The sequence below is a fragment of the Methanofollis sp. UBA420 genome (assembly GCF_002498315.1).
In the GTDB taxonomy this organism is placed as follows: Archaea; Halobacteriota; Methanomicrobia; order Methanomicrobiales; family Methanofollaceae; genus Methanofollis.
The window spans coordinates 850,867-905,767 of the sequence record NZ_DAGX01000002.1; the positions used below are offsets into that span (position 1 = coordinate 850,867).

The 54,901-nt window shown below is 60.5% G+C and carries 62 protein-coding genes and 2 tRNA genes (2 of these 64 running past the window's edge); 35 read left to right on the forward strand and 29 right to left on the reverse strand.

Going from position 1 to position 54,901, the window contains the following annotated elements:
• The 8 genes from BP869_RS04185 to pyrI all read left to right on the forward strand — a co-directional run.
• Positions 1 to 109: the final stretch of a hypothetical protein gene (locus tag BP869_RS04185; RefSeq protein WP_342677163.1), read on the forward strand. The gene continues 1,379 nt to the left of window position 1, outside the view; only the last 109 of its 1,488 coding nucleotides appear in the window; its start codon lies off the left edge, out of view; it ends in the stop codon at positions 107 to 109.
• A 10-nt stretch (positions 110 to 119) separates the two neighbouring features.
• Positions 120 to 1,193, forward strand: coding sequence for a hypothetical protein (locus BP869_RS04190; RefSeq protein WP_342677165.1), 1,074 nt, complete (start codon positions 120 to 122; stop codon positions 1,191 to 1,193).
• Positions 1,194 to 1,285: 92 nt separating this feature from the next.
• Entirely contained in the window at positions 1,286 to 2,680 is a 1,395-nt protein-coding gene (locus tag BP869_RS04195) for a DHH family phosphoesterase (RefSeq protein ID WP_342677167.1), read from the forward strand.
• Entirely contained in the window at positions 2,625 to 3,101 is a 477-nt protein-coding gene (locus tag BP869_RS04200; protein WP_342677168.1) for a PUA domain-containing protein, read from the forward strand. Before BP869_RS04195 ends, BP869_RS04200 begins: the two co-directional genes overlap by 56 nt.
• 2 nt (positions 3,102 to 3,103) lie before the next feature.
• Positions 3,104 to 3,448 carry a nascent polypeptide-associated complex protein gene (locus tag BP869_RS04205; RefSeq protein WP_342677169.1) on the forward strand — a complete coding sequence of 115 codons (345 nt, stop codon included), beginning with the start codon at positions 3,104 to 3,106 and terminating at the stop codon, positions 3,446 to 3,448.
• Positions 3,445 to 4,170: a tRNA (adenine-N1)-methyltransferase gene (locus tag BP869_RS04210; protein ID WP_342677171.1), complete on the forward strand. Its 726-nt coding sequence runs from the start codon at positions 3,445 to 3,447 to the stop codon at positions 4,168 to 4,170. The genes BP869_RS04205 and BP869_RS04210 overlap by 4 nt, the downstream gene beginning before the upstream one ends.
• Positions 4,171 to 4,172: 2 nt before the next feature.
• Positions 4,173 to 5,069 carry an aspartate carbamoyltransferase gene (gene pyrB / locus BP869_RS04215; RefSeq protein ID WP_342677172.1) on the forward strand — a complete coding sequence of 299 codons (897 nt, stop codon included), beginning with the start codon at positions 4,173 to 4,175 and terminating at the stop codon, positions 5,067 to 5,069.
• Positions 5,066 to 5,527 (forward strand): aspartate carbamoyltransferase regulatory subunit, encoded by a 462-nt coding sequence (gene pyrI, locus BP869_RS04220; RefSeq protein ID WP_342677173.1) that lies wholly within the window; start codon positions 5,066 to 5,068, stop codon positions 5,525 to 5,527. Before pyrB ends, pyrI begins: the two co-directional genes overlap by 4 nt.
• Before the next feature lie 534 nt (positions 5,528 to 6,061).
• On the opposite strand, the gene BP869_RS04225 is transcribed toward pyrI, so the two are convergent.
• Together BP869_RS04225 and BP869_RS04230 are read right to left on the reverse strand one after the other, a co-directional pair.
• The gene (locus BP869_RS04225; RefSeq protein WP_342677174.1) at positions 6,062 to 8,695 is read right to left on the reverse strand and encodes a hypothetical protein; all 2,634 of its coding nucleotides are present in this window, start codon (positions 8,693 to 8,695) and stop codon (positions 6,062 to 6,064) included.
• 343 nt (positions 8,696 to 9,038) lie between these two features.
• Positions 9,039 to 9,497, reverse strand: coding sequence for a phosphopantetheine adenylyltransferase (locus tag BP869_RS04230; protein ID WP_342677176.1), 459 nt, complete (start codon positions 9,495 to 9,497; stop codon positions 9,039 to 9,041).
• Between the two features lie 29 nt (positions 9,498 to 9,526).
• On the opposite strand from BP869_RS04230, the gene BP869_RS04235 reads away from it, so the two are divergent.
• From BP869_RS04235 to BP869_RS04250, 4 genes are read left to right on the forward strand one after another with little or no spacing between them, the layout of a single operon-like run.
• Positions 9,527 to 10,018, forward strand: coding sequence for a gamma carbonic anhydrase family protein (locus tag BP869_RS04235; protein WP_342677178.1), 492 nt, complete (start codon positions 9,527 to 9,529; stop codon positions 10,016 to 10,018).
• Complete coding sequence (locus BP869_RS04240; protein ID WP_342677179.1) at positions 10,011 to 11,294, forward strand: CoB--CoM heterodisulfide reductase iron-sulfur subunit A family protein; 1,284 nt, start codon at positions 10,011 to 10,013, stop codon at positions 11,292 to 11,294. The genes BP869_RS04235 and BP869_RS04240 overlap by 8 nt, the downstream gene beginning before the upstream one ends.
• Entirely contained in the window at positions 11,291 to 12,325 is a 1,035-nt protein-coding gene (mtnA, locus tag BP869_RS04245) for an S-methyl-5-thioribose-1-phosphate isomerase (RefSeq protein ID WP_342677181.1), read from the forward strand. The genes BP869_RS04240 and mtnA overlap by 4 nt, the downstream gene beginning before the upstream one ends.
• 24 nt (positions 12,326 to 12,349) lie before the next feature.
• The gene (locus BP869_RS04250) at positions 12,350 to 13,027 is read left to right on the forward strand and encodes a DUF116 domain-containing protein (protein WP_342677183.1); all 678 of its coding nucleotides are present in this window, start codon (positions 12,350 to 12,352) and stop codon (positions 13,025 to 13,027) included.
• On the opposite strand, the gene BP869_RS04255 is transcribed toward BP869_RS04250, so the two are convergent.
• The 4 genes from BP869_RS04255 to BP869_RS04270 all read right to left on the reverse strand — a co-directional run bounded on the left by BP869_RS04255 (position 13,005) and on the right by BP869_RS04270 (position 16,786).
• Positions 13,005 to 13,424, reverse strand: a complete 420-nt coding sequence (locus tag BP869_RS04255) for a polymer-forming cytoskeletal protein (protein ID WP_342677185.1) — start codon at positions 13,422 to 13,424, stop codon at positions 13,005 to 13,007. The two genes, BP869_RS04250 and BP869_RS04255, sit on opposite strands and share 23 nt — an antisense overlap.
• 157 nt (positions 13,425 to 13,581) lie before the next feature.
• Entirely contained in the window at positions 13,582 to 14,418 is an 837-nt protein-coding gene (locus tag BP869_RS04260; RefSeq protein ID WP_342677187.1) for a geranylgeranylglycerol-phosphate geranylgeranyltransferase, read from the reverse strand.
• A 40-nt stretch (positions 14,419 to 14,458) separates the two neighbouring features.
• Positions 14,459 to 16,651 carry a DUF3160 domain-containing protein gene (locus tag BP869_RS04265; protein WP_342677189.1) on the reverse strand — a complete coding sequence of 731 codons (2,193 nt, stop codon included), beginning with the start codon at positions 16,649 to 16,651 and terminating at the stop codon, positions 14,459 to 14,461.
• Positions 16,652 to 16,711: 60 nt separating this feature from the next.
• A tRNA-Arg gene (locus BP869_RS04270) sits at positions 16,712 to 16,786 on the reverse strand.
• Between the two features lie 66 nt (positions 16,787 to 16,852).
• Here BP869_RS04270 and BP869_RS04275 point away from each other — a divergent pair.
• On the forward strand, positions 16,853 to 17,971 hold the full coding sequence (locus tag BP869_RS04275) for a tRNA (guanine(10)-N(2))-dimethyltransferase (RefSeq protein WP_342677191.1): 1,119 nt from the start codon (positions 16,853 to 16,855) through the stop codon (positions 17,969 to 17,971).
• A gap of 177 nt (positions 17,972 to 18,148) precedes the next feature.
• Here BP869_RS04275 and BP869_RS04280 read toward each other — a convergent pair whose 3' ends face one another.
• A complete protein-coding gene (locus BP869_RS04280) occupies positions 18,149 to 19,261 on the reverse strand; it encodes a GTP-binding protein (RefSeq protein ID WP_342677193.1) in 1,113 nt (370 codons plus the stop codon).
• Positions 19,262 to 19,432: 171 nt separating this feature from the next.
• On the opposite strand from BP869_RS04280, the gene BP869_RS04285 reads away from it, so the two are divergent.
• A tRNA-Glu gene (locus tag BP869_RS04285) sits at positions 19,433 to 19,507 on the forward strand.
• Positions 19,508 to 19,847: 340 nt separating this feature from the next.
• Here BP869_RS04285 and BP869_RS04290 read toward each other — a convergent pair.
• Positions 19,848 to 21,161: a hemolysin family protein gene (locus BP869_RS04290; RefSeq protein WP_342677195.1), complete on the reverse strand. Its 1,314-nt coding sequence runs from the start codon at positions 21,159 to 21,161 to the stop codon at positions 19,848 to 19,850.
• 337 nt (positions 21,162 to 21,498) lie between these two features.
• On the opposite strand from BP869_RS04290, the gene BP869_RS04295 reads away from it, so the two are divergent.
• Positions 21,499 to 22,365, forward strand: coding sequence for a PHP-associated domain-containing protein (locus tag BP869_RS04295; RefSeq protein WP_342677197.1), 867 nt, complete (start codon positions 21,499 to 21,501; stop codon positions 22,363 to 22,365).
• Here the strand turns inward: BP869_RS04295 and cls are convergent.
• Positions 22,362 to 23,795 carry a cardiolipin synthase gene (gene cls / locus BP869_RS04300; protein ID WP_342677199.1) on the reverse strand — a complete coding sequence of 478 codons (1,434 nt, stop codon included), beginning with the start codon at positions 23,793 to 23,795 and terminating at the stop codon, positions 22,362 to 22,364. The two genes, BP869_RS04295 and cls, sit on opposite strands and share 4 nt — an antisense overlap.
• Positions 23,796 to 24,246: 451 nt before the next feature.
• Here cls and BP869_RS04305 point away from each other — a divergent pair, with 451 nt between their 5' ends.
• The 3 genes from BP869_RS04305 to BP869_RS04315 all read left to right on the forward strand — a co-directional run bounded on the left by BP869_RS04305 (position 24,247) and on the right by BP869_RS04315 (position 27,773).
• Positions 24,247 to 24,732, forward strand: coding sequence for a MarR family transcriptional regulator (locus tag BP869_RS04305; protein ID WP_342677201.1), 486 nt, complete (start codon positions 24,247 to 24,249; stop codon positions 24,730 to 24,732).
• A complete protein-coding gene (locus BP869_RS04310; RefSeq protein WP_342677203.1) occupies positions 24,704 to 26,113 on the forward strand; it encodes an MATE family efflux transporter in 1,410 nt (469 codons plus the stop codon). The genes BP869_RS04305 and BP869_RS04310 overlap by 29 nt, the downstream gene beginning before the upstream one ends.
• A 268-nt stretch (positions 26,114 to 26,381) precedes the next feature.
• The gene (locus BP869_RS04315) at positions 26,382 to 27,773 is read left to right on the forward strand and encodes an MATE family efflux transporter (protein ID WP_342677205.1); all 1,392 of its coding nucleotides are present in this window, start codon (positions 26,382 to 26,384) and stop codon (positions 27,771 to 27,773) included.
• Positions 27,774 to 27,780: 7 nt separating this feature from the next.
• Here BP869_RS04315 and BP869_RS04320 read toward each other — a convergent pair whose 3' ends face one another.
• Positions 27,781 to 28,590 (reverse strand): ZIP family metal transporter, encoded by an 810-nt coding sequence (locus BP869_RS04320; RefSeq protein WP_342677207.1) that lies wholly within the window; start codon positions 28,588 to 28,590, stop codon positions 27,781 to 27,783.
• Positions 28,591 to 28,732: 142 nt separating this feature from the next.
• Between BP869_RS04320 and BP869_RS04325 the strand changes: the two genes are divergently transcribed.
• From BP869_RS04325 to BP869_RS04345, 5 genes are all read left to right on the forward strand, one after another.
• A complete protein-coding gene (locus BP869_RS04325; protein ID WP_342677209.1) occupies positions 28,733 to 29,539 on the forward strand; it encodes a nucleotidyltransferase domain-containing protein in 807 nt (268 codons plus the stop codon).
• Between the two features lie 52 nt (positions 29,540 to 29,591).
• The gene (locus tag BP869_RS04330; protein WP_342677211.1) at positions 29,592 to 30,545 is read left to right on the forward strand and encodes a hypothetical protein; all 954 of its coding nucleotides are present in this window, start codon (positions 29,592 to 29,594) and stop codon (positions 30,543 to 30,545) included.
• Between the two features lie 109 nt (positions 30,546 to 30,654).
• A complete protein-coding gene (locus BP869_RS04335; protein WP_342677213.1) occupies positions 30,655 to 30,933 on the forward strand; it encodes a ubiquitin-like small modifier protein 1 in 279 nt (92 codons plus the stop codon).
• 3 nt (positions 30,934 to 30,936) lie between these two features.
• A complete protein-coding gene (locus BP869_RS04340) occupies positions 30,937 to 32,148 on the forward strand; it encodes a YcaO-related McrA-glycine thioamidation protein (protein ID WP_342677215.1) in 1,212 nt (403 codons plus the stop codon).
• Positions 32,111 to 32,761: a TfuA-related McrA-glycine thioamidation protein gene (locus BP869_RS04345; RefSeq protein WP_342677217.1), complete on the forward strand. Its 651-nt coding sequence runs from the start codon at positions 32,111 to 32,113 to the stop codon at positions 32,759 to 32,761. The genes BP869_RS04340 and BP869_RS04345 overlap by 38 nt, the downstream gene beginning before the upstream one ends.
• Here BP869_RS04345 and BP869_RS04350 read toward each other — a convergent pair.
• Both BP869_RS04350 and BP869_RS04355 read right to left on the reverse strand, forming a co-directional pair.
• Positions 32,758 to 33,054, reverse strand: coding sequence for a hypothetical protein (locus BP869_RS04350; protein ID WP_342677219.1), 297 nt, complete (start codon positions 33,052 to 33,054; stop codon positions 32,758 to 32,760). The two genes, BP869_RS04345 and BP869_RS04350, sit on opposite strands and share 4 nt — an antisense overlap.
• 725 nt (positions 33,055 to 33,779) lie before the next feature.
• Positions 33,780 to 34,286 (reverse strand): RimK/LysX family protein, encoded by a 507-nt coding sequence (locus BP869_RS04355; RefSeq protein ID WP_342677221.1) that lies wholly within the window; start codon positions 34,284 to 34,286, stop codon positions 33,780 to 33,782.
• Between the two features lie 138 nt (positions 34,287 to 34,424).
• Here BP869_RS04355 and BP869_RS04360 point away from each other — a divergent pair, with 138 nt between their 5' ends.
• From BP869_RS04360 to BP869_RS04380, 5 genes are all read left to right on the forward strand, one after another.
• Positions 34,425 to 34,892 (forward strand): LEA type 2 family protein, encoded by a 468-nt coding sequence (locus tag BP869_RS04360; RefSeq protein ID WP_342677223.1) that lies wholly within the window; start codon positions 34,425 to 34,427, stop codon positions 34,890 to 34,892.
• Positions 34,893 to 34,943: 51 nt separating this feature from the next.
• The gene (locus BP869_RS04365) at positions 34,944 to 35,753 is read left to right on the forward strand and encodes a hypothetical protein (protein ID WP_342677225.1); all 810 of its coding nucleotides are present in this window, start codon (positions 34,944 to 34,946) and stop codon (positions 35,751 to 35,753) included.
• A 37-nt stretch (positions 35,754 to 35,790) separates the two neighbouring features.
• Positions 35,791 to 36,054, forward strand: a complete 264-nt coding sequence (locus tag BP869_RS04370) for a pro-sigmaK processing inhibitor BofA family protein (RefSeq protein WP_342677226.1) — start codon at positions 35,791 to 35,793, stop codon at positions 36,052 to 36,054.
• A gap of 104 nt (positions 36,055 to 36,158) precedes the next feature.
• Entirely contained in the window at positions 36,159 to 36,944 is a 786-nt protein-coding gene (locus BP869_RS04375) for a hypothetical protein (RefSeq protein WP_342677228.1), read from the forward strand.
• Between the two features lie 9 nt (positions 36,945 to 36,953).
• Positions 36,954 to 37,253 (forward strand): DUF3795 domain-containing protein, encoded by a 300-nt coding sequence (locus BP869_RS04380; RefSeq protein ID WP_342677230.1) that lies wholly within the window; start codon positions 36,954 to 36,956, stop codon positions 37,251 to 37,253.
• An 11-nt stretch (positions 37,254 to 37,264) separates the two neighbouring features.
• Here the strand turns inward: BP869_RS04380 and BP869_RS04385 are convergent, their stop codons facing one another.
• Positions 37,265 to 37,564 (reverse strand): hypothetical protein, encoded by a 300-nt coding sequence (locus tag BP869_RS04385; protein WP_342677232.1) that lies wholly within the window; start codon positions 37,562 to 37,564, stop codon positions 37,265 to 37,267.
• Between the two features lie 307 nt (positions 37,565 to 37,871).
• On the opposite strand from BP869_RS04385, the gene BP869_RS04390 reads away from it, so the two are divergent.
• The gene (locus BP869_RS04390) at positions 37,872 to 38,075 is read left to right on the forward strand and encodes a hypothetical protein (protein WP_342677234.1); all 204 of its coding nucleotides are present in this window, start codon (positions 37,872 to 37,874) and stop codon (positions 38,073 to 38,075) included.
• Here BP869_RS04390 and hxlB read toward each other — a convergent pair whose 3' ends face one another.
• The 15 genes from hxlB to BP869_RS04465 all read right to left on the reverse strand — a co-directional run bounded on the left by hxlB (position 38,076) and on the right by BP869_RS04465 (position 49,365).
• A complete protein-coding gene (gene hxlB, locus BP869_RS04395) occupies positions 38,076 to 38,693 on the reverse strand; it encodes a 6-phospho-3-hexuloisomerase (RefSeq protein WP_342677237.1) in 618 nt (205 codons plus the stop codon).
• A 26-nt stretch (positions 38,694 to 38,719) separates the two neighbouring features.
• On the reverse strand, positions 38,720 to 39,142 hold the full coding sequence (gene nifU, locus BP869_RS04400; protein ID WP_342677238.1) for a Fe-S cluster assembly scaffold protein NifU: 423 nt from the start codon (positions 39,140 to 39,142) through the stop codon (positions 38,720 to 38,722).
• Positions 39,143 to 39,160: 18 nt separating this feature from the next.
• A complete protein-coding gene (locus BP869_RS04405; protein WP_342677239.1) occupies positions 39,161 to 40,309 on the reverse strand; it encodes a cysteine desulfurase family protein in 1,149 nt (382 codons plus the stop codon).
• An 11-nt stretch (positions 40,310 to 40,320) separates the two neighbouring features.
• A complete protein-coding gene (locus BP869_RS04410) occupies positions 40,321 to 40,680 on the reverse strand; it encodes a DsrE family protein (RefSeq protein WP_342677241.1) in 360 nt (119 codons plus the stop codon).
• Positions 40,681 to 40,689: 9 nt separating this feature from the next.
• Positions 40,690 to 40,932, reverse strand: a complete 243-nt coding sequence (locus BP869_RS04415; RefSeq protein ID WP_342677243.1) for a sulfurtransferase TusA family protein — start codon at positions 40,930 to 40,932, stop codon at positions 40,690 to 40,692.
• A 501-nt stretch (positions 40,933 to 41,433) separates the two neighbouring features.
• Positions 41,434 to 42,090 carry an amino acid ABC transporter permease gene (locus tag BP869_RS04420; RefSeq protein WP_342677245.1) on the reverse strand — a complete coding sequence of 219 codons (657 nt, stop codon included), beginning with the start codon at positions 42,088 to 42,090 and terminating at the stop codon, positions 41,434 to 41,436.
• An 11-nt stretch (positions 42,091 to 42,101) separates the two neighbouring features.
• Entirely contained in the window at positions 42,102 to 42,857 is a 756-nt protein-coding gene (locus BP869_RS04425) for an amino acid ABC transporter ATP-binding protein (protein WP_342677247.1), read from the reverse strand.
• A 2-nt stretch (positions 42,858 to 42,859) separates the two neighbouring features.
• Positions 42,860 to 43,537 carry an amino acid ABC transporter permease gene (locus BP869_RS04430; protein WP_342677249.1) on the reverse strand — a complete coding sequence of 226 codons (678 nt, stop codon included), beginning with the start codon at positions 43,535 to 43,537 and terminating at the stop codon, positions 42,860 to 42,862.
• A 154-nt stretch (positions 43,538 to 43,691) separates the two neighbouring features.
• Positions 43,692 to 44,513: an ABC transporter substrate-binding protein gene (locus BP869_RS04435; protein WP_342677251.1), complete on the reverse strand. Its 822-nt coding sequence runs from the start codon at positions 44,511 to 44,513 to the stop codon at positions 43,692 to 43,694.
• A 173-nt stretch (positions 44,514 to 44,686) separates the two neighbouring features.
• Positions 44,687 to 45,913 carry a hypothetical protein gene (locus tag BP869_RS04440; protein WP_342677253.1) on the reverse strand — a complete coding sequence of 409 codons (1,227 nt, stop codon included), beginning with the start codon at positions 45,911 to 45,913 and terminating at the stop codon, positions 44,687 to 44,689.
• A complete protein-coding gene (locus BP869_RS04445; RefSeq protein WP_342677255.1) occupies positions 45,901 to 46,191 on the reverse strand; it encodes a hypothetical protein in 291 nt (96 codons plus the stop codon). The genes BP869_RS04440 and BP869_RS04445 overlap by 13 nt, the downstream gene beginning before the upstream one ends.
• An 81-nt stretch (positions 46,192 to 46,272) precedes the next feature.
• Positions 46,273 to 46,941, reverse strand: a complete 669-nt coding sequence (locus BP869_RS04450) for an amino acid ABC transporter permease (RefSeq protein WP_342677257.1) — start codon at positions 46,939 to 46,941, stop codon at positions 46,273 to 46,275.
• Positions 46,934 to 47,707: an amino acid ABC transporter ATP-binding protein gene (locus tag BP869_RS04455; RefSeq protein ID WP_342677259.1), complete on the reverse strand. Its 774-nt coding sequence runs from the start codon at positions 47,705 to 47,707 to the stop codon at positions 46,934 to 46,936. Before BP869_RS04455 ends, BP869_RS04450 begins: the two co-directional genes overlap by 8 nt.
• 2 nt (positions 47,708 to 47,709) lie before the next feature.
• Positions 47,710 to 48,387 (reverse strand): amino acid ABC transporter permease, encoded by a 678-nt coding sequence (locus BP869_RS04460; protein ID WP_342677261.1) that lies wholly within the window; start codon positions 48,385 to 48,387, stop codon positions 47,710 to 47,712.
• A 120-nt stretch (positions 48,388 to 48,507) separates the two neighbouring features.
• Entirely contained in the window at positions 48,508 to 49,365 is an 858-nt protein-coding gene (locus BP869_RS04465) for an ABC transporter substrate-binding protein (protein ID WP_342677263.1), read from the reverse strand.
• 181 nt (positions 49,366 to 49,546) lie between these two features.
• Here BP869_RS04465 and BP869_RS04470 point away from each other — a divergent pair, with 181 nt between their 5' ends.
• Entirely contained in the window at positions 49,547 to 50,044 is a 498-nt protein-coding gene (locus BP869_RS04470) for a metallophosphoesterase (protein WP_342677265.1), read from the forward strand.
• 254 nt (positions 50,045 to 50,298) lie between these two features.
• Here the strand turns inward: BP869_RS04470 and BP869_RS04475 are convergent, their stop codons facing one another.
• Positions 50,299 to 51,138, reverse strand: coding sequence for a hypothetical protein (locus BP869_RS04475; RefSeq protein ID WP_342677266.1), 840 nt, complete (start codon positions 51,136 to 51,138; stop codon positions 50,299 to 50,301).
• 94 nt (positions 51,139 to 51,232) lie between these two features.
• Between BP869_RS04475 and BP869_RS04480 the strand changes: the two genes are divergently transcribed.
• The 5 genes from BP869_RS04480 to BP869_RS04500 form a co-directional block, all read left to right on the forward strand.
• Positions 51,233 to 51,670 (forward strand): FKBP-type peptidyl-prolyl cis-trans isomerase, encoded by a 438-nt coding sequence (locus tag BP869_RS04480; RefSeq protein ID WP_342677267.1) that lies wholly within the window; start codon positions 51,233 to 51,235, stop codon positions 51,668 to 51,670.
• Positions 51,671 to 51,726: 56 nt separating this feature from the next.
• A complete protein-coding gene (gene msrB, locus BP869_RS04485) occupies positions 51,727 to 52,200 on the forward strand; it encodes a peptide-methionine (R)-S-oxide reductase MsrB (RefSeq protein WP_342677268.1) in 474 nt (157 codons plus the stop codon).
• 15 nt (positions 52,201 to 52,215) lie between these two features.
• A complete protein-coding gene (locus BP869_RS04490) occupies positions 52,216 to 53,316 on the forward strand; it encodes a hypothetical protein (RefSeq protein WP_342677269.1) in 1,101 nt (366 codons plus the stop codon).
• Positions 53,317 to 53,914: 598 nt separating this feature from the next.
• Positions 53,915 to 54,649, forward strand: coding sequence for a potassium channel family protein (locus tag BP869_RS04495; RefSeq protein ID WP_342677270.1), 735 nt, complete (start codon positions 53,915 to 53,917; stop codon positions 54,647 to 54,649).
• A gap of 68 nt (positions 54,650 to 54,717) precedes the next feature.
• Positions 54,718 to 54,901, forward strand: partial view of an SIMPL domain-containing protein gene (locus tag BP869_RS04500; protein WP_342677271.1) — the 5' portion only. The gene runs 554 nt beyond the window's last position; only the first 184 of its 738 coding nucleotides appear in the window; the start codon lies at positions 54,718 to 54,720; its stop codon lies beyond the right edge, outside the window.

Below are 54,901 nucleotides of genomic sequence, written 5' to 3' on the forward strand. Positions count from 1 at the left end.
GGCCGGCGGCCTCCCGAAAGGGCGGTACATGCAGTGGAGGGCCACCCTGACCACGACGGACAGCACACAGACCCCCGTCCTTCACGCGGTGCGGGTGTACTACTATTGAGGGACGAACGATGGAGAAAGACGCACGATACTGGAACAGACTGGTGATGGTGGCCCTGCTCTGCCCCCTCCTCGTCGCCGCGGCCCTGGGAGCGGTCGTCGACCTCACCCTCGACGGCCCGGGAGCCGGGGGCATGGCCTTCCCCGACCTCAAACCCGGCGACACCGGCACCACGACCGTACTCCTCCACAATGCCGGGAGCGAAGGCGGCAGCGTCGCCGTCTGGGTCTCCGACATCACGGAGACGGACGCGAGGCAGGACGGCGCCAGGCTCGACACCTACCTCCTCTTCTCCCTCTCGAACGACCATCTCGCATCCACCCTCGACCTGCCCGCACCCATCACCTCCTTCCCGCAAGGACCGGGCGGCAGTCCCGCCGTCACCGTGACGCATCTGGAGGCCGGCGCGACCACCACACTCGTCTGGCACTGGGAGTTCAGGGAGACCGGGACCCCACAGGACGACGCCCAGGGCGACACCCTCGCCTTCACCGTCCACTACACCCTCACCACCCTTCCCCCGGACGGCGGCGGAGGAGGGGGAGGAGGGGGAGGGCACAGGCAGGTCCAGGCCTCCTCCAGGAGCCAGAGCGGGCAGCACCCCGCACTCACCACCCTCCCGGAGGAGACCTTGACGATACCGACGACGGCTGCGGTGGCCGACGAACCGGCACCAGAGGACCGGATCCCCCTGCTCCAAGCCCTCCTCCTCATGCTCCTCATCGGGGGCATGGTCAGGCTGCGGCACGAGCCCTCCAGAGTTCTGAAGGTGGCGGCCGCCGCCGGCATATTCCTCCTCCTCGTCGCCGCGCTCCCCCTTGACTACAGGATCCTCTGCTGGATGCAGCCGCCCGGCATCCTCCTCGCCGCCGCGGCACTCCTCATCCCGCCCACCGCCGGCTTCCTCAGCCAGAGGCAGCCGACGCCTCGCACCCTCTGGGCAGGGGAGTGCACTCTTCTCTTTTTCTCGGTGGCAGCAGGCTTCGGCCTCCTCGCCCTCGGCGCCGGCCCCCTGGAAAGTCTCCTTGGCCTGGCCGCCGTCTACCTCGTCACCCTCGGTGTCGTCCTCATCATGGAGAGGTAAGGCGGGAAAAATCCGTACAATCTGCCGGAGAGGGCGGCAAATCCGCCCGACCAATGGGTTATATCGGAGGGGCATGATAGTAGTGTAGTCAGATGAGTCTAGAGAGGGATGTATCAGCGGCCGCCAGACGGATCCGCGAGGCCGACCGGGTGACGGTCATCTCGCACATCGACGCCGACGGCATCACCAGCCTCTCGATCCTGATGCAGGCGATCACCCGCGCCGGGATCGAGGCGGCGCCCGTCTTCGTGCGGCAACTTGAGCCGCTGATGATGCACCACGTCCCGCAGGACGACACACTGAAGGTCTTCTCCGACCTCGGGGCCGGGCAGCAGAACCTCCTGGAGGAGCACGGCCTTGCCGAAGACAGGGTCGTGATCATCGATCACCACGTCTCGCAGGACGTAAAGACCCCGTACATGCAGGTGAACGCCCTGCCGTACGGCCACACGAAGTTCTCGGCCGCGGGGGCGGCGTACCTCGTCGCCCGGGCCATCGACGACGACACCCACGACCTCGCAAAGCTTGCCGTGATCGGGAATGTCGGCGACATGATGGCCAGGGAGGACTGCGGGCTCATCGGGCCGGCACGGGCGATCGCCGAGGACGGGATCGAGTACGGGAATGTCGAGGCACAGCGCGACCTCAACTGCTACGGCATCTCCACCCGCCCCCTGAACCTCTGCCTCGCCTACACCGACGACCCCTTCATCGAGGGGATCACCAACAACCCGGCAGGGGCGCGGAGGCTCCTTGCGTCCCTCGGCATCCCGGAGAGGACGCGGGAAGGGCGGTGGCGGGTCTGGGATGACCTGGACGACGCCGAGAAGCAGGCGGTCTGCTCGGCCCTCGCGGAGCAGATCGTCGCCCACGGCGGCGACGCCGGGAGACTCTGCGCCGAGGTCTACCTCTTCCCCGACGAGGCCGGGGGGACGGCCCTGCACAATGCCTCCGAGTTCTCGACCCTCCTCAATGCCTGCGGCAGGTGGGCCCGCCCCGCGGTCGGGAGCGCGATCTGCGCGGGCGACCGGGCCGCCGCCCTCAGGGAGGCCGGGCAGATGCTCACCCAGCACAGGGCAACAATCCGGGAGATCCTCACCTATATCCTCACCACCGGCGTCCAGGAACTCGACGCCATCCAGTACCTCCATGTCGGGGACAGGTTCCCCGACACCATCGTCGGAATCGGCGCAGGCATGGCCCTCTCGAAGCTCGGCCGCGAGAAACCGATCCTCATCATGTGTACCCTCCCCGACGATCCCACCCTCACCAAGGTCTCCATGCGGGCCGACGACCGGATGGTCGGGGCCGGCATCGACCTTCAGGCGGCCCTCATCGAGGCCGCCGGGCCCTTCGGCGGGGCGGCAGGGGGGCACGCCATCGCCGCGGGGGCATATATCCCGAAAACAGCAGAACAGGAGTTTGTATACCGTGTCAACCAGTGCATCAAGAGACAGCGCGGAGCGGCAGGTCAGGGCGATTGCTGACTTCCAGTTCGGAAAAGGAGCCGGAGAGGCGCTTTTCCAGCCAGGCTGCCGCATCGTCAGGTCGAAAACGCGGCGTGTCAGGCAGGTGATGCTCGGGGACGAGCGTATCGTCACCGTCCGCGCCCAGGACGGGCGGTTCACCCTCGGCATCACAGGCGCCCGCCTGCTTGCGCAGGCGCTCCCTGCGCCCGCATACCGCGTCGTGATCGCGGACGAGGTCGCCGATTTCGTCGCCGACGGGAAGAACGCCTTTGCCAAACACATCGTCACAGCGGATACCGGCATCAGGGCCGGCGACGAGGTGATCGTCGTGTCCGGGGAGGACGAGGTGATCGCCACCGGCCAGGCACTCCTCTCGGGCAGAGAAATGGTGGCATTTGATTATGGAGTAGCGGTAAAAGTTAGGAAAGGAGGAAAGTAAGCGTGTTTCCAGGCGGTAAGATCAATCCGAAAAAGATGAAGCAGATGATGAAGCAGCTCGGCATGGAGATCGAGCAGCTTGAAGACGTGAAGAGGGTCATCATCGAGACTGGCAAGGGGAACTATGTCTTCGACGAGGTCGAAGTCGTCGCCACGATCATGCAGGGTGCCACCACCTACCAGATCAATGGCGAGGCGAGGTTCGAGCCCGCTGCCCTTGAGATCCCGGAAGACGACGTGAAACTGGTGATGGAGCAGACCGGCACCACGGCCGCCGCCGCCCGGGAGGCGCTCGCCGCCACCGGCGGAGACATCGCCGAGGCGATCCTGCGTCTGACAGGCGCATGATCCAGGAAGGGGAGCGTCTCATCCTCGTCTCCGCGACGAGGGAATATTATGTCTCTGCAGGGGAGGGCACCCTCTCCACCGACCTCGGCATCCTGAAGCTCGACACCCTCGTCGGGGCGGCGTACGGCGACGTCGTCGCCACCCACCTGGGCACCGAGTTCGTGATCAGGCGGCCGCGGGCGACCGACTTTTTCACCCATGCCGCAAGGACAGGCGCCCCGATGCTCCCGAAGGACATCGGCATGGTCATCGCCTACACGGGCATGAACAGCAGGGACACCGTCCTCGACGCCGGCACAGGGAGCGGCATCGCCGCGATCTATTTCGGCGGCGTCGCGGGGCATGTCGTCAGCTGCGAGGTGCGGCCCGAGTTCGCAAAGAAGGCCGAGAAAAATATCAGGGACGCGGGCCTCGACAATGTCGAAGTGCGGGCCTGCGACGTCCTCGAGGTGGAGGGCGAGTTCGACGTCGTCCACCTGGACCTCGGGATCACGCCGGCGCACATCGCCCATGCGCGGACCCTGCTGCGGTCAGGCGGCTACCTGGCCTGTTACACCCCCTTCATCGAGCAGATGATGCAGGCCTATGACGAGGCATCGCGCCTTTTTTCCGAGGTGCATACCTATGAGTGCATGGAGAGGGAGATGACGCGGAGCGCCCGCGGCACCAGGCCGTCGACGCGGGTCGGGCACTCCGGGTACATCACCATTGCACGGGGGTAAATATGCGGCACATCATCTCGATCAAGGAGTTTGAAAAGGAGGAGATCGACGCCCTTCTCGACCGCACCCGGGCGATCGATGCAGGGAACTATGACCGGCACGCCCTGGAGGACCGGATCCTCGGGGTGCTCTTCTTCGAACCTTCGACCCGGACGCGGATGTCTTTCGAGGCGGCGATGGCCCGTCTCGGCGGGAAGTCCATAGACATGGGGGGCGTGGAGGTGAGTTCGGTCGTCAAGGGCGAGACCCTTGCCGACACGGTACGGGTGGTGAGCGGGTACGCGGACGCGATCGTGCTCCGCCACCCGAAGGAAGGGGCAGCGAGACTCGCCACCGAGTTCTCCTCGGTCCCGGTGATCAATGCCGGGGACGGTGCCGGCCAGCACCCGTCCCAGACTCTCATCGACCTGTACACGATCAGGCAGGCGATGCCCCTGGACGGGATCGATGTCGGCCTCCTCGGCGACCTGCGGTACGGGCGGACGGCCCACTCCCTGGCGTACGCCCTGACGAACTACGACGTCACCATCCACACTCTCGCCCCGGAGAGCCTGGAGATGCCCCCGAATGTCATCGGGAACCTCCGCGACCGCGGGGTCGAGGTGGTGGAGCACACCAATATCGCGGAGTTCACGCGGGGCCTGGACGTGATGTACGTGACCAGGATCCAGCGCGAGCGCTTCCCTGACATGGCCTCGTACTACGCGGTCGCTTCGAGCTACCGGGTGACCCCCGAACTCCTGGCAGGCGCCCGCGAGAGGATGATCGTCCTCCACCCCCTGCCCAGGGTGGACGAGATCGATCCCGGGGTGGACGCCCTGCCCCATGCCCGCTACTTCCAGCAGGCGAGGAACGGCATCCCGATCAGGATGGCCCTCCTCCTGGAGGTGATGGGATGAGCGGACCGCCGAAGAGCCTCCAGATCAGCCCGATCAGGAACGGCACGGTGATCGACCACATCCCGGCGGGCGAGGCCTTCAACGTCCTGCGGATCCTCGGGATCACCAGGGCGACGAAGGAAACCCTCTCCATCGCCACGAACGTGGCGAGCGGCAAGGCCGGGAGAAAGGACATCGTCAAGATCGAGAACAGGGAACTCAAGAAGGAGGAGGTGGACAGGATCGCCCTCATCGCCCCGCAGGCGACGATCAATATCATCAGGAACTACCTGGTCTTCGACAAGAAGGGCGTCGAGATCCCGAAACTCCTCCACGGCGTCGTCAAGTGCCCGAACCCGGGCTGCATCTCGAACACGAACGAACCCATCCAGAGCAGGTTCGAGGTGACGAAGAAGGGCCTCCACTGCCTGTACTGCGACTGGTACCTCACCGAGGACATCGCCGGGCATATTATCTGAATTTTTTCTTTTTTGAAAACTCTCGCGTGAAAGCCCTCACGCTGAAAAAGAGGGGGTATATCATTGGGTCGGTCTTGGTGATGTCTCATTTTTTAGACATAGGTCTATTTTTTGGTAGTGTTCTCTCCGGGCATCGGGCCTGAGGACCGCACGTACGGCGAGCGAGCACGGCGGCCAGCCTCCCCCACACTTTCAGCCCCCGCACAGCCCCCCCTTTATCGGATTTCTGCGCCATTTTCTCTTCATGCCATACACATCCGGCGACAGACCAGGCAAGGGCAGATATTTCTGCCTCGGGTGTGGGAAGGTTCTCACGCTCACAACACCGACACCCTCCCGCCGTGCCGCCTCTGCAAGGGCGACGAGTTCATGAAGGAGTGAGACCGTCACCTCTTCGCGAATTTCTTTCTTTTTCGAGCACCGGTCGCCCTAATCTCTTCATCAAAACAGGAGGATCAGGTATCGCTCTCCCGCGGAGATTCTCCCCCGTGCAGAGGGCCGATGAGAGAGGTCCGTCCCGCACACACAAAATCTTCAACGTTTTTGTAACTCATACAGTAGAGACAACTTCTCAAAAGAGTCAGCAAATCTCTCCGACTGAATTTTTGCACGGATCTTGGCATTTTGTACCAATTTAGGTTCTTGGACATACCGATTATATAGCACAGCTTCAACAACTTTGGACACTTGTTCCTTTGAAATTCTTTTGTTTAAATCAAAGGCCAACGCTCGAAACCCATTCACCCCGAGTTTGCGCCCCGATGCATCCAATATATCTTCTTTTATGTCGTTTTGAGTCAAGATTTTTCTTTCTTCTGGCTTTAAATCATCATTTTCAGACCTAATTATTTCATAAATCGACTTGTAATCAATTGTCTGGAATAGATCAACCTTCTCCTCAAATCTCAATACACTGGCCTGTTTTTCTGGAGATACATGATCCGAAGCAAGTTTTGAGATATAATTCGCAAAATCAAGATTTTTTAGTACCGCAATATCTGAAATGCCATCATCATCTAATAAACCAAGACAATATTTTGATAAGGTAATTTTGTGAATGATTAATCCAATATCATATTTCGTACCCTCAAAAGAAGGATAAGATCTCCGAAGTGCTATTTTCAAGTCGCTTAAAATGCTTTTTTCAAAATCAGAAAAGGTCTCATTATCTTCCAGCACACCAATACGAGTGCTTGGTGAGAAACTGATAAAATCGTAATTCGGAGTTATACCATATCTTTCTTTGTTATCTCGTAGTTTCTTCTCAGTTTTCGTATCCCACTTTTTCTCAGGATCCTTTGACTCCAAATATCTAATAGAAAGGGAATCTATCAGATCTCTTAAGTTTCCGCGTTTTGAGTCAAACATTATTACATATGCCCCAAAAATTTGAGCATCAATAGCTTTTTCGATTGAATCAACGTTAACATTTTGAAAATTATCCTTCAAGACATCCTTTAATATTGAATATTTTTCAATTTCAGAAATCTGTTCTTTAATATCCTTGGCAGATGCATCAATAAACTTTTTTAAGTATGATCCACTGCTATCAAACCATTTACCTTCACTAAGTTCAGATTTAAGAAATTTAAAATCATCAGAGTTCCGTTTCGAATATTCTGATTTAATCAAATCTAGATCTTGTATCAATTCAATAAGTCGAACTGGTTCAGCCCGATCAAATTCATTCGATTTTTCGTAATAGGCTCGAATAATTGCTGTAGTTATGTCTTCAGCCGATCTTTGACATGCAGACACCCTGATTGACAAATCATTGCTAAATTTCAATGAGATGGATGCATTTGCAAAGCCATGACGATAGTCCTCAGGTAACGAATCAATACTCCTCAATGCATCCAGACCTATATTATATGCCAAATCGATAACTTGAATTGCAAAGTTGTCTGTTTGAACCTTCTGTTCATCAATGATATATTGAAGTGTGAGTTGGAATTGTAGATTTATTCCATTCTTTACAAGAAAATCGATGTAGCTATTAATATAATCCATCAGTCTGATATTATTGGAAACAATTCTGTTGATTTCAGCTAGATCAAATGCATCAATAGACTTCAGTGTCCTGATAATATCGTCCAGTCGATATTGGTAATATGGAGGAGGGTCGACAATAATCCTATTGGTAATCAATATTTGTGAAAGAGAGTAGAGATCAGTATCAGAATTAAGAATTTCTCTGAAGACTTTCCTTGTATCTTTTCCATTGTGTTCATAAAACAGCAGTAAAATCAATTTCTGAGAGACTACAATGCCCTCACTACTCAATTGAAAGATTATTTTATCAACTATAGATTTTTCCCAAAAATTTTCATCATTGATTATGTGATCATTTGCCGGTGCAAATTGCTTTAATTCAGTGAAAAAGTCGGGTTCTCTGCATAATCCATAATAGTTGAGTGCAAGCCTGAAATTCTCAACTAATGTGCGATATCTCGTCAAAAGAGTTAATTCATCGAACGCTTGGGAGATGAGAGGAACTGATTTTCCAATGTTAACAATAAGGGTATCGATCACTCCAGTTGCCTGTGCAAAAAAAGGCTCAGTGTTTGTAAATTTTTGTTTATGTACTCGCATCCGATTAATTTTCCAATTCTGCTGCGAGACTAACAATTTGTTATTATTCATAGATTCATATGAATCTTCGAAAGAACTCTCCACTGATTGAGAAGATTTCCACATCAAGAAGAGAGAACAAGTTATTATTACTAAGAGTATTAAATCGAGGAGGGAGAAACCCATAATACCGATCCCTAAAACAGGGAATATACTAACAATATATCCAGAACGCGAACTTATGATAATGCATCCAAGTAAGAGCAAAACCGGAAAAACAAGTTGATTGTATTGATATTTGATTTCCTTATTCGCATTGATAAGATATTTAACAGAATCATCAATGGAAGATGCTGCAATTGCTAAACGTGATTTAAAAAATGTCCCCAGTTCAGTCTCATCACGGGATAGATCGCAATTTATTTGTTCGATTTGATCTTGGGCATCTTCAAAAGAACTTTTAATATTTGCAGAAAGATCCACCAAATTCTGTTCAACAGATCGCTTCTCAGACCTAATTCCATCAATATAACTGGACACTTCACCCTGAATGTCACTTAAACTTTTTTTCTCAGCTTTCGAAGACTCTCCCTTCATTTCATGATCGAATTATACATGGCATCCCATGAGGATTTCGATTATGTTTCTTGGGGTTACCCTTTTGAAAATTCGAGTAATCTTAGCCTTCATAAACAGAGGAGCAAGCAAACCGTAATGTGAAACATATTCTCATCCTAGCTGGAAGAAAAAAATAAGGAATACAAAAGTGTCGGCAAATTTTCAAAAGAACCCAAGGGAGGAGGAGAGCCACTCCCGGTAACCCATCTATAACATCGACGGAAAAAAGAAAGCCCAAAAAAAAGTCCCGCCACCCTCTCCGCCCACATCCCGACAGATCGCGGCGATCAAAAAACGCCGTACCAAAAAAGATCTACAGATCTCACCGCATCAGGTGCCCGGCCTCGTCGATCTCGCCCCTGATGATCCGGGTCGAGGAGATCCAGCGGTTGTCCTCCGCGAGCACGCAGGCAATCTGGTGGATCTCGACCATCCTCTTCCCCTTCGCCCGGCGGAGCTTGTTGATCTCCAGGGCCACCGGCAGGGTCTCCTCGGAGACGACCAGGATGTCGAAGTCGGTCTCTAGGGCCGAGCCGTACCTGTCGTTCAACTCCTCGACCTCCCACCTCACCCCTGCGGGGAGGCCCTGCACGTACCTCTCCAGCGCCGCCTTCCTCTCGTCGTACGACATCACGGGATGACTCTTCCTCCCCGCGAAGGTGTCGGAGGAGAGGCCGATGATCACGGTCCCTTCCGGGCCTGCAAGTTCAAAAGAACGCGATATCAGTTTCTTGTGTCCCGCGTGCAGGGGGGAGAAGGTGCCCCCGACCATAATCTTCATTGATAGTAATGGGGAATCCATAGTATAATATGAACCACAATCTGCGCATCGGCGATGAGGTCTTCATTGCGGAAAACGCCACCCTGCTCGGCGACGTCACTATCGGCGACCGTTCCGGCGTCTGGTTCGGCGCCGTGCTGCGCGGCGACCGCGACCGGATCGTCGTCGGCGCCGACTCCAATGTCCAGGACAATGCCACCGTCCATGGCAGCACCGGCCACCCGACCCTCATCGGCGACCGGGTCTCCATCGGCCACGGCGCAATCGTCCACGGCTGCACCATCTCCGACGAGGTGCTCGTGGGCATGGGCGCGATCGTGATGAACGGCGCGGTCGTCGGCGAGGGCTCGATCATCGGCGCAGGTGCCGTGGTCACCGAAGGGAAGGTCATCCCGCCGGGCTCGGTCGTGCTCGGCGTCCCGGGCAAGATCGTCAAGGAGGTCGACGAAGCGCAGCGCGAGCACATCAGAGAGAACGCGAAAGTCTACGTCGAGATGGCCGGGAGGTACAGGCGTGGCTGAGGTCGTCGTCATCGGCGGCGGCATCGCCGGCATCCAGGCCGCCCTCGACCTCGCCAACCACGGGGTCCGCGTCCACCTCGTCGAGAAGGAACCCGCGATCGGCGGCCACATGGCCCAGCTCGACAAGACCTTCCCGACAAACGACTGCTCCATGTGCATCCTCTCCCCGAAGATGGTCGAGGTGGAGCGTCACCCCGGCATCGTCCTCCACACCTGCACAGAGGTGACAGGGATCGAGGGCGAGGTCGGCACCTTCACCGTCCACCTCAGGCGCCACCCGCGGTACGTCGACGAGGAGAGATGCAATGGCTGCGGCGACTGCACCACGGTCTGCCCTGTCGAGGTCTACAACCGTTTCGACGCCGGGATCGGTGTGCGGAAGGCGATCTACCGCCCGATGCCCCAGGCCGTCCCCAATGTCACGATCCGCGACAGGGAGCACTGCATCGACTGCGGCCTCTGCTACGAGGCCTGCGGCCGCGACGCCGTCCTCCACGACGACGAGGACCGCGAGGAGGAGTTCGACCTCACCGCGGCGAGCGTCGTCGTCACCACAGGCTATGCCACCTTCGACCCGGCCAGGAAGAGGAACCTCAGGTACCTTCAGGTCCCCGACGTCGTCACCAGCCTCCAGTTCGAGAGGATGATCAACGCGAGCGGCCCGACAGGCGGCGAGGTGCGGAGGCTCTCCAACGGCGCAGTCCCCCGGAGCGTCGCCTTCCTCCAGTGCGTCGGCTCCCGCGACATGCAGGCCGACCGCCCGTACTGCTCCTGCGTCTGCTGCATGGCCGCGATGAAGAACGCCATGCTCATCAAGGAGCACCACCCTGACGTCGAGGTCACCATCCTGTACATGGACGTGCGGGCCTACGGCAAGGGCTACGAGGAGTACTTCAACAGGGCGGAGGCGATGGGCGTCCGCTTCCTCCGCGGCCTGCCCGGCGAGATCGCACAGACAGACGGCGGCCTGGAGATGCAGGTCGAGAACACCGAGACCGGCGCTGTCGAACTCCTGAAGCCAGACCTCGTCGTCCTCTCCGTCGGCATGGAGCCCCAGGCAGGGATGGAAGAGATTGCGGGGCGCCTCGGCATCACCCTGGAAGAGACAGGCTTTGTCCATACCAGGGACGAGAAGATGAACACCGTGGCAACGATCAGGCCGGGCATCTATGTGGCAGGGACGGCCGCCGCCCCGAAAGACATCCCCGACAGCGTGGCCATGGCCGGTGCGGCCGCGATGCGGGCGTACACCGACGTCCTGAAGGCCGGGATATGATCCCGCGGACCATTGAACGAGACGGCGCCACTATCCGCTTCATCGACCAGACCCTCCTGCCGGAGAGGCTGGAGGTCGTCGCCTGCACCGACGTCGAGCGCCTCGCCACCGCGATCCGCCGCCTGGAGGTGCGGGGCGCCCCGGCCCTCGGCATCGCCGGGGCGTACGGCGTCGCCCTCGCGGCGATGACGAGCACGGAGACAGAGTACGGCCCCTTCGTCGCGGAGGTGACGGAGGCCGCCGCGTACCTGCGGGCCACCCGACCGACCGCGGTGAACCTCGGGTGGGGGATCGACAGGACGATGGCTGCCCTGCGGGCCGCCGGGACGGCGGACGAGGCCGACGAGGCCGTCGAGGCCGCGGTCAGGGAGGCCGACCTCATCGCCAGCGAAGACGAGGAGATCTGCCGGGCCCTCGGGAAGAACGGCGCGGACCTCATCCCAGACGGCGCCCGCGTCCTCACCCACTGCAACGCGGGCGCCCTCGCCTGCTCCACCTGGGGGACGGCCCTCGGCATCGTCAGGTCGGCCGTCGAGAGCGGGAAAAAAGTCACGGTCACCGCCTGCGAGACGCGGCCCCTCCTCCAGGGGGCCCGCCTCACCGCCTTCGAACTCCATGAGGACGGCGTCCCTGTGCGGGTGATCACCGACTCCACCGCCGCCTTCCTGATGCAGAGGGGCGAGATCGACTGCGTCGTCGTCGGCGCGGACAGGATCACAGCAGACGCCGTCTTCAACAAGATCGGCACGTACATGCACGCGGTCTGTGCCCGCCACCACGGCATCCCATTCTACGTCGCCGCACCGGTGTCCACCTTCGATACCGGGCGCAGGGCCGCAGATGTCACGATCGAGGAGAGAAAAGGCGACGAAATCGGTATTTTCAACGGGAGGCGGACCGTCCCTGCCGGCGTGCCCTGCACGAACTTCGCCTTCGACAGAACACCCCTCGACCTCGTTTCGGCGATCGTCACAGAACGCGGGGTTCTCCGCCCGCCGTACTACAGGATGCCAGATACAGGGAATATTTAAATAATCCCCCCATATTCTCCTACCATGTTTTTCACGGCCTCGCTCTGGAACGACCTGATGATGCTCATCGGAGAGATCACGGTCTTCCTGATCGTCGGGATGCTCATCGGCTCCGTCCTCGTGATGATCGTCGCCGGCCTCTCCATCCAGAGCGGGCAGTTCTATTTCCCGCGGCTGATGAAGAGTGGGATGGTCCTCCTTGAGGGAGTGATCAAGGGAATATGCAAATTCTTCGGTTTCGACGATGCCGACCTCGTGCAGTTCTCGATCAAGCTGCAGAATATGATGAATACGAAGAGGTTCGCCGAGACCCCCGTCGAAAAAAGGGTGATCTACCTGCCCCAGTGCTTGCGGTCGGCCCAGTGCCCGGCCCACCTCACGCCCGAGGGCCTTATCTGCCGCCGGTGCGGCAGATGCGATATCGGCAGGGAGATCGACGCATACGAAGCGATGGGCTACCGCGTCTTCATCGCCCCGGGCTCCACCCTCATCAAGAGAATGATGAAAAAATACCGGCCGGAGGCGATCGTCGGGATCGGCTGCCTGATGGAGATAAAAGAAGGGCTCGAACTCTGCGACAGGGCAGGGGTCATCGGCATGGGCGTCGTCACCCTGAAAGACGGGTGCGTGGAGACCGTCCTCAACTGGGACGACCTCCACGAGATCGCCGCGATCGGGATCACTGCGCCTGATTCGCAATGACCTTTATGTTCCTGCCGACGAGGCTCTCGCTTGAGATACTGCCGTAGACATAGACCGTGGCGTCGCTCCTCACCTCGCCGACCTTGATGCCAGGCCGCAGGATGATGTCGCCCCCTGCCGAGACAGACCCCAGGACGACATCGTCGGAGATGGTCACACTCTCCCCGACCGTGAGCGACCCCCCGATCCTGACCCCGCGACCGATCACGCCCGACCGGCAGGTGACGTCCCCGCCGACGGTCGAAGAGGGGCCGAGTTCCAGGCAGCCGTCGACGTCGAGGCGGCCCCAGAAATGAGTCTCGGGCGGGACGATGAAGTCCCCGGGGATGTGGACGTTCCCGTCGAAATAAGAGCCTTTCGGTGCGACGTAGGTGTTCCCGCGCTGATAGACCTTCATGCTGTAAACACGATCATGCCGTGCATGGGAAGAATAGTTTTCGGTTTGTTTATATGAAGGATGATGAAATCAGGTGTCCATATAAGTGATCTTCTCTCATCGGCCAGCCCATAATCCCTCGATTCACCGGGCAAACCCGATAATCCATCTGCGTCCCTCAGAGGAGGACGGCAGCGGCCGTAAAGATGAGGAGGGAGAGGAACATCCCTTTCTTCAGGGTTGAGGTGACCCGCGACGACCTGATGCAGGCCGGCGTCGTGCACCCCCGCACACCTGCAGCGCCGAGGAGGACGGCGGCATTGAGGAGGCCGATGGCAAGGAGGTACGGGAGGCCCCACCACCGGAAGACCGGGAGCATGGAGAGGACCATGGCGGCCGCGGCGAACGCAAAGGCAAGGACGATCGTCCGGGGGATGCCGAGGACCATCGGCAGGGTCCGCGCCCCGCCGGCGGCGTCGCCCTCCACGTCCTCGGCGTCCTTGAGCACTTCCCGCGCCACCATCGCAAGGAAAGTGACCCCCGCGACAGGGAGGTTCGCCGCAAGGCCGTCCGGCCCGGCAAGGGCGCCGCCGAAGAGGAAGATCGAGGCAGAGAGATAGGCGACCGTGAGGTTGCCGACAAAGGGCATGCCCTTCAGGCGTGCGGCGTACAGCACCAGAAGGGCCGAGTTGAAGAGAGCGATCGCAAGGCAGGGGAGGTTTGTCGTCAGGGCGAGGAGGTTGCCGGCCGCAAAGAGGAGGGCGGCATAGACGAGGGCGCCCCGGCGCGAGACTTTCCCTGCGGGTATCGGCCTATCGGGCCTGTTGACCGCGTCGATCTCGGCGTCGCAGTAGTCGTTGATGACATTGCCCGCGGCGGTGATCAGGGCGACGATCCCGATGAGGGCCGCGGACTCAGGCGTGACCGTTCCAGTGGCGATGAGGTAGCCGAGCACCCCGGCAAGCCCGGCGACGACCGAGTTGGCCGGGCGGGTGATCGAGACATAACCGTGCATTCGGAAAAGAGGTGTGAGGGGGAGGTATTTCAATACTCACTCACCGCGTCACTGCGGCGTAGCCCGCCGTCCACCCCGGCCTCGCGGGGGGGTCGGTGGCGAGCATCTCCTGCCAGGCCTCGTCGGTGAGCCTGCCCGACAGGGGGACGGTGAACTCGTAGTACGAGAAGACCGGGCCTGCCGCTAGGAAGGGCCGGCCCTCGGAGTCTGGACAGGCGACGACGACCAGGTCCACATACCCGACCCCCTCCTCCAGGACGAGGTTGTTGTACGGGTCAGTGTGGACGTCGGCAACGATAGCGGTCGTCATCCCGTCCTCGTCGACACCGACGACGAGGCGGTCAAGGGAGGCGGCAACACCCCTGATGAAGTCTTCATCGTCAGGGGTGAGGGCATCGCCTTCGAGTTCCTTCACCGAGATCGCTTCCAGGCGTGCGAGGACGGACTCGAGGGAGCGCAGGCGAGACTCAGAGGTCGCGTCCAGAGCGCCGAGGTCCCAGAGGCCCTCGCGGGTCATCGTGGTGAGGACGAGGAGGCGGTGGTAGAGGCCGGGCACAGGCTCGACGTACCCCGCGACCTCCTGTTCGGGCGGGCGGTAGGCCATCCCTTTGCCCATCGTGTAACTCTGCTTGGCGTACAGGATGGTGTCGTGGCGGAGTTCTGTCCAGGAGGCGAGGGAGGCGGTGAGTTCCTTCTCCTGCCAGGCCGTCGTCTGCATGAAGGTCGGGTAGCCCTCCCCGAAACTGGCAAGGAGGGGCTGGAGAGTGTAGAGCCAGCCGATGGCAAGGTTCCTGTTCCACGCGCTCTCGTTCTGCGGGAGTTCCCCGGCCAGACGGCCGGCGATGGCGTCATAGTGCTCGTACCGGCTGTCGCCATTCTCATCCAGGATCGCGTCGGCCCTCTCGGAGCCGAGGAGGGCCATCACGTCGAGGGCTGTCGGAATGGGGCGCTCGCCATCGTGGAGGGTAAAGGGTGTACCCGTGCTGGTGAAATCACCGGTGTACGGGTACACGAGTTCCGAGAAGATGTACGAGTCAAGGAGGAAACGCTGGCCCATGAAACGGAACCCCTGCGTCGCATTGAGGCAGGTGCGTGCCTCTTCAGGGGTAAAGGCGATGCAGTCGGCGGTACCGCCGTAGATCGCGGGGGCGCGGTAGGTGCCGAGTTCCCGCTGCAGGGCCGCCACCTGGTCCTGAGAGAGGTCGGTCTTCGGGCCGCCGAAAAGAGTGTCCATCGCCGCGAAATAGTCGCGGGGGCCGAGGTCGTCCGAGTAGCCCGCGTAGAAGGAGGTGACCGTATAGATCCGGTCCCACCTCTCCATCAGGGCCGGGTCGTCGGCAAGGGCGGCGGCGACCTGGGCGGCGCCGATCGTCTGGACCCTCGCGTCCTCAGGGGTCACGAGGGTGCCGTTGAGGAGGAAGGCCATCCGGCCGTGCCACATCATCGCCAGGAAATAGTTCTCCAGTCTCTCCGACCGGGTGTAGTGGCCGCGGGGAAGGTACTGCGAGTAGTCCTCCTCGTACCTGAAGAGAGGCGAGGCATCAGTGCCGGCATGGCCGCGTATCAGGGCGAGCTCTGCCTCCACGTCTGGCCTGATCTCCTCGGGGACAGCGACACCGTAGCGCCGCACGTCTCCGGCTTCAAACCCGGTGCCGGCACCGACCTGCCGTGCCTCAGGGGCGAGGAGACTGGTTGCCACGCCGAAGTACACCGCATTTCGCCGGGCCGCCTCCTTCGCCTCGCCGCTCGACCGCCCGTAGGTCTCCATCGAGATATTGAGGAGGGCGGAGTCGAGGACATACAGGTCGTCGTACAGCCTCTCCTCCTCGACTACCCGCATCGTCTCGTCGAACTGGATATGATAGAGGTGGAGGAGGGAATCGGTGCTCACAAAGACCGGGACGCCCCCCTCCTTCAGGGCGGCATAGGGCCTGACCATGTCCGCGCCTCCCGGGCCGAGGGGGTTTTCGACGACGGCGAAACCATGTGCCGTGAGCAGGGCCTCGGCCTCGGGGCCGAGGGAGAGGGCGGCGTCGACCTCCTGCCAGTTGGTGACATTCGCCGTCTCAAGGGGTAGGGGGTACTGCGGCGCGGAGAGGTTCACCGCCAGGGGTGCGGGGGTCGGGTACGCGGAAAAGTTCGTCTCCGGTTGGGGCGCTTCCGGGGGCGTCACGCACCCGGCAAGGAGAGCGACCGCACAGAGGAGCAGGGCGAGCAGGGCAGTCCGGTCCATGAACGATCAGAGGGCGGCGAGACCAAAAAAGGTATGCTTAAACACGGCGTGAAAAAGGAGCGGGCTTGGGGGGATTTGAACCCCCGGCATTCAGCTTAGGAGGCTGACGCCATGTCCTGGCTAGGCCACAAGCCCAATGATACTCTCTAGTGTGGGTGCCGGGAAGGTATTAAGGTTTTGAAGGCCCACTTTTCTCCCGCAATGGAGAAGGTTCCGGTCACCGAGGGGAGGACCACGTTTTTTGCGCCGGTTCAGGATGAAAATGCCGCTTTCCCGCCGGGTTCGGCTCCGATCTTTTATAACCGGAGGATGGAGGCAAACAGGGACGCCACGGTGCTCTATCTCTCGGTGGTGCAGCCCTCCGACTACCTCGACGCCATGGGGGCGATGGGCGCGCGTGGTCTGCGTGTCGCCCACGAGGTCGGCATCCCGGTGACGGTCAACGACATCAGCCCCGCGGCCGCGGCCGAGATCCGGGAGAATGCCGGGAGGGTCGGCGGGGAGATCGAGGTGACCTGCATGGACGCCAACGCCCTGATGAGCACGAGACGGTTCGACGCCGTGGACCTCGACCCCTTCGGCACGCCAGCCCCCTTCACCGACGCCGCCTGCCGGAGCGCAAAACGTTTCCTCTGCGTTACCGCAACCGACACCGCGCCCCTCTGCGGCGCCCACCTGAAGGCCGGGATGCGCCGGTACTTCGCACGGCCCATGAACACCGAGTACCACCGCGAGGTGGGGCTGCGCATCCTCCTCGGCTTTGTGGCGAGGGAGATGGTGAAGTATGACCGGGGCATAACCCCCATCTTCTGCTTCGCACACGAGCACTTCGTCCGCCTCAACCTCCGGGTCTGGGGGCGGGTCAAGAACGCCGACCAGACCATGGCACGGATCGGGTATGTGATGCAGTGCCCGCACTGCTTCTACCGCGAGGAGCAGGCAGGCATGCTTCCGGAGACGGCGACCTGCCCCTCCTGCGGGGCCGTCCTCCGGCCTATCGGCCCCCTCTGGCTCGGCGCGGTGAACGATGCCGAGACCCTCGGGGCGATGGTCGAGCGCCTGCCGGCGATGGGCCTCGGGACAGAGACCTACCTCTCCCGCCTCCTCCCCCTCCTCGCAGAGGAACTCCCGACCGCGAGTTTCTACGACTACCACCGGGTCGCCCAGAGACTGCGGGCCTCGCCACCCGCGATCGACGTCGTGATCAACCGCCTGCGGGACGCGGGCTACCAGGCGACGCGGACCCACTACGAGGGGACCGGGATCAGGACGGACGCACCGCTCTCCGTGCTCGAAGAGGCGATCACGCGGCGGGACTAAGATTCGGCGGGGGGCTACGCCGAAAATCAAAGATTTTCCTGTTCAGGCAGATCTCTTATTTGCCGTGGACCATAGTTTTTCGAGGGCAGTGCCCACCACGCCACTTCTGAAAAAGATTTTACAGAACGCAAAAAAAGTGCACGGCGGCCAGGCAGATGCGCCTGACCGGGACAGTTCTCAGAACCTGGTGACGATCGTGATGATGTCGCTGTCGGCAAGGGTGTGCTGGAGGCCGACACGCTGGGCGTCGTGCTTCACGGAATTTCCCCACACTTTCGCGTACCTGAACTTGTCCACGAAGTCGCGGTGGAGGCGGCGGCAGACGTCCTCGACAGTCGAGCCTGACCTGACGATCATCGGTTCGTCCATGTCGGCCGCACCGCCGAGGGGCTTCATGTACAGGCGCATGAAGCCGAGGTGCTCGTAGATCGCGTCCTTCAACTCCTCGACATTGTAACCGGAGTGGGCCGAGATCATGTGAGGTTCCTCGCCGAAGCGCTCGACAAGGTCAGTCTTGATCTCCTTTCTCGTCTTCTCGTCGACCAGGTCGACCTTGTTGATCGCGATGAAGGCCGGGACATAGACGCGGTTCCCGATCATGGCGTCGATGAAGTCGTCCTGGTTGACGTTGCCGCGGATGAGGACGTCGGCATTCATGATCTTGTTCTCGGCGAGGATGGACCGCACTTCCTCGATGTCGAGGGCCTCGTCGCCGACATAGTTGAGCCTGATACCCCCGTTCCCGCTCTTCTTGATGGTGATGTCGGGCTTCGGCTTGTTGATCCTGATGCCTGCGTCGTACAGTTCCCGCATCAGGACGTCGATATGCCGGCCATTATAGACGTCGCCGAGGATGAGGATCAGGTCGGCGCTCCTCACCACGCCGATGACCTCCTTGCCGCGCCCCTTGCCCATCGCCGCACCCGCGATGAGGCCCGGGATATCGAGGACCTGGATCTTCGCGCCCCGGTGCTCCAGGATGCCGGGCACGACCGTGAGGGTCGTGAAGGCATAGGCCGCGACCTCGCTCTCCTGCCCGGTGAGCTGGTTCAGGAGCGTGGACTTACCGACAGACGGGAAGCCGACGAGCACGACCGTCCCGTCCCCGGATTTCTTGACCGAATAGCCCTCGCCGGTGCCCGAGGACTTCATCGCCCGCTGGACGGCCTCTTCCTTGATCTTGGCGAGCTTCGCCTTCAGGCGGCCGATGTGTTTGGATGTGGCCTTGTTGTATACCGTGCGCTGGAGCTCGTCTTCGATCTCCTTGATCTCATCTTCAAGACCACTCATTCCTCATAGATCTGTTAGCTGACTACATAAGGATCATGGATAGGGAACGCCGGCGCTCCCTCGCGCGGCTCCTACCGCAGAGATACGGACACGGCCAGATCGGGAGGCGCAGACAGGAACGGTTAAATACCGACATATCCTACATTGTAGAGCACTTAGGTGCCAACGATTGCTGCTATAGTGTAGACCGGCCAATCATGCAGGACTCTCACTCCTGCGACTGGGGTTCGAATCCCCATAGCAGCATCCGATTTTGAGTTCAATTCCTCCTGGTTTTTTCAGTCTCATACCAGAGGTATCGAAATAAAATATGTGCCATTGTCGAATCATATCTGCAGTGCGTTTTCACAAAGAAGATCCAGAATAGTGTGAACCATCAGATAATTGATTCGCCATCTTTCTCGGCCAGAGGCGGATTGCACCATACCCCCGAAGCGATTCTGTAATTTAGGTGCGTGAGAGCATGAGCCCGTTCAGAGGGAGAGAGAGAAGGGAAGAAAATCGAATCAGTCGCCTTCCCCATTCCAAATAATCTCCTATTAGAGATTAATTGGAATAAAGGGAAACATTATTCACATCAAATGAATTATTTTCCGGTTGGGGCTGCGGGAACCCGCGTAACCAGCACTTTATCCACGCGGTTGCCGTCCATATCGACCACCTCATACCGCAGGTCACCCAGTTCGATATAATCACCTGTTGTGGGTATCCGCTCCAGGATATACATGATCAACCCGGCAAGAGAGTGGTAACGCCCCTCTTCCTCCCCGGGAAAGACATCCACAGAGAGAACATCCTTAATATTATCGACGGCGGCACTTCCGTCAATCAGCCATGAACCATCCTCCCTGACGACCACCGGCACCTCGGCCCGCTCTCCGAGGGTACGGACATCCCCCACAATTGCCTCCAGGACATCATGGAGGGTCACAAGACCCTGGACACTTCCATATTCATCAGCAACCAGGACAATATTCAATCCAGTCTCCTTGAATGATTCGATGAGTTTCAGGACCTCGATACCCTCGGGGACAAAGAAGGGCTTTGTCATGGCGGCCCTGATAGCGTGGGGAGCGCCTTCCTCCATCTTCGCCAGGACATTCTTGACAGACACCATGCCGACAATATTTTCCAGGTCTCCTTCGAATACAGGAAATCTGGAGCGGCCACTCGATATCATCTTCTTCAGGTTTTCCTCGTCAGGGTCGTCGAGATCGAGCGCAATAATATGGGGACGAGGCGTCATCAGGGACGCAACCCGGCGGCCATCAAGATCAAATACCCCCTCTACCATGTTCAATTCGGACTTCGCAAAGACCCCGGCATCTGCTCCCTCCTCAAGCATGATCTTGATCTCCTCTTCAGTGACAGGGGATTCCGGGGCATCTCTGATCCCCATGACCCTGAGCACGGTCTCGGTTGAACGACCGAGCACGAACACAATCGGTGTCGCGATGACCGAGAGAAACTGCATCGGTCGTGCAACTGCTGATGCAATATTCTCCGCACCGGTGAGGGCGATGCGTTTCGGGACGAGTTCTCCGAAGATCAGGGTCAGGTAGGTAATGACCAGGACCACCAGTGTGATGCTCATCACTTCGCTGTAGGGCGCAAGGGCAGGGATCTCCTGAAAGAAGGGTGCGACTCCCTCAGCAACTGTAGCACCGCCAAAGGCACCGGCAAGGATGCCCACCAGGCTGATGCCAATCTGGATGGTCGAGAGGAACGCAGTGGGTTCGTTCGCAAGTGCGAGCGCCGTTGCCGCACCGGCATCTCCCTTCTCGGCACGTTGCTGGAGTCGAGTTTTCCTTGCCGAGACGATAGCAAATTCAGACATGGCAAAGATGCCATTGAGCACAATAAGAATAAGGATAATAGCAATCTCAATGAGATATGACATTTGAATTGGTAAAATATTACAGACGATATTATATAATCATTTGGAGAGAGGAAATACAGGCGCAGACACTCAGGGACTCCAATTTACATAGCGACATACTGTCTGACCGGCATCGTTCATCCCTCATATTCACTCCATAAACGCGATGAGACCCCTTCTTTAGCCTCTCGATCTGGTGCTTATAAATCCGGATGAAATATCCGTTGTTTACTATCGCTGTTTTCCGAAGATCGCAGACATCTTTTCGTGCTTCTTGCGTCCATGATCGAGCCCGGTACCACGGTCGCCCCAACCCGATCCTTTTTCTCCCCATGACAGAGACACAGAGTACCAGTCCATGCACTCTGGAGACACCCCCCTCAGGCCAGACCCCGGCGAGATCCTCTTCCAAAAGCCCGCACGAGAGGATCTCTCAGGCCCCGGCCTCCTCGCGGCCGACCTGCACGTCCACACCAACCACTCGGACGCCCCGACGCGGGTGAGAGACGCCCTGAAATTCGCCGCACGGCAGGGCATTGGTCTTGCGATCACCGACCACAACCAGATCAGCGGCGCCCTGGAGGCGTGCCGGGCCGGTACCGGCGTTCCCGTCATCCCGGGCATCGAGGTGAGTGCAGACGACGGCCCCCACCTCCTCCTGTACTTCGCCGCGACCGCTGACCTGGAGGACTTCCACACCAGACACATCGAGAGGAAGAAGAGAGACGGACCCTTCATCGCCATCAGGATGACCACGGAGGAAATCCTGGATGCACGAGAGGGCTACCACTCCGTCGCCGTCGAGGCGCACCCCTGCGGCTATGCCCTCCTGAACAGGGGCATCCAGCGAGGCCGGGACAGTACCGGAACCTTCTCCCGCCTTGACGCCATCGAAGTGATCTCGGGCGGCATGGCTCGCACCCACAACCTGAAGGCCGCGGCCCTGGCCAGGCGGCACGGCCTCGGGCAGACGGGCGGGACAGATGCCCACCTCCTCCGCGATATCGGGGGCGTCGTCACCTGTGCCCGGGCCGGGACAGTTGAGGAGTTCCTGGGCGCCATCGTGCACCGCGAGACGGCGGTGGTTGGGCAGGAAACGAGCGTCCTCCGGAAGGCGGCAATGGGGGCGGCCGTCCTCCCCCGCCACCTCCCGTACGCCCTGCCCATCCTGCAGGACCGGGGAGAGCACCTGCTGACGATCGCCCTCTCCTGCCTGAAACACTAACCCAGGGGCGAGAAGAGACGGGAGATCGACTCCTTGACCCGCACCAGACGGGGACGTTTCGCGTAGCTTTCCTGCGTGATCTCGGTGCAGACGGCGAGGTCTTCGACAAAACGCCTCTTCAGGTCGGCCCCGACGGCCGGGTCGTAGAAGAAAGCGTTCGCCTCGAAGTTCAGCCGGAAACTCCGCACGTCCCAGTTGGCACTGCCGACCGAGCCTGCTGTCCCGTCGACGACGATGGTCTTCGCGTGGATGAAACCATTGTCATAGGTGTACGCCCGCACCCCCGCGTCGAGGAGGTCGGCGACGAAGGAGAGGCTCGCCCAGTAGACAAAGGGGTGGTCTGGCTTGCAGGGGATCATCACCCGCACGTCGACGCCGGAGAGGGCCGCAAGGCGGAGGGCGTCGGTGACGCTGTCGTCGGGGATGAAGTACGGACTCTGGATGTACACCGACGACCGGGCCGCGTAGATCAGCTTGACATAGCCCTCCTTGATCGGGCTCCACCTGGTGTCGGGACCGCAGGAGACGATCTGGACAGGCGTCGTGCCGGGAGACGTGCCGGACGGGGGAAAATAGGCCTGCTCATAGCCGAGATACTCCTCCGTGACATAGTTCCAGTCGAGGAGGAAGCGGAGTTGCAGCATCTTCACCGCGTCGCCGACGATCCTGACGGCAGTGTCCCGCCAGTAGCCGAGAGGCCCTGTCCCGAGGTACTCGTCCCCGATATTGAACCCCCCGATGAAGCCGATCGTCCCGTCGATGACGGCGATCTTCCGGTGATTGCGATAGTTCACCCGGTAGAGAGAAGGAAAGAAGACTCCGATCCTGCCGCCGGCATCGGTCAGTTCGTGGAAGGCCTCCTTCGACCCTTTCCCGGCCCGCGTCCCCATGGCGTCGAAGAGGAGGCGGACCTCGACGCCCTCCTTCGCCTTCTCTGCGAGGGCATGGACGACCGACCGACCGAGGGCGTCGTTGTTGACGATGAAGTATTCCAGGTGGACGTGGTGGCGGGCCGCACGGATCGCCTCGAAGAGTGCGTCGAACTTCTCCTTCCCGTCCGTATAGACCTCGACATAATTGTTCTCGGCCAGGAACGCACTGTTGTTCCTGAGGAGGGCGATGATCGTGTCGCGGTATAACTCCGCGGCAGGGTTCGAGAATCTGGCAGACGTGTCGGCAAGTTTCCGGTTCTGCGTCTCGAAGATCTCCCTGAGGGCCAGGTCTTCCTTCTCCTTTACCGTGAACATCTTCTGCCGGGTGAAGTTCTGCCCGAAGATGAGATACAGGAAAAACCCGATCGCAGGGAGGAAGAAGAGCACCATCAGCCATGCAAGGGCGGCCGTCGGGTTCTTCCTCTCGACGAAGACGACGGCGATGGCGAAAAGGATGTCGAAAGCGAAGATGATGGCAAGGATGAGGGACCAGTTCATTCAGACCACCCCGTGAGAAGATGCAGAAAGGAGACGGCGCAGCATGGAGTGCCTCTCGTACAGGGAGCATATAATGCCATCGCCAGAGCGGCACGTCACCGGAAAAAAGGGCGTTCCCCCCAGAAGCCAGGGGCTGACAGGACGGTTCAACCGGCCCCGGTCATTTCCCCACCATACCAGCACCGCACTTCGGACATTTCATCTCGCGGCAGGGCACGCCCCGCGTCTTCGGTTCCTGATACCCGCACCTCGGGCATACGCAGTTCTCAGGAGGCACACCACGCCGGCCGAACCCTCGATCGGGCGGGCCTCCCTGACCATCAGACACGATTGATTCACCTCAGGCGGGAGAAAGGCCGGGAGACGGAAAAAGGATCCGGCCTAGCATTGTTGTCCGCACAACTGTTGCATGGACAACAATTATTCCCTCCTGGAACCAACATGATCTCCCATGCAACCTCCCCACGATAAAGTTCCGCTCGGGGCCCTCATCTCCATCATCCACCGGACGCACCACATCTTCATCGACGAGCAGATGAAGCGGTTCGGCCTCTCGTCGGGACAACTCTTCACCCTCATCCACCTCGCCCACGAGCAGGGCATCACCCAGGACACCCTGGTCCGCCGCTTCCGCGTCGACAAGGGCACCGTCGCACGGGCCGTGCGGAGGCTGGAGGACGCGGGCTATATCAGCCGCACTGTCGACCCCGACGACCGCCGGGCCGTTCAGATATTCCTGACAGACAGAGGGGAGGAGATCGTCCCGGAGACCATCAGGATCGACCGGGAGTGGGAGGAGGAGGTATTTGCAGGACTCACCGACGAGGAGCGCAGACAGGCAGAGGCTCTCCTCAGAAAAATAGCACACAACAGCCTCAGGCTCGCACAGACAGGCGGGGACACAGACTATGCACAACACTGGCACGAAAAACTCTGAACGGACAGGAACGACAGCAGGCGTCACCCTCCTCACCGGCGATCCGAAAAAGGCGATCATCAGGCTCTCCATCCCGATGATCGCGGCGATGCTCCTCTTCTCGACCTACAACCTCGCCGACGCCGTCTGGGTCGCGGGCCTGGGCTCGGACGCCCTCGCAGCCGTCGGCTTCATGACCCCGGTCTTCATGATCCTCTCCGGCCTCGCCGTTGGCCTCGGGGCAGGCGCCTCCTCCGCGGTCGCCCGCCGGATCGGCGCGGAGGACAGGGCAGGTGCGGATAACACCGCAGTCCACGCCGTCCTCATCGCCCTCGGCCTTGCAGCCCTCCTCACCCTACCCCTCATCCTCCTCGCGGGGCCGGTCGCCGCCCTCCTCGGCGCCGGGGAGATCGCCGAACTCGCGGCGGCGTACGGCCAGACTCTCTTCGCCGGCACGGTCTTTGTCCTCTTCACCAACATCGCCTATGCGATCCTCCGGGCCGAAGGGGACATGAAGAGGACGATGTACGCGATGGGTGCCTCGTCGGTCCTGAACATCGTCCTCGACCCCATCTTCATATACGGCGCGGGGATGGGCGTCGCCGGTGCGGCCCTCGCCACTGTCATCTCCATCGCGGCCGTCTCCGCGGTGCTCGTCTACTGGCTCTTCGTCAGGAAGGACACCTATGTCTCTCTCTCACGGGAAGCATTCTCGCCTGACTTCCGCGTCATCAGGGACATCCTGGGCGTCGGCCTCCCGGCAAGCCTGGAGTTCTTCCTGATGTCGGCCCTCGCGATCATCATCAACGGCCTCCTGGTGCAGGTCGCCGGCACCGACGCAGTCGCCGTCTACACCACAGGCTGGCGGGTCGTGATGTTCGGGATCATCCCCTTCGTCGCCATCGGCACCTCGGTGGTCTCGGTCACCGGGGCCGCGTACGGTGCCAGAAAATACGAGAAGCTCAGAACAGCCCACACCTTCTCCATCGGCCTCGGGATGGTGATCGCCCTCGCGATGAGCGCCATAACATGGCTCTTCGCCCCGCAGATAGCCCTCATTTTCACCTACTCCCCGGAGAGCGCCCACCTCGCCCCCGCGATCACCGCCTTCCTGATGACGATGTGCTTCTTCTACCCCTTCGTCCCGCCGGGCATCATGTCTGGCTCGATCTTCCAGGGAACAGGGAAGGGCACGACCTCCCTCGCGATCAGTTTCCTGAGAAACCTCCTCTTCATCGCTGTCTCGGCATGGGCGCTCGCGGTCCCCCTGGGCATGGGCGAAGCCGGGGTCTGGTGGGGCATCGTCGCGGGCGACATTCTCGGCGGGATCGTCGGCTTCCTCTGGGCGCGGCTGTACATCGCGCGGCTCATTGCCACTGGAAAGGGGCCGGACACCGCATAACCCTTTTTGTCCCGGCCCTGACAGAACCCTCCCACGGCGCAGACTCTGGCATGCTATCGTCCTGCAGGACAGACCCGATCAGGCGGCACACACCGCGGAACCCTTATCTGCACGGACGGCGACATGATCCGCTCCTGCCCGGTACCACCCGGGCACACTCAGGAAGGGCACGGCCCCTGTTTTCCTGAGACGTTTGCATGAACACCATCTGATTTGAAGGATACGTATGACAGAAAACACCACAATCACCTCCCACCCAGATGCAAAAATGACAGAACGGCAGGACGCGATCACTGAAGGTGTGGCCGTCCTCACCGGCGACCCGAAGAGAGCCATCGCACAGATTGCCGGCCCGATCATGGTTGCCATGCTCTTTCAGGCCGTCTACAACCTTGCCGACGCCGTCTGGGTCGCAGGCCTCGGTTCGGACGCCCTCGCCGCCGTCGGCTTCGTCACCCCGATCTTCATGATCTTCATCGGCCTGGGGAGCGGCCTGGGGGCAGGCGTCACCTCGGCCGTTTCGCGCCGCATCGGCGCAGGAGACAGGGCAGGAGCGGACAACGCCGCGATGCACGGCATCGCCATCGTCCTGGTCCTCTCGGCTATCGTCACTCCCGCCCTCCTCCTCTTCCTCGAACCCCTCGTCCTCGCTCTGGGGGCCGGGGAGACCGCGGGATATGCCATAGAATACGGCCTCATCATCTTTGCCGGAACCGTATTCATCCTCTTTGCCGACATTCTCTATGCCATCTTCACGGCCGAAGGGAACACACGGAGGACGATGTACGCCGTCGCCGCTTCCGCGGTCCTCAACATCGTCCTCGACCCCATCCTCATCTACGGCGCCGGCATGGGTATTGCCGGTGCGGGGTGGGCGACTCTCATCTCGATGGCCGCCGTCTGCGCCCTCCTCCTGTACTGGTCTCTGGTCAGGAAGGACACCTATATCGCCATCAATTGGGGACGCTTCTCCCCGAACGGGCACACGACCATGGACATCCTCACCGTCGGCATCCCTGCAAGCCTGGAGTTCGTGCTGATGTCTGCCGCCGCGATCGTCATCAACAGCCTTCTGGTGCAGGTCTCCGGCCCTGATGCCGTCGCCGTCTATACCGGCGGGTGGCGGATCGTCTTTTTCGCCCTGATCCCGTTCATCGCCATGTCCATCGCCGTCGTCTCGGTAGCGGGCGCGGCCTACGGCGCGAGAAAGTATGACAAACTGAAGGTCGCCCACTCCTTCGCGGTTCAATCGGGCATCCTCATCGGCCTCGGCCTCTCCCTCCTCACCTGGTTCCTCGCGCCCTTCATCTCCTGGATCTTCACCTACTCGGCCGGGAGCACGCACCTTGCAGGAGGGATCACCGCCTTCCTGATGACGATGTGCTTCTTCTACCCCTTCATTGCACCGGGCATGATGTCGGCCGGGGTCTTCGAGGGAACGGGAAGGGGCATCTTCGCCCTTGCCGTTGAGTTCCTCAGGAACCTTGTCTTCATCGCCGTCTCGGCATGGGCGCTCGCGGTCCCCCTGGGCATGGGGGAGGTCGGGGTCTGGTGGGGCATCGTCGCAGGCAACATCCTTGGCAGCATCGCCGGGTACCTCTGGGCGCGTTTTTACATCGCGCGGCTCATCGCCATAGGAAAGGGACCGGAGACCGCATAACCCTTTTTTACCCCAGCCCCACGTCCAGCACCATCATGACCACAAACCCCACCAGGGCGCCCATCGTGGCGAGGTCGGCATGGCCGTGCCCCTGGGACTCAGGGATCACGTCCTCGACGACCACGAAGATCATAGCGCCCGCGGCAAAGGCGAGGGCATAGGGGAGGAGAGAGGCCGCGACGATGACGGCGGCCGCACCGACAAGTGCTGCGACAGGTTCGACGGCCCCTGATAACTGTCCGTACCAGAAGCAGCGGAGGGGGGAGAGGCCCTCCTGCCGCAATGGAACGGAGACGGCCATCCCCTCGGGAAAGTTCTGGATGCCGATGCCGAGAGCAAGAGCGAGGGCGGCGGCAAGGCTTGCGGTCGGGTGGCCGGCCGCCAGGGCGCCGAAGGCCACTCCCACAGCAAGTCCCTCAGGGATGTTGTGGATGGTGATGGCGAGGAGGAGGAGGGTGCTCCGGCGCCAGGACGTCTCCGGCCCCTCGGTACGGGAGAGGCCCGGGTGCAGGTGGGGGAGGAGCATGTCCACCCCCCTGAGACAGATCCCGCCGGCAAGAAACCCTGCCGCTGCGGGTATCCACTCGGGCAGGCCGGTGCCGGCCGACATCTCGATCGCCGGCAGGAGGAGAGACCAGAAACTGGCGGCGATCATCACGCCCGCGGCAAAACCCAGCATCCCGTCCAGCACCCTCCTGTCGACCTCGCGGGTCAGGAAGACGGTTGCCGCACCGAGAGCGGTCAGCGCCCAGGTGAAGAGGCCGGCAAGGAGTGCCTGCACCACCGGGTCAAGGGCCTGGAACTGCTCCATCACCATGTCTCACCCCCCTCCTTCATGCCACAACCTCCCGGGGCGGTCGGGCGTTTCACGCGCCCGGGGATAAGGGTTGTGACGCCCCGCCCCGATCCATCACCTCGATATACCCTGCCTCACAGAGATCAGAGGGAGAGGCGAGATCATGCTCGGAGAAAGAGTCCTGGACGAGATCAGGAAATTTGTAGAGTCGAAAGAGAGCATCCGCGCCATGGTCCTGACCGGTTCCTGGGCGCGGGGCGAGGCGACGGAACAGTCTGACGTCGACGTCTTTCTGGTCACCGCGGAGGAGAGGGAGACCGTCTTTTCCGATCTGGCCGCCGACCTCAGCGGGGTGCAGGACGTCCTCGCCCCGATCCCGGAGAAGAGGGTCTTTTTCCTGGGGGACGGTTACCTGAAGGCCGAGGTCACGGTCATCCCCGCACTCGCGGAGATGGAGGGGTTGTATCGGGCGTCGCGTATCAGGGACCCCTCGCGGTCCGTGCCTGTCGATAAGGACGGGACGGCACGGGCGACCGTCGCCGGATGGTGCTTCGACGGCAGGGAAAGCGACCTCTCCTCCCTGACCGCCGTGGCCGCCGAAGAATTTCTCGAAGGCTTCGAACTCGCCTCCCGGTACGCGGGGAGGGGCGACGCCTACCGGTTCTACCACACGTACAACGAGGCCCTCGCGGCATATGCGGCCCTCCTGGTTCTGAAGCAGGGGTCTGCCGCCCACATCGACCTGCCACGGGATCTCGTCGAGGGAATGGGGCCGGCAGGGAGAGAGGCGTTCCGCGCCCTTGCCGGGAGCCTGGACCTCTCCGACGCCCCTGGACTCCTGCGGGATCTGGCAACGGCATTCGGAGAGACCTATGCCGGCGTGTATACAGCGGTCACCGGCCTCCCCAGGGCGCCTGAGACCATCGCACGCTGCACAGGCAGGTTCCTGCAGCGGGACAGGATAACATAGCGGCAGATTTTATATAGCGCCGGCACCCAGGGGCAGACAGGTCCGCCCCGCCATGAAGATCTGCCCGCGATGCAGTTATTCCAACCAGGACGACAGGGAGGTCTGCACCCGCTGCGCGTGCGACATCAGCGACAGACGCCCGCTCCGTACGGTGAGGGAGTACCTCTTGGAGAACGCATCTCTTTTTGTCGTGCTCGGCGTCTTCGGCGCCCTTGCTTTCTACCTGACCGGCCTCCTCTCGAAGACGACCGACCCGATAAACACCGTCCAGATCGCCGGCGACGTCGCCCTCGGCGGTGAGGCAGTGCCCTCGAATGTTTCCTTTGCCGGGAATGTCACGTACATCGCCCGGACCGTGGAGGCGGGAGGGGACTCCTTGAACATACTCCTGAACCTCAACCTCGGGCAGATCATGGAGTTCTCCGTGATCTGCGCCTATGTCATCCTCTTCATCGTTTCCTATGCGGTCCTGAAGGAGGCGGTCCAGACCATCGACGCAAACAGGAAAGAAAACAACTTTTCCGGGTACCTCTCCCTCATCCACCACAACTTCTCCATCATCATCTTCGTCATCACCTTCGCGTATCTCCTGGCAAACCTCCTCGTCTTCCTCATCCTGACATACACCCTCCCGATCACCAACTTCATCCACTTCCTCGCCGGCAGTGCCACGGTCCTCGTCTGCTTCGAGATCAGGGACAACATCATCTCGCGCCACTGGAGCCCGATACGGCAGGAGTTCGTCCAGGTGGCCATCATCTCCGCCACCATCGTCCTCCTCGTCCTCTCCTTCGAGTTCCTCATCAACACCGTCATCCTCCCGGTCCTCGTCTCTCTCGGCATCTCGGAGTCGGTGATGGTCGCGGTCTCCCTCTTCCTGGTCACCGACGCCATGATCATCATCTTCACACTGATCCTGATCCTGGCCCTTTTTCTTGCCCTCCTCTCCTGGAAGATCGTACAGGCTATCAGGGAGAGGGTGCGGGGTGCGTGGCGGGAGAGGTGATAACCGTCGCCCGGCACGGTGCAGAATGACAATATTTATCGGATAAGGGCATACCGATCCAGTAACAATTGTGAACCCGCCCGCGGAGGGCAGAGAGGAGCGAAGAGACGTGAACGTTCGGGTCAGAGCATTTGCACAGTTGCGTGAGGCCCTCGGGGCCGACCGCACAATGGACGTCCCGGCGGGGACGACGATGAGTACCCTGCTCGCCCTGCTCGGAGCAGAGTCGGTGCAGGCAAAAGAGGCACTTTTCGAGGAGAACGGCGACCTGAAGGGCCACGTGATCCTGATGAAGAACGGGAGACGAGTCCCGCGGTCTGAGGGAGGTACAAACGCCCTCAGCGAGGGGGACGAGGTCGCCCTCTTTCCACCGGTCGCCGGAGGATGACGAATGAGACTGAACTCCTGCAAAAAAGCCTACAGGCACGAGACCCAGCGGACTGTCCCCCCAGAGGAGACGCTTCAGCGGGTCAGGGAAAAACTCCCGGCCGCCGGGATCACGCGGGTCGCAGACATCACGAACCTCGACCGCATCGGCATCCCGGTCTTCTCCAGCATCAGGCCGACGGCCGGAGACGGCGCCATCTCGGTGTACAACGGTAAAGGGGCGACGCCGACCGAGGCCGAGGTCTCCGCGATGATGGAGGGGATAGAGCGCTACTCGGCCGAGATGGACGGCATGCCAACCCTGACCGGGACATACAGGGAGATGCAGAGGGAAGGCAACCCCATCGACCCGGCAGATCTCATCCTCCCGCCGTACGCAGACCCGGAGAGGTGCATCCCCTGGGTCAGGGGCTATGACATCGCCGGCAACGAGGACGTTCTCCTCCCGGCCCATGCCGTTTTCCATCCCCTCGGGCACGAGCACGGTGACCTCTTCAGGACCAACACGAACGGCATCGCCTCGGGCAACACCCGCGAGGAGGCGATCTTCCACGCCCTCATGGAGATCGTGGAGAGGGACGCCTGGTCCCTGGTCGAGGTGACCAGGAACACCGGCCCCGCGGTCACCGGCATCAGTGACGGGATTGCGGGTGACCTCCTCGCAAAGTTCGCCGCGGCAGGCGTCGAGGTCCACCTCAAGGACATCACGAGCGACATCGGCATCCCGACAATGGCGGCGGTCGCCGACGACGTGGTGCTCAAGGACCCGGCCCTCCTGACGATGGGGATGGGCACCCACACGAACGCCGGCATCGCGGTGCTGCGGGCTCTCACCGAGGTGGCCCAGAGCCGCCTCACCCAGATCCACGGCGCACGCGAGGACACCGACCAGGCCGACTTCAGGAAGAAGATCGGCTACGAGAGGACGAAGAGGCTGAACAAATACTGGTTCACGGACGACGGCGAGGAGGAGATCGACACGGTCCCGTCCTTCGACTCAGACGACTTCCTCACCGACATCGGCCATGTCGTCGGTCGCCTCAGAGAGGCAGGGATGAACAGAGTGATCGTCACCGACCTGACGCGGGCGGAGATCGGCGTGCCTGTGGTGCGGGTGGTCGTGCCCGGCCTCGAAGTCTTTGCGATGGACAGGGAGAGGGCAGGAGCGCGGTGCCGGCATGCCGGAGATCATCGTCTTTCTCGGTCCGAGTCTTAACGTGGAGGAGGCCCGCGTCATCCTTGACGCGGACTTTCGTCCCCCGGCCGCACGCGGCGACATCAAGGCCGCGGCCGACGAGGGGGCGCGTATCATCGGTCTCATCGACGGGGTCTTCTTCCAGGCGTGCTCGGTCGCCCACAGGGAGGTGCTCTATGCCCTCCGCAAGGGGGTGAGGGTCCTCGGCGCGTCAAGCATGGGGGCCCTCAGGGCCGCAGAACTCGACAGCCTCGGCATGGAGGGGGTGGGCGAGGTCTACCAGGCGTACAGGGACGGGACCCTCGTCTCGGACGACGAGGTCGCCCTCGTCTTCGACCCTGAGAGCGGGACGCCCCTCTCCAAACCCCAGGTCAATATCAGGTGGACGATCAGGAAGGCCGAAGAGGAAGGAGTGATCGACGCGGCAGAGGGTGCGGCTCTTCTGGAAGCGGCGAAGGCCCTCTATTTCCCTGAGCGGACGTACGAGGCCGTCTGCGACGGGGCGACAGCGGCGATCGGAGAGGAAAAGGCCGGGCGATTCCTCGCCTTCGCCCGCACAGACGGCGTCGATAGGAAGAGGGAGGACGCTGTACTCTGCCTCCGCCGTATCAGGGAGATCGCGGGGCAGGGTTAGCCGTGCACATCGATCTCGACCTCGATCCCTCCTGACGCCGCAAAGACAAGGTTATAGATGACGGCGGCGATGCACCCGCCGATGAACCAGACGATCGCAAAGACAAACGCACCGGCCACGGCGCTCAGCGCCACCGCCCCAACCGAGGCGATCGTCCCCATACTCATCCCCGGAATGATACCGAGTCCGGTGACAAGACCGGACAGAAGCCCGTAGATCGCTCCCAGCACGGCGAAAAACATCCCGACAGAGACCACGCCGAGCCTTTTGACGGTAATGATCTGTTGTGTCATCTGCATGACTCCGCAGGGGGATGATGCACCGGGGGATATAATCATTGGGTCGGGGGAGTTTTTGCTCGGGAACGGCTGGAGTTGGAGTTTTCGGGGAATATTTACAATGATCTTGAGCTCGCTATCTTTCGCAACCCGAAAACCTATGATTTACTAACTCAGGAGAATTCCTGTTCTGGCATGCTTATGCCGGGGGACTACCGCACCCCTCAGCGAAAACCTTCGGTTCGTGGCACATCGAAGATGTGCCCGAATAGGAAAATCTTCGATTTCCATACATGGCACATGGAACATTTGCCTGCTCAGAGAATCCTTGATTCTCTGTGTTCTCGAACTCGCTGACGCTCGTTCAGCGAAGGTCTTGACCTTCTTGACCTCACTCCGTTCGGTCCTCAAAGACTTCATCTTCTTGACCGTGCTACCGCTCGTTTCTTGAAAATCAAATATATTCTCATGCACCCTTCAGTCGCACCGCCGGACCCCGGCCATGAGGATGGAGACGGAGATGATATTTTCCCTTTTTCGAACTCTGTAGAAACACCCATCCACTAGTCGATGAGTCTCCTGATCCACAGAGGTGACGAGTGGATCAACACCCCTCCCCCTCAATTGAGACCGGGCACTTCAGAAAAGGATTTCTACACAGCCTTTTTTCGAATGATCGATCGCCGCAGATGATCGTCCTATCTTCCCTGGCATGAATATTTCTGTATCTCCAGCACCCCTCACACCACCTTCATTTCCCAGAGACGGCGGCCGGAGATCCCTTTTTTTTCGAGGTGCTCCAGTTCGTGCGCTACATTGAACGCGGTCGACCCTTCGTAGGCGAACTCCAACCCGGTCACCTCTTCGGCAGCGATCTCACTCCTCTCCGGGTCGACACGCACCCGCACCGCCCTGTCGGCCCGGACCCTGATCCTGAATGGCCTTGTCACGATGAGCCTCTCGGCCTCGTTCCCACACTTTTCAAGGCGAGAGACGGCCCCCTCCTCTGAGAGGACAGTGGGGTTCAGCAGGAGGGTGACCTCTTCGAGAGTAACGCCGGTCTTCGTCCTCTCATCCCAGAGCGTCCTTTTCCGGACGACAGAGACGGACCGCCCTTCCTCTGTCGCGTAACTCCATGCCCCACCAAAGCGCAGGGAGAAGAGGAGGGGCAGGATCGTCTCGGCAGGGAGGCCGAACCTCGCTGCAATGTCTCTTTCAGCTGCAAGATACGCGAGAACCTCCCGCATGTCCCCGGGCCCGCAGACAGGCATGTGAGGGCAATCGTATCTCTGGCAGAAAAAAGGTTCGGTTGACAGAGATGCCATGGTGGCACTCCCTCTCGGACCCCTGCAAAATATATACCGCAAAACCCTGTATGAAGGACCATGAAACTCGCACCGGCCCTTGCCGCCCTGGTGATCACAGCCTTCATCGCCGGGTGTGCCGGCGGCCCGCCTCTCAGGCCGCCCGAGGTCACGGTGACAGGCATCACCGTCACCGGCCTCACCCTGGAGAGCATGGACCTGGAGGTCATCCTTGCCGTGGACAACCCGAACCCCGTGGGGGCGACGATCCAGGACGTGTCCGTGAATGTCTCCTACTCGAAGAACGGAAGAGAAGTGTTCCTCGGGTCAGGGAGAGGTGAAGAGATATCTATCCCGGCACTCAACAGGACCGAGGTCGTCATCCCGGTCACCATGGACAACCTGGCCATGCTCTCCGCGGCCAGCACCCTGATCCTCTCCGGAGAACTGGAGGTGACGGCAGAGGGTACGATGACCGTTGATGCAGGCATCGTCTCATTCGACGTCCCCTTCGGGAAGACGACGACGGTCTCGGTCAAGGGGAAGTAGGGCCATGCCTGCGGCCGCAAGCCTTATCAGCACCCCCCGCCCCTCTTCCCCGTGCAGCCTGCAAGCGGGATCGCCCGGCCCCTTGACCTGTCCTATCAGACGAACCGCACCATAGTCCTCCTCGCCCTGGCCGCCCTCCTCGTCTCGGCCACAGTATTGGCCCTCGCCGGCACAGGCATAGTGGAGACATTGATACGCGGCTCTGCCGCCGCTCTCGCCGTCTTTCTTGCCTGGGCCCTCTGTCGGGAGGTCGATCCCGACCACGAAGTCGCCGCCCTGCTAGCGGCGGTCATGACGACCGGCGCCCTCCTCATTCTGCCTATCCCCGACATCCTCACCCTGCTCTGGGCCCTCCTCGTCATCAGGGTCGTGAACAGGACGACCGGCCGTGCTGCCACGACGACCGACCTTGTCCTCGTCTTCCTCCTCACCCTGTGGCCCCTGTCACGGGGCTTTCTCCCGGCAGGCCCCATCGCCGCTGCGACATTCTTCCTTGATGGCCGATTGAAGGATCCCGCACGGAACCGTCTCCCCTTTGCCGCCGTCGCTCTCCTCGCCACGGCGGTCGCACTCCTTGCAACGCCCGTACACCTCGACATACCCTCCCCCGCGGCAGGCATCGGCATCGCCGCCGCGACTGTCCTGTTCATCCCGGCCATCGCCGCCTCAAAGACCGTTCATTCAAGAGAAGACAGCGGAGACCGACCCCTCGACCCGGGGAGGGTGATGACCGGGCAGGGCATCGCCCTGACCACGGGGGTATCGGCCGCGACAGCCGATCCCGGAGCACTCGCACCCATCTGGGCGGCGATCCTTGCCGTTGGGCTCTGGCACGCCGGCCTCGCCGTGCAGGGGAGGTGACCCGCAGCATATATATCATGCAGCAGACAGTAGAGGCATGCTCGGATCACTCCTCGGGATCGTCCTCGCCGTCCTCGTCGCGGTGCTGCTGTACTACTTCGTCAAAAACGTCTTCGCCCTGGTCATCAATGCCGTCCTCGGCGTCATCGTCCTCTTCCTGATCAACCTCTTCAACCTGATGGGACTCTTTGGCAAGCCCGACATCCCGATAGACATCATCACGATCCTGATCAGCGCTCTTGGCGGGATTATCGGCGTGATCATCGTCGTCGTGCTCCACCTGCTCGGCGTCCCCCTGTGACGCCGGTTCGGAGACGGCACCGAAACGCAGGAGGACGGGACAGTCCGCGTCCAGGCAAACCGGTAGATTTATATTTTTATTTTTAAAAGGCAGATGCGATAATCATGCCCTTTATATATTACGGCCAGGGTGTGGCCGATTGGTACGACGACTTCCTGGAACGCCTGGTATCCCATCTCGCCCTTGAAGGGACCGAGATCACCGACGAGAAGAGGAACGGCCAGACCGCCACGATGGACGTCAAAAGGACAGGCGAACAGGGGACACTGCTGGTGGCGCCGTCCGAGAAGAACGTGAAGGTCACCTACACCGTCGTCCGGGAGAAAAAAGAGGTCGCACGGGGCCTGATGGGAGCCCTCGTCGGTGCCGGGGTCGGGAGCGTCCTCGGCGGCATCATGCGGCGCGAGGAAGGGAGCATCACCGACGCCCTCGGCGGGGCCGCCGCCGGCGGGGCGTACGAGGCGTATCATGGATACGAGGACTCACGCGAGGACAGGACCGCCTTCGCCGCCCTCCTTGCAGAGAAGGTGAAGGAGGTGGAGGACGAGATCTGGGAGATCAAAAACGCCCAGGCAGAGGCACAGGAGGCGGCCCGCGAGCGGACACGGGAGAAGAGGGCCGAAGTCGAGGCCGAGGAGGACGAGGTCAGGGCCGAACTCGAGGAGATCTCCGGCGACCTGCTGACGCTCAGGGAGGAGATCGATCTTCTCGAAGAGGACGGGCAGAAAGGGAAGGTGAAAAAGGTGCGGGCACGGACCGAACGGGCCGAACGCTTCTATACCGAGGCCGAAGACGCGTGCGACGGCGGCGAGTACGGTGCGGCCAGGTCGAAGATCCGGGCGGCACGCTCGATGATCGAAGGGGCGATGGCGGCACTTGAGGAGGAGTGACCGTCACCCATGGAACCCAATATCAAGACCGCTGTCTGCGGTGTGATCTGCGACGAGTGCGAGCACCGGCAGGAGTGCGGCGGATGCGACCATGTACAGGGGCGGCCCTTCTGGACGGCTTTTGTCGGCGCCGAGATCTGCCCGGTGTATGCCTGTTGCACGGGCGAACGGCACTTCGCCCACTGCGGCGAGTGCCCGGACCTGCTCTGCGAGCGTTTCACCCGGTACAGGGATCCGGACGTGGGCGAGGAGGAGGCCAGGGCCGGGCTTGAGACGAGGAAGGCGCGGCTCCTCGCCAGAGGGAAATAGAGAGGCTTTCCTCAGCCCTTCCTCTCAAGGTTCCGGCGCGCCGTCTCGGCGACCTCGCCGATCGCCTTCTCCAGTTCGGCGCCGGCCGCTCGCGCCTTCTTCTCCAGGTGGTCGCGTCCCTCTTTTGTCCCGAAGAGGTGTTTGCCGAGGTGGACGACGTCGTCGATCGCTTTTTTCACCGAAGTCGAGGCCTCGTGCACCATCTCATCCACCTGCGGGGCCTTCGGCGTTTCAGGGGCCTCCGGGGCGGCCGCGGGTTCTCTGTCCTCGATCCACCGGCCTGATTCAAAGTGTCCCTTCTGTTCGCTCATGGTTCTCAGGGATAGGTTTCCGCGGGGGAAATAAAAAGGGATGCATGGTGTTCCCGGCCAGGAACAGGGGCAGGCCTCAGGAGTGGATGACCAGGTTTACGATGATCGCCACCGCCAGGACACAGGCCACCTCCTGGCAGAAGACATGATCTATCATCAGATCCGGGGATTGTTACTGCACAGGATATATTTTTCGAAAAATATTGCACCATATAGACAATAAGCACCATCAGAGACATAAAATCAGACAAAACACGAATCAAAAAGTATATCTTCAGTCCGAACGATCGGGAGACACAGGGATACGATGGGACAGGACCTCCTGAAACTGGGGATCGGATCGGCATGGGCGGCGGCAGGCTGCCTCCTCCTTATCGGGCTCGGCAGTTATGCCATGACCGGGAGGGCCGAGGTGCTGGCCAGGTACATCTCCTCTCTCTGCGTCGTCACCGCCCTTATTGCAGCATGCAGCGGCATTGCCCTGACAGGCAGGGCATATTTACGAAGATGATCACTGGATATTCGAGATCCGCCCCTTGATCTCGTCGAGACTGCAGTGCTTCAGTTCCATCAGGGCTGAGAGGACCGCATCAGAAAATATGAGGGACGTCATCTCGAAGAGCGTTCCGAAGGGAGCGAATTCAGGAGAGACGGAGCGATACTGTCCGGTGAGTTGCCGCACCTCGTACTGTCCGGGAGTCTCGGGAACAGGCGGCGCCGCCACGCCAAGGTCCACGACGATCTCGGCGATCCGGCCGAGGGTCGAGTCGGGCGTCGCAGTAAGGAGGCAGACCCGGCCGCCGAGGGCCTGCGCCGTTTCGCAGAACTCGACGATCGAGTGCGTCTCCCCTGACCCGGAGAAGGCGACAAGGAGGTCGCCCTTGCGCAGGGCCGGGGTGATCGTCTCCCCCACCACATAGGCCTCCATCCCGAGGTGCATCAGCCGCATCGCAAACGCCCGGGCGACAAGGCCCGACCGCCCGGCACCCACCACATAGATCCTCTGTGCCGCAAGAATGGCGTCGACAAACGCGCCCGTCTCGGTATCGTCAAGAACTCTCGCCGTCTCGCCGATCTTGTCGGTCATGAGGAGCATGAGGTCGGTGATACTGTAGCATCCCTCTGGCATCACCATCCCTTCGACCGCCCCCCACATCAGCGTGCCGGTTCTTCAATCGCCTCCTTCTTGGCCTCTTTTTTCGCCCGGTAATCCTTGATCGCCTCGTGCAGGGCGTCGGCCGCCAGGTTCGAGCAGTGCATCTTCACCGGCGGCAGGCCTTCGAGTTCGTCGGCGACGTCCTGCCGCGTGATCTTCAGCGCCTCGTCGATATGCTTCCCTTTCGCCATCTCGGTGACCATGCTCGCGGTGGCGATCGCCGACCCGCAGCCGAAGGTCTTGAACTTGATCTCGGTGATCACGTCGTTCTCCACCCTGATCGAGACCTGCATCAGGTCCCCGCAGACAGGGTTTCCCACCGTCCCGATGCCATCGGCGTTCTCGATATCACCGACATTGCGGGGGTTCATGAAGTGGTCCATCACTTTTTTTGAATAGCCGATCTGCGGCCTGTCCTCCATATCCCACACCTCCATACATTACAGGGGAGAGATCGATCGCAGCCTCGTCACCGTCTCCTTCATCGCTCGGCCGACGAGGGGCACGTCACCCATGGTATTCGACCGCCCGAGGCTCATCACCACCGACCCATGGGCCTCCTCATGCGCGAGGCCGATGGCCAGGAGCACATGGGACGGTTCCAGGGTCCGTGAGGTGCAGGCCGAGCCTGTCGCCACCTGGATGCCGAAGAAGGTGTCCAGGTTCAGGAGGATGCTCTCCCCCTCGATCCTCGAGAACCTGAAACTCGCGTGGTTCGGGAGGCGGAAGTCGGGGTGGCCGGTGAGATAGGAGTCCTCAATCGTCAGAACCTCCTCGATCAGACTGTCCCGGACCACCTTCTCCCGTGCCATCTCATCCTCCATCTCCAGGGCGGCAATGCGTGCCGCTTCCCCCATCCCCGCAATCGCAAAGACGTTCTCGGTCCCCGACCGCAGGCCCTTCTCCTGCCCGCCACCCGGCATTACGGTCTGGACCTTCACTCCAGGCCTGATGTAGAGCGCCGACGCACCCCTGGGCCCGCCGAGGTCATTGCCCGAGAGGGTCAGGAGATCGATCCCGTCCTTCTGCACGTCGATCGGGATCCGGCCCGCGGCCGCCGTGGCATTGACATGGAGATACGCCCCCTTCTCGTGCACGATCGCGGCCGCCTCCCTGATCGGCTCCACGGTCCCGATCTCGTCGTTCGCATAATGGACCGAGACGACTGTCGTCTCAGGCGCGAGGTGCTCCTCCAGGAAAACGAGGTCGACGACCCCGTACCGGTCCACGGGCACGAAACCCAGGTCGAACCCCTGCTTCTGGAGATCTTTGGCCGGGTTCAGGACAGAGACGTGCTCAATAGCACTGACAAGGATGCTTTTTCCTTTTTTCCGGTTCCTGAGGGCCGTCCCCCTGACCGCCAGATTGTTGGACTCGGTGGCGCTGCCGGTAAAGACGATCGTGGACGGCGTTTCTGCATGGACCAGGGCGGCCACCCGCACCCGTGCCTCTTCCACCGCCTGCTTCGCCGAAAGGCCGAGCGCGTACAGGGACGAGGGGTTGCCGTACTCCTCCTTCAGGTATCGCCCGGCAAAGGCAAGGACGCGGGGGTCGACAGGAACAGACGACGCATGATCCAGATAGACCATCCTCCCCTCCCTCAGAAGGTCATCACCGCGTCGGCGTCCAGGGCCAGGTCGTTGAGAGTCGCACCGCCGGCGATGGTCCCTTCAGGGATGAAGTCTCCCCTCGGAACCCCGAGGAGTTGCGTGCTCTGTTCGCAGATGTAGATCTTCACCCCCGCGTCGACCGCCTGCCGCATCGCCTCTGCAAGCGTCGGGAAGGCCCCGATCCGGATCTTCTCGGCCTCGCCTCTCCTGACCGCGGTGATCCCCTTGATCATGAAGAATATCGCCGCTTCCACTCCCATTGCTGCGGCGGTCGCCCCCAGGATAAAGGGGGCGTACAGCCTCTCGGGCGTGTCTGTCCCGCTTGTCTGGACATAGAGTATCTTTGCCATTTTTCCGCCTCACTTCGTCCTTCGGATATAAAACGTCAGAATTCCCTCTTCTTTTTCCAATTTCACAATCTCATGGCCCATCCGTTTCGCCCACCGCGTGATGTCCTCCTCCGCGGCCGGGTCGTCGGCCTCTACCTTAAGAACCTCACCCACCCCGATCTTCTCGATCTCCTCCTTTGTGCGGGCGATCGGCATCGGGCAGTAGAGGCCGATGCAGTCGAGTTCTCGGTCTGGCGTGATCTCTTCGGTCACCCTCTCCCCTCCGCTATTGCAGTCCGCCCATGATGCATGACACAGTCCCCCTGTTCACCCGTCGGTGGATGCCGGCACGGATATACCTAACCCATGGTGGGCAGAGTGCACGGAGAGTACAATTACGAAAAAACCCCGGAAAGGATATTGCCCCCGGACTCATGGCGAGCAGTGCGGATCCCCCGACCCCACCCCTGTGGCGCCGTGGCAGACGCGCCCGGACCAAATACGCCAGGATCTGCCTCCAATCCGGGAGTCATACCACCCATTCAGGGCCATATCAAGGAGATCCGGCGATACGGGCGTACCGGAGTCTGCGTGCAAAACAGGATGAAATTCGGCAGGACTCAACGCCCCGGGGCCAAGCGTATGAGCTCAGGTAATGTTCTCCCCTTCCCGGTCCCCCTGATACCAGGGAGAGAAAGGGAGAGAGGCAGGGAATCGTTCCGATATCGGGCTCTGCGGATATCCTCCAGAGCCAAAAAAGAGAGAAACCGCCCCTCATGTCGGGACGGCGAACTTCTTCTCGATCTGGTTGGCGGTGATGGTCGTCACCGTGACCAGGAAGAGGTAGACGACCGCGATCACCGCAAAGGTCTCGTTGAAGAGGAAGTACTTCGTCGCCACCAGTTTTCCGGCCCCGGTCAGTTCGATGGCCGTGATCATGAACGCGAGTGAGGAGTACTTGATCAGGTAGATGAACTCGTTCGTCATCCCCGGGATCGCACGGCGGAGGGCCTGCGGGAGGATGATATACCAGATCGACTGCCAGCGGCTCATGCCGAGGGCCTGGGCGGCGATCATCTGCCCTTCCTTCACCGAGAGGAGGGCACCCCTGATATACTCAGAATTATAGGCCGAGTTGCAGAAGACGAACCCGATCACTGAGGCAAGGATGGGAGAGAGCCTGATCCCGAGAGACGGGAGTCCGAAGTACAGGATGAAGAGGAGCAGGAGGAGCGGACAGCCCTTGATGAAGGCGACATACCCCCGCAACAGCAGCGAGAGCCAGCGGCCCCCGTAGGTTCTCCCGAGGGCGACGCCGATCCCGAGGATGGCACCGAAGGGCGCCGCTGCCACGATCAGTTCGAGGGTCACGATCAGCCCTTCGAAGAGGGCCGGCAGGAGGATCGTTGTCAGAAAGACGAAGGTGTCCATTTTCTCGCCGTTCAGTCCCCGTTATAGTCTCTGAACTTCCCGATGAAGTTCTTCGTTCTCGTAAACGCCGCGTCGTTCATGAGCTCTGCAGGGGAGCCGCGCTCCGCAACCTTGCCATGCTCCATAAAGAGCACCTCGTTTGCCACCGACAGGGCAAAGCCCATCTCATGAGTGACGACGAGCATCGTCATGCCCTGGCGTGCGAGGTTCTTCATCACTTCGAGCACCTCGCGGGTCAGTTCCGGGTCGAGGGCCGAGGTCGGTTCGTCGAAGAGGATCACGTCGGGGTCCATCGCAAGGGCGCGGGCGATCGAGACGCGCTGTGCCTGACCGCCGGAGAGTTCGGCAGGGTAGTGGTCGGCCCAGTCCTCCATGCCGACTCGCCGTAACTCCGCAAGCGCCTTCTCGCGGGCAGACGCGGCGTCCATCTTCTTCACCTTCAAGAGCGCAACCTCCACGTTCCGCACCGCGGTCAGGTGGTCGAAGAGGTAGAAGTTCTGGAAAACCATCCCGATCTTCTGCCTGAAGTAGTTGATGCGGGCGCCGGAGTTCGTCACCTCCTCGTCGTTCAGGAAGACGCGGCCCTGGTCAGGCAGGGTCAACTGGTTGATGCACCGCAGGAGCGTGCTCTTGCCCGTGCCGGACGGCCCGATAAACACCTTCGTCTCCCCCTTCCGCACATCGAAGGAGACGCCCTTCAACACCTCCCGGTCGCCATACGCCTTGTGGATCCCTTCCACGCGGAGGATATACTTGTCTGCACCCATTTTTACAGAGCTCCTTTTCCAAATCCGGGGATGCTGGTCTTCTTTTCAAGCACGTTGAGCGCCTTCATGCCGGCATAGTTCAGGAGGATGTAGACCCCGGCTATGGCCAGATAGATGGGCATCGTGATGTAGGTCTGCGCCACCATGTATGTCGCCCGTGTCAGGAGTTCCTGCACCCCGATTGCATAACAGATGGCCGTATCGGTCAGCACCGTCGGGTACTCGTTCGACCATCCGGGCAGGGCGATCCGCATCGCCTGCGGCAGGATGATGTGCCGGATCGCCTGAAAGCGGGTCATGCCCAGGGACCGCGCCGCGGTCATCTGCCCATCGCTGATCGACTGGATCGCACCCCGGAAGATCTGGGATTGGTACGCCGCCCCGCGGAGACCGAGTACCACGACGGCCACCAGCAAGGGGGGAACACCGCTCATGTTCAGAGACGGGAAGATGCCGAAGAAGAAGAGGAAGAGGAGCACGATCACCGGCAGACCCCTGAAGAACCAGACATATACCGAGATCACACTTTTTATCAGCCTGTTCCCGTAGATCTGGCCGAGAGCCATGGGAAGGCCGAAGATCAGCCCAACCCCAAGAGAGGCCAGGACAAGACCAAGTGTTTCCAGGAGACCCCAGAAAAGGTAGGGGATCCAATCCAGCAGGATAGATATGAAGTCCATGTTCAGTCCCTATCGGCCGTGTCCAGGATCGGCCTGACCCTTAGAATTCTGGAAATGGTTTCGAATACTCATACTTTGCCCGCATTTAAGAAAAGGTTTGGGGTTTGCCGTTGCGGTCGGTTGGCAAAAAAGGGATGATGGCGGGGATACCGCCTCATTTCATCTCGTATTTCTCAAGGAGTTCCTGCCACTTCGGCGAGGCCATCAGTTCGGTGAGTCCCTCATTGATGGTGGTGAGGAGTTCGGTGTCATCCTTGCGGATGGCGACGCCGTAGTTCTCGCCGGTGTAGATCTCGCCGATGATATGGGCGGGCTTGCCCTCGATCGCACTCAGGTGGGGGGGCCGGTCATAGACCGTGGCATCGATCCTCTCGTTAACGAGGTCGGTGATGGCCAGCGGGAAGTTGTCGTAGAGTATCAGGTTCTTCTTCGGCATCTTGCCGGTCGCAATCAGGTTCTCCTCGACCCAGTAGGCGCCGGTCGTCCCGCGCTGGGCACCGATCACGGCCTTGCCCGCCTCGATGTCGGCCATCGTAACGGCGGAGTTGTTGCGGATGGCAAAGGACTGGTTGATCGTCAGGTACGGAATGGAGAAGTTCACCGCTTCCAGGCGCTCGGGGGTGATGGTCATGCCCGAGTAGACCATGTCGATCTTGTGGGCATTGAGTGCCGGGATGATACCGTCCCAGTCCATCGGCTGGATCTTCACGCGGAAGCCCTTCTTCTCAGCGATCCACTGGATAGACTCGACATCGAGACCGGTGATCGTGCCGTCCTTCTGGATGGATGCATAGGGCGGGTACGCCCCGTCGACACCGACCACATAGAGGGGCGTCTCATTGGCGCCGCTGGTTTCAGAACCCGGGCCCGCAGGAGTCTGGCTACCGGTACAACCTGCAAAACAGGTTGCAACGGCGAGCACAAGCACCAGCAGGACACCGTACATCTTCGCGTTCATTGATGATGAGTTAGGCATGAGGTTAATTTATCCTTTATGACTTGATGAGAGACAGGCCCCGCCAGGCAGCAGGGGAGAGGAACAGAGAGATTGTCCGAAGATATGGCAAATTGTGCGATATAAACATAAATAAACAGATATTTGAAGAGCAATGAGCAGAAAATCACGCGAAAAAGAGGGGGAAGAAAGGGTCAGTCTGAGGCCTTCTTCTCTGCTTCCACGCCATTGCAATTCCTGAGGGCGTACGAGACGAGGACAGAGAGGACAGGGAGGACGATGACCACCGCCCAGCCGACGAGGTTGGCAAGGAGAGGGTAACTGCCGTCGCCATAGGGGTTGGCGATCCCGTCGATAGTGTTGAGCACGATGGCGGTCCCGAGGAAAAGCGGGAGGACGACCCAGATACAGAGGTCCCACCAGCGCCCGACCTTCCAGTCGGAGAACCTGTTGACGAACTCGCGCATCTTCGGGGCGCCGTAGATATAGCCGATGACAATAGCCTCGCAGAGGCCGATGAAGAGGATCAGGAAGTTGTTGATGTAGTGGTCGATGATGTCAAGCCAGTACAGACCTGCATTGGTCATGAAGAGCAGGCCGACCGCAAAGGCGGCGACGCAGATGATCGCGTTGAGGGTGCCGCGCGACAGCCGGGTATAGTCGGCGATCCCCGCGCTGACCGCCTCGACCAGGGAGAAGGCCGAGTCGATGCCGAGGGTGACGAGCATTATGAAGAAGAGAACACCGAAGAGTTCGGGCAGCACCGGGAGAGCGCTGATGATGGCCGGGTAGGTCACGAACGCAAGTTCGATCCCGCCCTTCACAACCTCGGTCACGGCGACGCCGTTGACATGGGCGAGGTAGCCGAGGGTTGCAAAAACGGCGAGGCCCGCGACGAACGAGGTGACGCTGTCGGCGATCGCGATGATGACGCCGTTCTTCACGACGTCTGAATTATCGCCGAGGAAACGGGAGTACGCGATGACGATCGCCATCGCAACGGACATCGAGTAGAAGACCTGCCCATATGCCGCAATCCAGACGCCCGGGTCAAAGAGTGCCGAGAATTGGGGTGTGAGATAGTAGGCAAGTCCGTCCATCGCACCCGGGAGGGTGACGCCGCGGACGACGAAGACGAGGAGCAGGATCCAGGGGAGGGTGACAGTGATCCAGACCATCTTCTCGACCGACTTAACGCCCTTGAAGATCGCGAAATAGATCCAGAGCCATGCGAGGACCGCACCGGCAAGGACAAAGAGGTTCACCGTTCCGAAGGAGAAGACAGAGTCGGATATCATCAAGAAGTCGTTGTAGAAGAACGCTCCCGGGTCAGATCCCCAGGCAAGGGAGAGGGAGAAACCCGCGTAGTCGAAGCTCCATGCGACGATGATCGCGTAATAGGTGACGATCAGGAAGGCCATGAATACGGCGACCCAGCCGAGAGCGTCGAAGCCCCTTCCGAGCAGACGTTTGAACGCCAGGGGGGGCCTGCACGGGTTCGGTAGCCGACGCCGGTCTCCAGGATCAGAAGGGGAATGCCGGCGGTCAGGAGGGCGATGAAGTAGGGGATGAGGAATGCACCGCCGCCGTTATCATAGGCGACATACGGGAAACGCCAGATATTCCCGAGGCCAACGGCAGAGCCGACGACCGCGAGGATAAACATGGTCCGTGAACTCCAGTACTGATTGTCTGCCATAAATATACCGGAAAAGAGGTTTTCGTCACACTACGATAACAATTCTGATTTTACCCGGTTAAACAGAGAAAAACAGGGAGTTCATCTCCCGGAAAAACCCGGGATGGCAAGTTTCTTCTCCAGGACGCCGGCCGCGACCGTCGCAATGCTGACAAGGATCAGGTAGAAGATCCCGACGAGGGTAAATGCCTCGAAATAGACGAAGTACTTCGCGGCGACGATCTTCGCAGCCCCGGTCAGTTCCGTGACCGTGACCAGGTACGCGAGGGAGGAGTACTTGATCAGGTAGATGAACTCATTGGAAACACCAGGGATCGCACGGCGGAGGGCCTGCGGGAGGATGATGTACCGGATCGCCTGCCAGCGGCTCATCCCGATGGCCTGGGCTGCGATCATCTGCCCCTCCTTCACCGAGAGGAGGGCGCCCCTGATATACTCGGAGTTATATGCCCCGTTACAGAGGATGAAACCGATCACCGCCGCCACAAAGGCCGGGAGGGTGATGCCGAGAGACGGGAGTCCGAAGTACAGGATGAAGAGGAGCAGGAGGAGCGGACAGCCCTTGAAAAAGATGATGTAGCCGCGACAGAGGCCGGAGACGATCGGGCCGCCGTACGTCCTGCCGACGGCGATGGCGATCCCGGCCATGAGGCCAAAGGGGGCGGCAAGGGCGATCAACTGGAGGGAGACGATCCCGCCCTTCAGGAGGGCGGGGAGAAGGACCTCCGTAAAAAAAGCAACGTCAGTCATTCTCTTGTCCAGAACCTTCTCCGAAATCTCCGAACTTCCCGATGAACTTCCGCATCCGTGCAAATGCCGGGTCGTCCCTGACCTGTGCAGGGGAGCCGCGTTCGGTGATCTTCCCGTGCTCCATGAACAGGATCTCATTTGCCACCGACAGGGCAAAACCCATCTCATGAGTGACGACGAGCATCGTCATCCCCTGGCGTGCGAGGTTCTTCATCACCTCAAGCACCTCGCGGGTCAGTTCGGGGTCGAGGGCCGAGGTCGGTTCGTCGAAGAGGATCACGTCGGGGTCCATCGCAAGGGCGCGGGCGATCGAGACACGCTGCGCCTGACCCCCGGAGAGTTCGGCAGGGTAGTGGTCGGCCCAGTCCTCCATGCCGACACGACGCAGTTCAGCAAGAGCTTTCTCCCGCGCCGATGCGGCGTCCATCTTCTTCACCTTCAGGAGGGCGACCTCCACGTTTCGCACCGCGGTCAGGTGGTCGAAGAGGTAGAAGTTCTGGAAAACCATCCCGATCTTCTGCCGGAAGTAGTTGATACGGGCACCGGAGTTCGTCACCTCCTCGTCGTTCAGGAAGACGCGGCCCTGGTCGGGCAGGGTCAACTGGTTGATGCACCGCAGGAGCGTGCTCTTGCCTGTCCCCGAAGGACCGATGAACACCTTCGTTTCCCCCCTCCGCACATCGAAGGAGACGCCCTTCAGCACCTCCCGGTCGCCATACGCCTTGTGGATCCCTTCCACGCGGAGGATATACTTGTCTGCACCCATTTTTACAGAGCTCCTTTTCCAAATCCGGGGATGCTGGTCTTCTTTTCAATCCGGGCAAAGAGCCACATCCCGCCATAGTTGAGAAGGATATAGATCACCGCCGCAATGAGAAAGACGGCCATCGGTTCGGCGGTATTCGAAACGAGCTGGTACGACTTTGCCAGGATCTCGGCCACACCGATCGCGTAGCAGACGGCCGAGTCGGTGAGGAGGATCGGGTACTCGTTCGACCATCCGGGCAGGGCGATCCGCATCGCCTGCGGCAGGATGATATGCCGGATCGCCTGCGGCGTGCTCATGCCAAGAGAGCGCGCCGCGGTCATCTGCCCCTCGCCGATCGACTGGATCGCACCCCGGAAGATCTGGGACTGGTACGCCCCTGACCGCAGGCCGAGCACCGTGAATGCGACAACAAAGGGGTCGTCGGGAAGGCCGAGCATCGGGAAGATCCCGAAGAAGAAGAGGAAGAGAAGGACAAGGTTCGGCAGACCCCTGAAAAACCAGACATACACCCCAATGAGAGCCCTGAGGGGTCGAGGGCCGTAGACCTGCCCGACGGCCATCGGCACTCCCATCAGGAGACCGAGCAGGATGGACGCAAGGACCAGAGAAAGCGTCTGCACTATACCCGGGGCAAGATACAGAAGAGTCTGGACAATAAAGACTGATACGTCGGTCACCCGGCTTCACTCCACTGCCAGGCGGCTTGGTACACACATCATGGCGGCACTACTCACGTTAGATTATAAATTGGGCACCATCCTTGAAAAATGTAGAGGGGGAGGTCCGGCCGGGCCGGTCTACTCCATCTCGTACTTCTGCTTCAGCTCTTCCCACTTCGGAGAGGCCATCAGCTTGTCCAGGCCTTCGTTGATGGTGGCGAGGAGTTCGGTGTCATCCTTGCGGATTGCAACGCCGTATTCCTCGTCGGTCTGGATCTCGCCGAGCATCACGAGGGGCTTACCCTCGATGGACTTCTTGATCACCGGGACATCGTACATCACAGCGTCGACCCGCTTGTTCTGGAGGTCATTGAGAGCAAGCTGGATGTTGTCGTAGAGCTTGAGGTTGTCCTCAGTCATCTTGCCGGTCTGGACCAGGTTCTTGTCGAACCAGTCGTGGGCGGTGCAGCCGCGCTGGGTGCCGAGGACGACCTTGCCCTCCTTCACGTCGTCGAGGGTGACGGTGGCGCCCTCGCGGACGGCGACGGCCTGGTTGACGATCCAGTAGGGCTTGGAGAAGTTAACCTTCTCAAGGCGCTCGGGGGAGATGGACATACCGGAGTAGACCATGTCGATCTTCTTCTGGAGGAGCGACGGGATGATGCCGTCCCAGGCCATCGGCTGGATCTTTACGTCAAAGCCCATTTCATCGCCGATCCACTGGATGGACTCGACGTCGAAACCGATCGGGTTGCCCTTCTCGTCCATGTACGAGTACGGCTTGTAGTCGCCGTCGATGCCGACGATATAGAGGGGCTTTTCGGCAGGAAGGGTCACGTTTGCCGCGGGGGCAGTCGTGTTTGCCACAGGGGTGGTGTTCTCCCCGGGGGTGGGGGTCGGCACGGGAACCTTCGTGTCCGTGCCGGTGCAACCGGCGACGGCGAGCATACAGAGGATCGCCACAGAGATCAGGGCGGTCAGAATCTTCGCGTTCATAAAGTAAGTTCTCCCCATGGCCATATATAGTCATTATGAATCTTTGGCGAGGATGAGGACGCCGTAAAATGAATCACATGCGAATAAACACCCAATAGTTTCCCATCCCGCGGGTACTGGAACGGGGAGCAGGCCGGCATCGATAGGCAAATGCTATCTTTCCGCAGGCCAAGGGAGGGGTATGCTCATCGGGATCATGGCCGACACTCATGACCGCCTCCCCCTGATCGAAGAGGCGGTCAGAGTGCTGAACGAGGCGGGAGTGGATCTTGTCCTCCATGCAGGCGATTTTATCGCCCCTTTCACTCTGGACACTCTGGCCAGATTGAAGGGAGACATGGTCGGGGTCTTCGGGAACAATGACGGGGACCGGGTTCTCCTGTCGAAGAAGGCCGCGGAGTATGGCAACATCGATCTGCATAGCGCATGCGCAGAGGTCGATGCAGGCGGCCTGGCCATTGGTCTCGTCCACGGGGACGACCCCGCACTCCTCGCCGCCCTTCTGGAGGACGGGTCCTACGACGTCCTGGTCTCTGGCCACACACACCGCCCCCTTATCGGGCGCTATGGCCGGACCCTTGCCATCAATCCCGGGGAAGTCTGTGGCTATCTCACCGGGACGCCGACCGTCGCCCTCCTCGACACCGCGACGAAGGAGACACGTCTGATCAGGCTGTAAGGGTTTCGCGCGGGTGTCTTTCACTCTCTCGGGTGTTCTCCATTGGGCCAGAAAGGGGAGAAGGGGTGGTCTGGGTGAAACCTCTCGCCGGGAAGACGGTGAAAGAGGTGCGGGAGGTGCGAGCTTGAGAAAACCAGTAGGTTTTCGAGCATCAGTCCCCCGGGGGGCGAGGCCACCCGGACCCCCCATCATTATGATAAGAGGGGATGGCAATCTCCCTTCTCAAAGCAGAGACGATTATACCCAGAAGAGAATTAACCCTGCCTTCTCCGCGAAAGAATCCCGACAAGCCCGACCGCTACAAGAGGGAGCAGGGCCGGGAGGGCCAGTTTTGTCGGCGCCGTCGTCACCGGTTGGGTCGAAGGTTCAGGGAAACCGATCGGCGGGTTCACGACGACGACGAAGCTCGATACAGGCTGCGGGCCCGGGGGGATGATCTGCCCGCCCGAGCAGTCGTACGCCGACGCCTGTCCTCCGAGGAAGGTGACAGAGATGCTGGAGTTGTCGTTCCTCCCGTTGAAGAATGCGGTCTCGCCCGGAGCAAGGGTCTGCTGGAGCACGGTTCTCCCCTCGCTCGTGATCGTGACATTCGCTACCGTTGCCGGGCAGACCGATCCGGTGCAGTTCGCACAGTCGGGACGCGTATCATAGCGGAGGGCATAGTCGCCGGCAAGGGAGACAGGCAGTTTTGCCGGGTCGCCGACGATCATGGTGGCATACGGCACATCGGCCGACTCGACGGTCCTGCCCACGGCGATCCAGGGACCGCCCTCAGCATTGACGGCGGTGGCCGCGACTGCATCCCCCACGTGAAACGCAGAAAAGACACGGGCGTCAGGGACCGCACCGGTCACCAGACGTCCAGACACCGGCGACCAGCCGCACAGGCGGGTTCCGTTCTCGTACCTGCATTCGTACACCCCATCAGGGGCGAGGGTCATCGTGCCGTTCTCCGTGTCGAAAGATGCAATAGACCCTTTCTCTTTCACTTCAAGAAACACCGCCGACACCGGTGCCAGGAGGCACAGGCAGACAGCGGCGGCGATCAGGGCTCCGGGCAGGGCACAGGCCAGCGATCTTCGCCAATTCATCATACCAGCGATGTCGACCTGACGTCTCAAAAATGCGATGGCCCTGATACGGGGCCCCACCAGTACTTCATCAGATATAGAGCCCCATATTCCCGGGATGGAACAGGCAGTACGCGGCGACACCGTCCGTGTCACCTACACCGGGACACGGGAGGACGGCACTGTCTTCGACAGGTCGGAGGAGCCGCAACAGATCGTCATCGGAGACGGGACGGTCAACCCCGCTTTCGAGGAGGCGCTCGTCGGCATGGCGCCGGGCGAGACAAAGACCGTCTTCCTCCCGGCGGAAGAGGCCTACGGCCTGTACAGGAAGAGACTGGTCTTCAAACTGAAGAGAAAAAACCTCACCATCCCCGGGGAGTTGATACCCGGCGGGATCGCCAGGATCAGCCTGACAAAAGGCAACACTTCCCTCGTCACCATCAAAGAAGTCACTGAAAAGTGGGTTATCGTGGACGCAAACCATCCCCTTGCAGGCCACGACCTCACCTTCGCACTCACTCTCGTCGGGATCGAACGGAAATCCGGGGAGTGAGGAGGGCGCGGTGCGGGGCCGCAACACTTATCCCCGGCCTGCGAGGAAGGGGTGCGATGGACCAGATAGAGACCGTCCGCATCTACGACGCCCTGACCGGCGAGGTACGCAAGAGGCAAAGGTGCCGCCTCACCGAGGACGAGTGGCAACAGAGACTCTCCCCCGGGGCATTCAGGGTGGCGCGGCAGGCCGGGACAGAACCGCCCTTCACCGGCCTGTACCACGACTGGAAGGAAAAGGGACTCTACGCCTGCATCTGCTGCGGGACCCACCTCTTCTCCTCGGCGGCAAAGTTCGACTCTGGCACAGGCTGGCCGAGTTTTTCCGCACCTGTCTCTGGCCTCAACATCAGGACACAAACAGACCGGAGCCACGGGATGGTGCGGACCGAGGTGCTCTGCGCCCGGTGTGACGCCCACCTCGGCCATGTCTTCGACGACGGACCCCGACCAACAGGCCTGCGGTACTGCATGAACTCGGCCGCGTTCAGGTTCGTCCCGGCAGACAGGGAGATATATAACCAGAAATAGCGATTTTCTTCTGACATGGACACAAAAGGCGGCAAAGCAGATACCCTCAGGACACGGACAGAGGAGGCGATCAGGGAAGCCGAAGCCGACCGGCAGAAACTCCTGGAGCCGCACAGAGTCCACACCATCGAGAACATCATCCTTGTGGGGAGCGTCCTCCTCTGTCTCATCCTCCTTCTCCTCCTCCCTGCCTTTCACCTCTTCTGGATTGTCGCAAGTTTCCTCCTGTACATGGTCCACCCCTTTGTCATGTTCATCCCCTCCGGCGGGACCGGGGCACGCCCGAAAAAGGAGGACATCCTCGCGTATACCCGACTCCTGAAAGATATCGGGGCAATAAAAGATAGCGTCAGGGCCAACACGAGCGGCATTGCCGAGATATTCTGGAACCTCTTCTTCGTCAACAGCCAGCCCCTGACACCGGGGTTCATCCTGATTTATGCCGTCGACGTCCTCGTCGCCCTCATCCTCTTTATACGGGGCGAGTTCACCATGAAGCTTGCCGCCCTGATATCCCTGCAGGCCATCGCAATCATCGCGTTTTACGGTGTCATATGGGGAATGAAACCCTACTCGCCCGGGTTCTTCAAAAAACTGATCAACCTCCACCATGACCTGAAGACCGAGTTTGGCGGCGGGGCATGGACCATCCTCCCTGTCCTCCTCATCATCGGTGCAGGCGCCGCCTTCTCCGGCACCATCATCATTGCGGCGATGCTCCTCCCGGGCATGACCTTCGGCCGCCTCATGGACGTCGAGGAGATCACCATCCTCGGTACCCTCCTCCCGGTCGTGCCTATCCTTCTTGCCCAGTTCGTGATCGTCCGTTCACTCCAGGGACGGTACTCCCGCGTCCTCCTTGAGACTATGATCGCAGACAAGATCCGGGTGCTAAAAGAGGAGATCCTGCCGGAAACAGAGGGGGGGCGGGAGATCAGTCCCGAAGCCCGGGAGTCGCTCGGGAGGGACGTGACCGCCCTGAGGGCGTACCGACCTGACACCCACCATATCGGGGGATATTTCAGGGTTTATATGATCGTCCCGAACATCAGGCTGATCTTTGAGCGAAAGAGTGAGGAGAGCGGAACAGGCCGCCTGAAAGAAAGGGGCGCCTGACCAGTCCCCTGATCAGTAGGCATCAAGACGGTCGAATTCGTCCTCGTACCCATCATCTTCACTGTCATCACGCCGCCAGTCCTGGTCTTCATAGCACTCGGGACAGAGGTCCTGCGGCCAGCGGTCGGTCCTGTACGGGCGTTCACAGTACGGGCAGATCCTGACGTAGGCACGGCGACACTCAGGGCAGAGAGAAGAGCCCTCATCGTCATCTGATCTGGGTGTGAATGATTCTCCGCAGAGCTCACATTGAACCTGCCTTTTGGCCGCCTGCCGATGGCTGCCACAGCCTCCGGCCGCCTCACACCCACATGCCGAAAGACCGTCTCCATCCGTTGTTCTTGCTTTTCGTGGCATAAATTCCATGTACCTCTCAAATTTTTCCCGGTATTAAAGTTTTCATTCAGAAGGAGGGCGGATCTAAAAAAAGAACAAAGAATCATGAACAATTCTCATCCCTGCCACAAAAATTACGGCGCTCCGTGGCCGTACATCCCCCTGCCGTCAGAGCGCGTATCTGTCTCGCTCCCACCCACCGCAAATTCCACATACCAGGGGCGCATATCGACCCGCACCGATGGCCGGAGAAGGGAATACGGTGCATGGGGCAGGGGCGGTAGCCGGGGGCATCCACCAGAAACTCAGGAGGAGAAAATATCTCATCCTCACCCTCTCACTTGTTCTCCTCCTCGTTCTCTATCCCTATATCGGGACCATCACCCAGGCGAACGCCTTTCTCAAGGCCCTCACCTCCGCGGTCCTCGTCGCCGCGGTCTATGCGGTGAGCGAAAGGCGGGGGACATTTATCATCGCCATCGTCCTCGGCGCCTTCGCCTTCATTGCAGGGTGGTCGGGTCTCCTCATCCCTGCAGAAGAGATCAAAACCGTGGAAAGCATCATCAACCCCATATTTTTTGCCTTTGCAACCGTGGCTGTCCTGCGATCGATCATCAGGGGCAGGGTGACCGACGACGTCATCTACGGGGCGATCGCCGTCTACCTCCTCCTCGGACTGACATGGGGGTCGGCCTACACCTACCTGGAATCCGTACACCCGGGGTCCTTTCTGGTCGCACACGCCACAGAGGCCGGAGGGCAGCCCGGCTTCTCCGACCTCCTGTATTACAGTTATATAACCCTCACCACCGCGGGCTACGGCGACATCGTGCCTCTCACCTCCCAGGCCCGTTCCCTTGCCTTTCTTGAATCCGTATCAGGCGTCCTCTTCATGGCCGTCTTCATCTCACGGTTGATCGGGGCGCTCTCCTCCTCGAAAGATACCGCCAGTGAAGAAAGGGAAGAGAAGGATACGGATCAGAAAACAGAACGATAATAACTGCGAATTTTTTGGAAGTCTTGGGAAGATATTTGTAGCCGCACGACCGACTACAGCTGATTATCATGCGGACACGAACCATTTTCCTCTGTGCCGCCCTCATGGTGCTGCTGGCCGCCGGCGTCTGGAGCGCCAGTGCCGCGACAGACAACGCACCTGAGGAGCGACTGATCCATGCCTCGGGGACCGGCGAGGTCACCACAACGCCCGACCGCGCCGTCATCTCCGTCGCCGTCGAGAACGAGCACA

Excerpts from the sequence above, each read along its gene's own strand:
- BP869_RS04190 (WP_342677165.1), top strand. The coding sequence starts at position 120 with ATGGAGAAAGACGCACGATACTGGAACAGACTGGTGATGGTGGCCCTG.
- BP869_RS04195 (WP_342677167.1), top strand. The coding sequence starts at position 1,286 with ATGAGTCTAGAGAGGGATGTATCAGCGGCCGCCAGACGGATCCGCGAG.
- BP869_RS04210 (WP_342677171.1), top strand. The coding sequence starts at position 3,445 with ATGATCCAGGAAGGGGAGCGTCTCATCCTCGTCTCCGCGACGAGGGAA.
- pyrB (WP_342677172.1), top strand. The coding sequence starts at position 4,173 with ATGCGGCACATCATCTCGATCAAGGAGTTTGAAAAGGAGGAGATCGAC.
- pyrI (WP_342677173.1), top strand. The coding sequence starts at position 5,066 with ATGAGCGGACCGCCGAAGAGCCTCCAGATCAGCCCGATCAGGAACGGC.
- BP869_RS04225 (WP_342677174.1), bottom strand. The coding sequence starts at position 8,695 with ATGAAGGGAGAGTCTTCGAAAGCTGAGAAAAAAAGTTTAAGTGACATT.
- BP869_RS04230 (WP_342677176.1), bottom strand. The coding sequence starts at position 9,497 with ATGAAGATTATGGTCGGGGGCACCTTCTCCCCCCTGCACGCGGGACAC.
- BP869_RS04235 (WP_342677178.1), top strand. The coding sequence starts at position 9,527 with ATGAACCACAATCTGCGCATCGGCGATGAGGTCTTCATTGCGGAAAAC.
- mtnA (WP_342677181.1), top strand. The coding sequence starts at position 11,291 with ATGATCCCGCGGACCATTGAACGAGACGGCGCCACTATCCGCTTCATC.
- BP869_RS04250 (WP_342677183.1), top strand. The coding sequence starts at position 12,350 with ATGTTTTTCACGGCCTCGCTCTGGAACGACCTGATGATGCTCATCGGA.
- BP869_RS04255 (WP_342677185.1), bottom strand. The coding sequence starts at position 13,424 with ATGAAGGTCTATCAGCGCGGGAACACCTACGTCGCACCGAAAGGCTCT.
- BP869_RS04260 (WP_342677187.1), bottom strand. The coding sequence starts at position 14,418 with ATGCACGGTTATGTCTCGATCACCCGCCCGGCCAACTCGGTCGTCGCC.
- BP869_RS04265 (WP_342677189.1), bottom strand. The coding sequence starts at position 16,651 with ATGGACCGGACTGCCCTGCTCGCCCTGCTCCTCTGTGCGGTCGCTCTC.
- BP869_RS04275 (WP_342677191.1), top strand. The coding sequence starts at position 16,853 with ATGGAGAAGGTTCCGGTCACCGAGGGGAGGACCACGTTTTTTGCGCCG.
- BP869_RS04280 (WP_342677193.1), bottom strand. The coding sequence starts at position 19,261 with ATGAGTGGTCTTGAAGATGAGATCAAGGAGATCGAAGACGAGCTCCAG.
- BP869_RS04290 (WP_342677195.1), bottom strand. The coding sequence starts at position 21,161 with ATGTCATATCTCATTGAGATTGCTATTATCCTTATTCTTATTGTGCTC.
- BP869_RS04295 (WP_342677197.1), top strand. The coding sequence starts at position 21,499 with ATGCACTCTGGAGACACCCCCCTCAGGCCAGACCCCGGCGAGATCCTC.
- cls (WP_342677199.1), bottom strand. The coding sequence starts at position 23,795 with ATGAACTGGTCCCTCATCCTTGCCATCATCTTCGCTTTCGACATCCTT.
- BP869_RS04305 (WP_342677201.1), top strand. The coding sequence starts at position 24,247 with ATGCAACCTCCCCACGATAAAGTTCCGCTCGGGGCCCTCATCTCCATC.
- BP869_RS04310 (WP_342677203.1), top strand. The coding sequence starts at position 24,704 with ATGCACAACACTGGCACGAAAAACTCTGAACGGACAGGAACGACAGCA.
- BP869_RS04315 (WP_342677205.1), top strand. The coding sequence starts at position 26,382 with ATGACAGAACGGCAGGACGCGATCACTGAAGGTGTGGCCGTCCTCACC.
- BP869_RS04320 (WP_342677207.1), bottom strand. The coding sequence starts at position 28,590 with ATGGTGATGGAGCAGTTCCAGGCCCTTGACCCGGTGGTGCAGGCACTC.
- BP869_RS04325 (WP_342677209.1), top strand. The coding sequence starts at position 28,733 with ATGCTCGGAGAAAGAGTCCTGGACGAGATCAGGAAATTTGTAGAGTCG.
- BP869_RS04330 (WP_342677211.1), top strand. The coding sequence starts at position 29,592 with ATGAAGATCTGCCCGCGATGCAGTTATTCCAACCAGGACGACAGGGAG.
- BP869_RS04340 (WP_342677215.1), top strand. The coding sequence starts at position 30,937 with ATGAGACTGAACTCCTGCAAAAAAGCCTACAGGCACGAGACCCAGCGG.
- BP869_RS04345 (WP_342677217.1), top strand. The coding sequence starts at position 32,111 with ATGCCGGAGATCATCGTCTTTCTCGGTCCGAGTCTTAACGTGGAGGAG.
- BP869_RS04350 (WP_342677219.1), bottom strand. The coding sequence starts at position 33,054 with ATGACACAACAGATCATTACCGTCAAAAGGCTCGGCGTGGTCTCTGTC.
- BP869_RS04355 (WP_342677221.1), bottom strand. The coding sequence starts at position 34,286 with ATGCGGGAGGTTCTCGCGTATCTTGCAGCTGAAAGAGACATTGCAGCG.
- BP869_RS04360 (WP_342677223.1), top strand. The coding sequence starts at position 34,425 with ATGAAACTCGCACCGGCCCTTGCCGCCCTGGTGATCACAGCCTTCATC.
- BP869_RS04370 (WP_342677226.1), top strand. The coding sequence starts at position 35,791 with ATGCTCGGATCACTCCTCGGGATCGTCCTCGCCGTCCTCGTCGCGGTG.
- BP869_RS04375 (WP_342677228.1), top strand. The coding sequence starts at position 36,159 with ATGCCCTTTATATATTACGGCCAGGGTGTGGCCGATTGGTACGACGAC.
- BP869_RS04380 (WP_342677230.1), top strand. The coding sequence starts at position 36,954 with ATGGAACCCAATATCAAGACCGCTGTCTGCGGTGTGATCTGCGACGAG.
- BP869_RS04385 (WP_342677232.1), bottom strand. The coding sequence starts at position 37,564 with ATGAGCGAACAGAAGGGACACTTTGAATCAGGCCGGTGGATCGAGGAC.
- BP869_RS04390 (WP_342677234.1), top strand. The coding sequence starts at position 37,872 with ATGGGACAGGACCTCCTGAAACTGGGGATCGGATCGGCATGGGCGGCG.
- hxlB (WP_342677237.1), bottom strand. The coding sequence starts at position 38,693 with ATGCCAGAGGGATGCTACAGTATCACCGACCTCATGCTCCTCATGACC.
- nifU (WP_342677238.1), bottom strand. The coding sequence starts at position 39,142 with ATGGAGGACAGGCCGCAGATCGGCTATTCAAAAAAAGTGATGGACCAC.
- BP869_RS04405 (WP_342677239.1), bottom strand. The coding sequence starts at position 40,309 with ATGGTCTATCTGGATCATGCGTCGTCTGTTCCTGTCGACCCCCGCGTC.
- BP869_RS04410 (WP_342677241.1), bottom strand. The coding sequence starts at position 40,680 with ATGGCAAAGATACTCTATGTCCAGACAAGCGGGACAGACACGCCCGAG.
- BP869_RS04420 (WP_342677245.1), bottom strand. The coding sequence starts at position 42,090 with ATGGACACCTTCGTCTTTCTGACAACGATCCTCCTGCCGGCCCTCTTC.
- BP869_RS04425 (WP_342677247.1), bottom strand. The coding sequence starts at position 42,857 with ATGGGTGCAGACAAGTATATCCTCCGCGTGGAAGGGATCCACAAGGCG.
- BP869_RS04430 (WP_342677249.1), bottom strand. The coding sequence starts at position 43,537 with ATGGACTTCATATCTATCCTGCTGGATTGGATCCCCTACCTTTTCTGG.
- BP869_RS04435 (WP_342677251.1), bottom strand. The coding sequence starts at position 44,513 with ATGCCTAACTCATCATCAATGAACGCGAAGATGTACGGTGTCCTGCTG.
- BP869_RS04440 (WP_342677253.1), bottom strand. The coding sequence starts at position 45,913 with ATGGCCTTCCTGATCGTCACCTATTACGCGATCATCGTCGCATGGAGC.
- BP869_RS04445 (WP_342677255.1), bottom strand. The coding sequence starts at position 46,191 with ATGGCAGACAATCAGTACTGGAGTTCACGGACCATGTTTATCCTCGCG.
- BP869_RS04450 (WP_342677257.1), bottom strand. The coding sequence starts at position 46,941 with ATGACTGACGTTGCTTTTTTTACGGAGGTCCTTCTCCCCGCCCTCCTG.
- BP869_RS04455 (WP_342677259.1), bottom strand. The coding sequence starts at position 47,707 with ATGGGTGCAGACAAGTATATCCTCCGCGTGGAAGGGATCCACAAGGCG.
- BP869_RS04465 (WP_342677263.1), bottom strand. The coding sequence starts at position 49,365 with ATGAACGCGAAGATTCTGACCGCCCTGATCTCTGTGGCGATCCTCTGT.
- BP869_RS04470 (WP_342677265.1), top strand. The coding sequence starts at position 49,547 with ATGCTCATCGGGATCATGGCCGACACTCATGACCGCCTCCCCCTGATC.
- BP869_RS04475 (WP_342677266.1), bottom strand. The coding sequence starts at position 51,138 with ATGATGAATTGGCGAAGATCGCTGGCCTGTGCCCTGCCCGGAGCCCTG.
- BP869_RS04480 (WP_342677267.1), top strand. The coding sequence starts at position 51,233 with ATGGAACAGGCAGTACGCGGCGACACCGTCCGTGTCACCTACACCGGG.
- msrB (WP_342677268.1), top strand. The coding sequence starts at position 51,727 with ATGGACCAGATAGAGACCGTCCGCATCTACGACGCCCTGACCGGCGAG.
- BP869_RS04490 (WP_342677269.1), top strand. The coding sequence starts at position 52,216 with ATGGACACAAAAGGCGGCAAAGCAGATACCCTCAGGACACGGACAGAG.